Origin of the sequence: Streptomyces sp. NPDC101110, from assembly GCF_044759525.1 — a bacterium.
Classification (GTDB): Bacteria; Actinomycetota; Actinomycetes; order Streptomycetales; family Streptomycetaceae; genus Streptomyces.
In genome coordinates this window covers 113,618-169,713 of sequence record NZ_JBIVZM010000007.1, presented here as the reverse complement: position 1 = coordinate 169,713, position 56,096 = coordinate 113,618, and the positions used below count along the sequence as shown (strand labels likewise).

General features: G+C 70.0%; 54 protein-coding genes, 1 pseudogene and 1 riboswitch (2 of these 56 running past the window's edge). Of the genes and pseudogenes, 26 read left to right on the top strand and 29 right to left on the bottom strand.

Features of this window, described 5'->3' with window-relative positions; all coding sequences use genetic code 11:
• From ACIQU3_RS18715 to ACIQU3_RS18695, 5 genes are all read left to right on the top strand, one after another.
• Positions 1-71, top strand: partial view of an ATP-binding protein gene (locus ACIQU3_RS18715; RefSeq protein ID WP_403740749.1) — the final stretch only. The gene continues 1,042 nt to the left of window position 1, outside the view; 71 of the gene's 1,113 nt are visible here — the last part of the coding sequence; its start codon lies off the left edge, out of view; its stop codon occupies positions 69-71.
• Positions 72-352: 281 nt separating this feature from the next.
• Positions 353-4,189 (top strand): multifunctional oxoglutarate decarboxylase/oxoglutarate dehydrogenase thiamine pyrophosphate-binding subunit/dihydrolipoyllysine-residue succinyltransferase subunit, encoded by a 3,837-nt coding sequence (locus tag ACIQU3_RS18710; protein WP_403740746.1) that lies wholly within the window; start codon positions 353-355, stop codon positions 4,187-4,189.
• Between the two features lie 86 nt (positions 4,190-4,275).
• Entirely contained in the window at positions 4,276-4,455 is a 180-nt protein-coding gene (locus ACIQU3_RS18705) for a DUF6104 family protein (RefSeq protein WP_003992906.1), read from the top strand.
• 736 nt (positions 4,456-5,191) lie between these two features.
• Positions 5,192-6,160: a DUF4097 family beta strand repeat-containing protein gene (locus ACIQU3_RS18700; RefSeq protein WP_403926737.1), complete on the top strand. Its 969-nt coding sequence runs from the start codon at positions 5,192-5,194 to the stop codon at positions 6,158-6,160.
• Between the two features lies 1 nt (position 6,161).
• Complete coding sequence (locus tag ACIQU3_RS18695) at positions 6,162-7,217, top strand: PadR family transcriptional regulator (protein ID WP_403740741.1); 1,056 nt, start codon at positions 6,162-6,164, stop codon at positions 7,215-7,217.
• A gap of 20 nt (positions 7,218-7,237) precedes the next feature.
• Here the strand turns inward: ACIQU3_RS18695 and ACIQU3_RS18690 are convergent, their stop codons facing one another.
• From ACIQU3_RS18690 to ACIQU3_RS18675, 4 genes are all read right to left on the bottom strand, one after another.
• A complete protein-coding gene (locus tag ACIQU3_RS18690) occupies positions 7,238-7,810 on the bottom strand; it encodes a Clp protease N-terminal domain-containing protein (protein ID WP_403740738.1) in 573 nt (190 codons plus the stop codon).
• On the bottom strand, positions 7,810-8,019 hold the full coding sequence (locus tag ACIQU3_RS18685; RefSeq protein ID WP_403740735.1) for an HTH domain-containing protein: 210 nt from the start codon (positions 8,017-8,019) through the stop codon (positions 7,810-7,812). The genes ACIQU3_RS18690 and ACIQU3_RS18685 overlap by 1 nt, the downstream gene beginning before the upstream one ends.
• Before the next feature lie 108 nt (positions 8,020-8,127).
• Complete coding sequence (locus ACIQU3_RS18680) at positions 8,128-9,093, bottom strand: zinc-binding dehydrogenase (protein ID WP_366713870.1); 966 nt, start codon at positions 9,091-9,093, stop codon at positions 8,128-8,130.
• Positions 9,094-9,481: 388 nt separating this feature from the next.
• Positions 9,482-10,714 carry an NADP-dependent malic enzyme gene (locus ACIQU3_RS18675; protein WP_403740732.1) on the bottom strand — a complete coding sequence of 411 codons (1,233 nt, stop codon included), beginning with the start codon at positions 10,712-10,714 and terminating at the stop codon, positions 9,482-9,484.
• A gap of 625 nt (positions 10,715-11,339) precedes the next feature.
• Here ACIQU3_RS18675 and ACIQU3_RS18670 point away from each other — a divergent pair.
• From ACIQU3_RS18670 to ACIQU3_RS18660, 3 genes are read left to right on the top strand one after another with little or no spacing between them, the layout of a single operon-like run.
• The gene (locus ACIQU3_RS18670) at positions 11,340-12,290 is read left to right on the top strand and encodes an ABC transporter substrate-binding protein (RefSeq protein ID WP_403740728.1); all 951 of its coding nucleotides are present in this window, start codon (positions 11,340-11,342) and stop codon (positions 12,288-12,290) included.
• 32 nt (positions 12,291-12,322) lie between these two features.
• On the top strand, positions 12,323-13,264 hold the full coding sequence (locus ACIQU3_RS18665; RefSeq protein WP_403740725.1) for an amino acid ABC transporter permease: 942 nt from the start codon (positions 12,323-12,325) through the stop codon (positions 13,262-13,264).
• Complete coding sequence (locus tag ACIQU3_RS18660) at positions 13,261-14,022, top strand: amino acid ABC transporter ATP-binding protein (protein ID WP_361118039.1); 762 nt, start codon at positions 13,261-13,263, stop codon at positions 14,020-14,022. Before ACIQU3_RS18665 ends, ACIQU3_RS18660 begins: the two co-directional genes overlap by 4 nt.
• Before the next feature lie 56 nt (positions 14,023-14,078).
• Here the strand turns inward: ACIQU3_RS18660 and ACIQU3_RS18655 are convergent, their stop codons facing one another.
• Positions 14,079-14,849 (bottom strand): class I SAM-dependent methyltransferase, encoded by a 771-nt coding sequence (locus tag ACIQU3_RS18655; RefSeq protein ID WP_403740718.1) that lies wholly within the window; start codon positions 14,847-14,849, stop codon positions 14,079-14,081.
• A gap of 89 nt (positions 14,850-14,938) precedes the next feature.
• Here ACIQU3_RS18655 and ACIQU3_RS18650 point away from each other — a divergent pair, with 89 nt between their 5' ends.
• Entirely contained in the window at positions 14,939-15,598 is a 660-nt protein-coding gene (locus ACIQU3_RS18650) for a CGNR zinc finger domain-containing protein (RefSeq protein WP_403740716.1), read from the top strand.
• Positions 15,599-15,663: 65 nt separating this feature from the next.
• Here the strand turns inward: ACIQU3_RS18650 and sodX are convergent.
• A pseudogene (gene sodX / locus ACIQU3_RS18645) lies at positions 15,664-15,837 on the bottom strand (nickel-type superoxide dismutase maturation protease); the annotation flags it as partial.
• A 223-nt stretch (positions 15,838-16,060) separates the two neighbouring features.
• On the opposite strand from sodX, the gene sodN reads away from it, so the two are divergent.
• Positions 16,061-16,456, top strand: coding sequence for a superoxide dismutase, Ni (gene sodN / locus ACIQU3_RS18640; protein WP_030928916.1), 396 nt, complete (start codon positions 16,061-16,063; stop codon positions 16,454-16,456).
• Positions 16,457-16,886: 430 nt separating this feature from the next.
• Complete coding sequence (locus tag ACIQU3_RS18635) at positions 16,887-17,627, top strand: VOC family protein (protein ID WP_403740712.1); 741 nt, start codon at positions 16,887-16,889, stop codon at positions 17,625-17,627.
• A 79-nt stretch (positions 17,628-17,706) separates the two neighbouring features.
• Here ACIQU3_RS18635 and ACIQU3_RS18630 read toward each other — a convergent pair whose 3' ends face one another.
• From ACIQU3_RS18630 to ACIQU3_RS18600, 7 genes are all read right to left on the bottom strand, one after another.
• Positions 17,707-18,927, bottom strand: a complete 1,221-nt coding sequence (locus ACIQU3_RS18630) for an RNA polymerase sigma factor (protein WP_403740710.1) — start codon at positions 18,925-18,927, stop codon at positions 17,707-17,709.
• 28 nt (positions 18,928-18,955) lie between these two features.
• Positions 18,956-19,369 (bottom strand): YciI family protein, encoded by a 414-nt coding sequence (locus ACIQU3_RS18625; RefSeq protein WP_403740707.1) that lies wholly within the window; start codon positions 19,367-19,369, stop codon positions 18,956-18,958.
• A 129-nt stretch (positions 19,370-19,498) separates the two neighbouring features.
• Entirely contained in the window at positions 19,499-19,771 is a 273-nt protein-coding gene (locus ACIQU3_RS18620; RefSeq protein ID WP_403740705.1) for a hypothetical protein, read from the bottom strand.
• 26 nt (positions 19,772-19,797) lie between these two features.
• Complete coding sequence (locus ACIQU3_RS18615; RefSeq protein WP_403740699.1) at positions 19,798-20,382, bottom strand: dihydrofolate reductase family protein; 585 nt, start codon at positions 20,380-20,382, stop codon at positions 19,798-19,800.
• Positions 20,383-20,649: 267 nt separating this feature from the next.
• Entirely contained in the window at positions 20,650-21,297 is a 648-nt protein-coding gene (locus ACIQU3_RS18610; protein WP_403926339.1) for a GNAT family N-acetyltransferase, read from the bottom strand.
• Positions 21,298-21,749: 452 nt separating this feature from the next.
• The gene (locus ACIQU3_RS18605) at positions 21,750-22,925 is read right to left on the bottom strand and encodes a polyprenyl synthetase family protein (RefSeq protein ID WP_403926336.1); all 1,176 of its coding nucleotides are present in this window, start codon (positions 22,923-22,925) and stop codon (positions 21,750-21,752) included.
• A 111-nt stretch (positions 22,926-23,036) separates the two neighbouring features.
• Entirely contained in the window at positions 23,037-24,443 is a 1,407-nt protein-coding gene (locus tag ACIQU3_RS18600) for a family 2B encapsulin nanocompartment shell protein (protein WP_403740689.1), read from the bottom strand.
• A gap of 249 nt (positions 24,444-24,692) precedes the next feature.
• Here ACIQU3_RS18600 and ACIQU3_RS18595 point away from each other — a divergent pair, with 249 nt between their 5' ends.
• Complete coding sequence (locus tag ACIQU3_RS18595) at positions 24,693-25,601, top strand: 1-aminocyclopropane-1-carboxylate deaminase/D-cysteine desulfhydrase (RefSeq protein ID WP_403926333.1); 909 nt, start codon at positions 24,693-24,695, stop codon at positions 25,599-25,601.
• Positions 25,602-25,769: 168 nt separating this feature from the next.
• On the opposite strand, the gene ACIQU3_RS18590 is transcribed toward ACIQU3_RS18595, so the two are convergent.
• Positions 25,770-27,368, bottom strand: a complete 1,599-nt coding sequence (locus ACIQU3_RS18590) for a Na+/H+ antiporter (RefSeq protein WP_403740681.1) — start codon at positions 27,366-27,368, stop codon at positions 25,770-25,772.
• Positions 27,369-27,430: 62 nt separating this feature from the next.
• Between ACIQU3_RS18590 and ACIQU3_RS18585 the strand changes: the two genes are divergently transcribed.
• The 3 genes from ACIQU3_RS18585 (at position 27,431) to ACIQU3_RS18575 (ending at position 29,519) form a co-directional block, all read left to right on the top strand.
• Complete coding sequence (locus tag ACIQU3_RS18585) at positions 27,431-27,691, top strand: UBP-type zinc finger domain-containing protein (RefSeq protein WP_234849473.1); 261 nt, start codon at positions 27,431-27,433, stop codon at positions 27,689-27,691.
• A 260-nt stretch (positions 27,692-27,951) separates the two neighbouring features.
• Entirely contained in the window at positions 27,952-28,365 is a 414-nt protein-coding gene (locus ACIQU3_RS18580; RefSeq protein WP_003992877.1) for a hypothetical protein, read from the top strand.
• A gap of 17 nt (positions 28,366-28,382) precedes the next feature.
• Positions 28,383-29,519 (top strand): RNA polymerase sigma factor SigF, encoded by a 1,137-nt coding sequence (locus ACIQU3_RS18575; RefSeq protein ID WP_403926330.1) that lies wholly within the window; start codon positions 28,383-28,385, stop codon positions 29,517-29,519.
• A gap of 3 nt (positions 29,520-29,522) precedes the next feature.
• Here ACIQU3_RS18575 and ACIQU3_RS18570 read toward each other — a convergent pair whose 3' ends face one another.
• The gene (locus ACIQU3_RS18570; RefSeq protein WP_403740673.1) at positions 29,523-29,972 is read right to left on the bottom strand and encodes a hypothetical protein; all 450 of its coding nucleotides are present in this window, start codon (positions 29,970-29,972) and stop codon (positions 29,523-29,525) included.
• Positions 29,973-30,088: 116 nt separating this feature from the next.
• Here ACIQU3_RS18570 and ACIQU3_RS18565 point away from each other — a divergent pair, with 116 nt between their 5' ends.
• On the top strand, positions 30,089-31,057 hold the full coding sequence (locus ACIQU3_RS18565) for a diacylglycerol kinase family protein (RefSeq protein ID WP_234849476.1): 969 nt from the start codon (positions 30,089-30,091) through the stop codon (positions 31,055-31,057).
• Positions 31,058-31,377: 320 nt separating this feature from the next.
• Positions 31,378-31,635: a WhiB family transcriptional regulator gene (locus ACIQU3_RS18560; RefSeq protein WP_003992873.1), complete on the top strand. Its 258-nt coding sequence runs from the start codon at positions 31,378-31,380 to the stop codon at positions 31,633-31,635.
• 189 nt (positions 31,636-31,824) lie between these two features.
• Here the strand turns inward: ACIQU3_RS18560 and ACIQU3_RS18555 are convergent, their stop codons facing one another.
• Positions 31,825-33,291 carry a sensor histidine kinase gene (locus ACIQU3_RS18555; RefSeq protein ID WP_053672411.1) on the bottom strand — a complete coding sequence of 489 codons (1,467 nt, stop codon included), beginning with the start codon at positions 33,289-33,291 and terminating at the stop codon, positions 31,825-31,827.
• Between the two features lie 351 nt (positions 33,292-33,642).
• Positions 33,643-34,398 carry a TetR/AcrR family transcriptional regulator gene (locus ACIQU3_RS18550; RefSeq protein WP_403926328.1) on the bottom strand — a complete coding sequence of 252 codons (756 nt, stop codon included), beginning with the start codon at positions 34,396-34,398 and terminating at the stop codon, positions 33,643-33,645.
• Positions 34,399-34,496: 98 nt separating this feature from the next.
• Between ACIQU3_RS18550 and ACIQU3_RS18545 the strand changes: the two genes are divergently transcribed.
• Positions 34,497-35,249, top strand: a complete 753-nt coding sequence (locus ACIQU3_RS18545) for an SDR family oxidoreductase (RefSeq protein ID WP_403740667.1) — start codon at positions 34,497-34,499, stop codon at positions 35,247-35,249.
• Between the two features lie 116 nt (positions 35,250-35,365).
• Here ACIQU3_RS18545 and ACIQU3_RS18540 read toward each other — a convergent pair whose 3' ends face one another.
• Positions 35,366-36,442 (bottom strand): SIS domain-containing protein, encoded by a 1,077-nt coding sequence (locus tag ACIQU3_RS18540; RefSeq protein ID WP_403740664.1) that lies wholly within the window; start codon positions 36,440-36,442, stop codon positions 35,366-35,368.
• Positions 36,443-36,727: 285 nt separating this feature from the next.
• Between ACIQU3_RS18540 and nagB the strand changes: the two genes are divergently transcribed.
• A complete protein-coding gene (gene nagB, locus ACIQU3_RS18535) occupies positions 36,728-37,513 on the top strand; it encodes a glucosamine-6-phosphate deaminase (protein WP_403926326.1) in 786 nt (261 codons plus the stop codon).
• A gap of 194 nt (positions 37,514-37,707) precedes the next feature.
• On the opposite strand, the gene ACIQU3_RS18530 is transcribed toward nagB, so the two are convergent.
• The 6 genes from ACIQU3_RS18530 to ACIQU3_RS18505 all read right to left on the bottom strand — a co-directional run bounded on the left by ACIQU3_RS18530 (position 37,708) and on the right by ACIQU3_RS18505 (position 43,375).
• Positions 37,708-38,247 (bottom strand): hypothetical protein, encoded by a 540-nt coding sequence (locus ACIQU3_RS18530; RefSeq protein ID WP_403740657.1) that lies wholly within the window; start codon positions 38,245-38,247, stop codon positions 37,708-37,710.
• Entirely contained in the window at positions 38,244-38,492 is a 249-nt protein-coding gene (locus ACIQU3_RS18525; RefSeq protein ID WP_351636412.1) for a helix-turn-helix transcriptional regulator, read from the bottom strand. The genes ACIQU3_RS18530 and ACIQU3_RS18525 overlap by 4 nt, the downstream gene beginning before the upstream one ends.
• 150 nt (positions 38,493-38,642) lie before the next feature.
• Entirely contained in the window at positions 38,643-40,184 is a 1,542-nt protein-coding gene (locus tag ACIQU3_RS18520) for a glycoside hydrolase family 3 protein (RefSeq protein ID WP_403740653.1), read from the bottom strand.
• A 9-nt stretch (positions 40,185-40,193) separates the two neighbouring features.
• Positions 40,194-41,036 carry a carbohydrate ABC transporter permease gene (locus tag ACIQU3_RS18515; protein WP_403926325.1) on the bottom strand — a complete coding sequence of 281 codons (843 nt, stop codon included), beginning with the start codon at positions 41,034-41,036 and terminating at the stop codon, positions 40,194-40,196.
• Positions 41,033-42,022, bottom strand: a complete 990-nt coding sequence (locus tag ACIQU3_RS18510; RefSeq protein ID WP_403926322.1) for a carbohydrate ABC transporter permease — start codon at positions 42,020-42,022, stop codon at positions 41,033-41,035. The genes ACIQU3_RS18515 and ACIQU3_RS18510 overlap by 4 nt, the downstream gene beginning before the upstream one ends.
• 72 nt (positions 42,023-42,094) lie before the next feature.
• Positions 42,095-43,375, bottom strand: a complete 1,281-nt coding sequence (locus tag ACIQU3_RS18505) for an extracellular solute-binding protein (protein ID WP_403926319.1) — start codon at positions 43,373-43,375, stop codon at positions 42,095-42,097.
• Positions 43,376-43,689: 314 nt separating this feature from the next.
• On the opposite strand from ACIQU3_RS18505, the gene ACIQU3_RS18500 reads away from it, so the two are divergent.
• The 6 genes from ACIQU3_RS18500 to ACIQU3_RS18475 all read left to right on the top strand — a co-directional run bounded on the left by ACIQU3_RS18500 (position 43,690) and on the right by ACIQU3_RS18475 (position 50,794).
• Positions 43,690-44,454 (top strand): GntR family transcriptional regulator, encoded by a 765-nt coding sequence (locus tag ACIQU3_RS18500; RefSeq protein WP_366713901.1) that lies wholly within the window; start codon positions 43,690-43,692, stop codon positions 44,452-44,454.
• A 143-nt stretch (positions 44,455-44,597) separates the two neighbouring features.
• Positions 44,598-44,864, top strand: a complete 267-nt coding sequence (locus ACIQU3_RS18495; RefSeq protein WP_403926316.1) for a DUF3311 domain-containing protein — start codon at positions 44,598-44,600, stop codon at positions 44,862-44,864.
• Entirely contained in the window at positions 44,861-46,489 is a 1,629-nt protein-coding gene (mctP, locus tag ACIQU3_RS18490; protein WP_403740633.1) for a monocarboxylate uptake permease MctP, read from the top strand. The genes ACIQU3_RS18495 and mctP overlap by 4 nt, the downstream gene beginning before the upstream one ends.
• A gap of 106 nt (positions 46,490-46,595) precedes the next feature.
• Positions 46,596-47,102, top strand: coding sequence for a GNAT family N-acetyltransferase (locus ACIQU3_RS18485; protein ID WP_403926313.1), 507 nt, complete (start codon positions 46,596-46,598; stop codon positions 47,100-47,102).
• A gap of 6 nt (positions 47,103-47,108) precedes the next feature.
• Positions 47,109-47,312, top strand: a riboswitch (cobalamin riboswitch).
• 123 nt (positions 47,313-47,435) lie between these two features.
• Positions 47,436-49,784, top strand: a complete 2,349-nt coding sequence (locus ACIQU3_RS18480) for a ribonucleoside-diphosphate reductase subunit alpha (RefSeq protein WP_403926310.1) — start codon at positions 47,436-47,438, stop codon at positions 49,782-49,784.
• The gene (locus ACIQU3_RS18475) at positions 49,784-50,794 is read left to right on the top strand and encodes a ribonucleotide-diphosphate reductase subunit beta (protein ID WP_366713906.1); all 1,011 of its coding nucleotides are present in this window, start codon (positions 49,784-49,786) and stop codon (positions 50,792-50,794) included. The genes ACIQU3_RS18480 and ACIQU3_RS18475 overlap by 1 nt, the downstream gene beginning before the upstream one ends.
• Here ACIQU3_RS18475 and ACIQU3_RS18470 read toward each other — a convergent pair.
• Complete coding sequence (locus tag ACIQU3_RS18470) at positions 50,707-50,949, bottom strand: hypothetical protein (RefSeq protein ID WP_199825691.1); 243 nt, start codon at positions 50,947-50,949, stop codon at positions 50,707-50,709. The two genes, ACIQU3_RS18475 and ACIQU3_RS18470, sit on opposite strands and share 88 nt — an antisense overlap.
• Positions 50,950-51,041: 92 nt before the next feature.
• On the opposite strand from ACIQU3_RS18470, the gene ACIQU3_RS18465 reads away from it, so the two are divergent.
• Entirely contained in the window at positions 51,042-52,004 is a 963-nt protein-coding gene (locus ACIQU3_RS18465) for a helix-turn-helix domain-containing protein (RefSeq protein WP_366713907.1), read from the top strand.
• Positions 52,005-52,016: 12 nt separating this feature from the next.
• On the opposite strand, the gene ACIQU3_RS18460 is transcribed toward ACIQU3_RS18465, so the two are convergent.
• The 4 genes from ACIQU3_RS18460 to ACIQU3_RS18445 form a co-directional block, all read right to left on the bottom strand.
• A complete protein-coding gene (locus ACIQU3_RS18460; protein ID WP_403740623.1) occupies positions 52,017-53,387 on the bottom strand; it encodes a cytochrome P450 in 1,371 nt (456 codons plus the stop codon).
• Positions 53,384-54,469: an epi-isozizaene synthase gene (gene cyc1, locus ACIQU3_RS18455; RefSeq protein WP_403740620.1), complete on the bottom strand. Its 1,086-nt coding sequence runs from the start codon at positions 54,467-54,469 to the stop codon at positions 53,384-53,386. Before cyc1 ends, ACIQU3_RS18460 begins: the two co-directional genes overlap by 4 nt.
• A 294-nt stretch (positions 54,470-54,763) precedes the next feature.
• Positions 54,764-55,414, bottom strand: coding sequence for a peptide deformylase (gene def, locus ACIQU3_RS18450; protein ID WP_221755865.1), 651 nt, complete (start codon positions 55,412-55,414; stop codon positions 54,764-54,766).
• A gap of 137 nt (positions 55,415-55,551) precedes the next feature.
• Positions 55,552-56,096, bottom strand: partial view of a hypothetical protein gene (locus ACIQU3_RS18445; RefSeq protein ID WP_053672437.1) — the 3' portion only. 436 nt of this gene lie beyond the right edge of the window; the window shows 545 of its 981 coding nt (coding positions 437-981); its start codon lies off the right edge, out of view; it ends in the stop codon at positions 55,552-55,554.

Here is a 56,096-nt window from a genome sequence, read left to right as displayed (position 1 = left end):
GAGTGGCCGAATCCGAGCGGGGTTGCCGGATTCTTGTCACTCTTCCGGGACTTCCATCTGTGCCAAGTTGACGTAAAGTTCGAAGCGGAGCCACAAGATCCACGAGCGTCCGCGCTGACGGACACGTGTGATCAGGCACGGGCCCGCGCCCTCGGCGCCCCGGGCCCCGCCCCGCTCTTCCCTCACAAAGCGGAACCACGCTTGTTTCCCGCCATTTCAAGCCCCGAAACACGGTTCCAGATGTGACTTGCACGACGTTGAACGGGCCCGACCTGACCTTCCCCCTCCAGGGGGCGTAGCCTTGATTCCCGCTGTCCATCATCTTGTGAAGCGGAAGAGGGCGGTTGCCGCCGTGTCGCCACAGTCCCCCAGTAACTCGAGCATCTCGACCGACACCGACCAAGCGGGGAAGAACCCTGCCGCGTCGTTCGGTGCCAACGAGTGGCTCGTCGACGAGATCTATCAGCAGTACCTCCAGGACCCGAATTCGGTAGACCGAGCCTGGTGGGACTTCTTCGCCGACTACAAGCCAGGGGCGGCTGCCGCCTCGGCTCCGGCGGGTACCGCGGCCGCGGGGGCCGCGGGGACCACCACCACCGCTCAGCCGGCCGCTCCGGCCACTCCCGCGCAGGCCCCGGCCCCGGCCGCCGAGAAGCCCACCGCGGCGCCGGCCCCCGCCCCGGCTCCGGCGAAGCCCGCCGCGCAGGCCCCGGCCCCCGCTCCGGCCAAGGCCGCCGCTCCGGCGCAGGCCGCCCCGGCCGCGAAGCCGGCCGCCAAGCCGGCCGCCGCGAAGAAGGCCGAGCCCGCCGCCGAGGCCCCCTCGGGCCCCGAGCAGGTCGTGCTGCGCGGCCCCGCCGCCGCGGTCGCCAAGAACATGAACGCCTCGCTGGAGGTGCCCACGGCCACGTCCGTGCGCGCGGTCCCGGTGAAGCTGCTGTTCGACAACCGCATCGTCATCAACAACCACCTGAAGCGCGCCCGGGGCGGGAAGATCTCCTTCACGCACCTGATCGGCTACGCGATGGTGCAGGCCATCAAGGCCATGCCGTCGATGAACTACTCCTTCGCGGAGAAGGACGGCAAGCCGACCCTGGTCAAGCCGGAGCACGTCAACTTCGGCCTCGCCATCGACCTGGTCAAGCCCAACGGCGACCGCCAGCTCGTGGTCGCGGGCATCAAGAAGGCCGAGACCCTGAACTTCTTCGAGTTCTGGCAGGCCTACGAGGACATCGTCCGCCGCGCCCGCGACGGCAAGCTGGGCATGGACGACTTCACCGGTGTGACGGTCTCCCTGACCAACCCCGGCGGCCTCGGCACCGTCCACTCCGTGCCGCGTCTGATGCCCGGCCAGTCCGTGATCATGGGCGTCGGCTCCATGGACTACCCGGCGGAGTTCCAGGGCACCTCCCAGGACACCCTGAACAAGCTCGGCATCTCGAAGGTCATGACCCTCACGTCGACCTACGACCACCGGGTGATCCAGGGCGCCGCCTCCGGCGAGTTCCTGCGGATCGTCGCGAACCTCCTCCTCGGTGAGAACGGCTTCTACGACGACGTCTTCGAGGCCCTGCGCATCCCCTACGAGCCGGTCCGCTGGCTCAAGGACATCGACGCCAGCCACGACGACGACGTCACGAAGGCCGCCCGTGTCTTCGAGCTGATCCACTCCTACCGGGTCCGCGGCCACGTCATGGCCGACACCGACCCGCTGGAGTACCAGCAGCGCAAGCACCCCGACCTGGACATCACCGAGCACGGGCTCACTCTGTGGGACCTGGAGCGCGAGTTCGCCGTCGGCGGCTTCTCGGGCAAGTCGATGATGAAGCTGCGCGACATCCTCGGTGTCCTGCGCGACTCGTACTGCCGCACCACCGGCATCGAGTTCATGCACATCCAGGACCCCAAGCAGCGCAAGTGGATCCAGGACCGCGTGGAGCGGCCGCACTCCAAGCCGGAGCGCGAGGAGCAGCTGCGCATCCTGCGCCGTCTGAACGCCGCCGAGGCCTTCGAGACGTTCCTGCAGACCAAGTACGTCGGCCAGAAGCGCTTCAGTCTGGAGGGCGGCGAGTCCGTCATCCCGCTGCTGGACGCCGTGCTGGACTCGGCCGCCGAGTCCCGCCTGGACGAGGTCGTCATCGGCATGGCCCACCGCGGCCGGCTGAACGTCCTCGCCAACATCGTCGGCAAGTCGTACGCGCAGATCTTCCGCGAGTTCGAGGGCAACCTCGACCCGAAGTCGATGCACGGCTCCGGTGACGTGAAGTACCACCTGGGCGCCGAGGGCACCTTCACCGGTCTCGACGGCGAGCAGATCAAGGTCTCCCTGGTCGCGAACCCCTCGCACCTGGAGGCGGTGGACCCGGTCCTGGAGGGCGTCTCGCGCGCCAAGCAGGACATCATCAACAAGGGCGGCACGGACTTCACGGTCCTGCCGGTGGCGATCCACGGCGACGCGGCCTTCGCGGGCCAGGGCGTGGTGGCCGAGACCCTGAACATGTCGCAGCTGCGCGGCTACCGCACCGGCGGCACGGTCCACATCGTCATCAACAACCAGGTCGGCTTCACCGCGGCCCCCGAGTCCTCGCGTTCCTCCATGTACGCGACGGACGTGGCCCGCATGATCGAGGCCCCGATCTTCCACGTGAACGGTGACGACCCGGAGGCCGTGGTCCGCGTCGCGCGGCTCGCCTTCGAGTTCCGCCAGGCGTTCAACAAGGACGTGGTGATCGACCTCATCTGCTACCGCCGCCGCGGTCACAACGAGTCGGACAACCCGGCCTTCACCCAGCCGCTGATGTACGACCTGATCGACAAGAAGCGCTCGGTGCGCAAGCTCTACACCGAGTCCCTGATCGGTCGCGGCGACATCACCCTGGAAGAGGCCGAGCAGGCGCTGCAGGACTACCAGGGCCAGCTGGAGAAGGTCTTCACGGAGGTCCGTGAGGCCACGTCCCAGCCGGCGACGGTCGAGCCCTCCGACCCGCAGGCCGAGTTCCCGGTCGCCGTGAACACCGCGGTGACCACGGAGGTCGTCAAGCGGATCGCCGAGTCCCAGGTCAACATCCCCGACCACATCACCGTGCACCCGCGTCTGCTGCCGCAGTTGCAGCGCCGGGCGTCGATGGTCGAGGACGGCACGATCGACTGGGGCATGGGCGAGACCCTCGCGATCGGCTCCCTCCTGCTGGAGGGCGTCCCGGTGCGTCTGGCGGGCCAGGACTCGCAGCGCGGTACGTTCGGCCAGCGCCACGCGGTCATCATCGACCGCAGCACGGGCGACGAGTACACGCCGCTGCAGTACCTCTCCGAGGACCAGGCGCGGCTGAACGTCTACAACTCCCTCCTCTCCGAGTACGCGGCGATGGGCTTCGAGTACGGCTACTCGCTGGCCCGTCCCGAGGCGCTCGTGATGTGGGAGGCGCAGTTCGGCGACTTCGTCAACGGCGCCCAGACGGTCGTGGACGAGTTCATCTCGTCGGCCGAGCAGAAGTGGGCCCAGACGTCCGGCGTCGTCCTGCTGCTGCCGCACGGCTACGAGGGCCAGGGCCCGGACCACTCGTCCGCCCGCCCGGAGCGCTTCCTGCAGATGTGCGCGCAGAACAACATGACGGTCGCCATGCCGACGTCGCCGTCGAACTACTTCCACCTCCTGCGGTGGCAGGTGCACAACCCGCACCACAAGCCGCTGGTGGTCTTCACGCCGAAGTCGATGCTGCGCCTGAAGGCCGCGGCGGCGAAGGCGGAGGAGTTCACGTCGGGCCAGTTCCAGCCGGTCATCGGCGACGCGTCGGTGGACCCGGCCGCGGTCAAGAAGGTCGTCTTCTGCGCCGGCAAGGTCTACTACGACCTGGAGGCCGAGCGTCAGAAGCGCGGCGTCACGGACACGGCGATCATCCGCATCGAGCGCCTGTACCCGCTGCCGGGTGCCGAGCTCCAGGCGGAGATCAAGAAGTACCCGAACGCCGAGAAGTACCTGTGGGCCCAGGAGGAGCCGGCGAACCAGGGTGCCTGGCCGTTCATCGCGCTCAACCTGATCGACCACCTGGACCTGGCGGTCGGCGCGGACGTTCCGCACGGCGAGCGGCTGCGGCGCATCTCCCGCCCGCACGGCTCGTCCCCCGCGGTGGGTTCGGCGAAGCGTCACCAGGCCGAGCAGGAGCAGCTGGTGCGTGAGGTGTTCGAGGCGTAATCGCCCTCGCGCGTCGTTCGCGGCCGGGCCGCATCCCCGCATCGGGGGTGCGGCCCGGCCGTTTTCGCGCACCTATCCTTGAGGGCATGTACTTCACGGACCGTGGCATCGAGGAACTGGAGAAGCGGCGCGGCGAGGAGGAAGTCACCTTCGAGTGGCTCGCCGAACAGCTGCGGACGTTCGTCGATCTCAATCCCGACTTCGAGGTGCCGGTGGAGCGGCTGGCCACGTGGCTGGCGCGGCTGGACGACGAGGACGACGAGTAGGAACCGACACCGGTCCCGGACGACTTGATCTGCACGTCGCGGGTACTGGCGGCGTGCGTCCCGGGGGACACTCGGCGTCAGTCGCGCCGGAGCGTGAAGACGGGGGCCCGCCACGAGGCGCCAGTCGCGCGCGGCGTGAAGGCGTGGGTCAGCCACGGGACGTCAATCGCGCCGGACCATGAAGGCGTGGGCCCGCCACGAGGCGCCAGTCGCGCGGGGCGTGAAGGCGTGGGTCAGCCACGGGACGTCAATCGCGCCGGAGCATGAAGGCACGGGTCAGCCACGAGGCGTCGGTAGCGCGGGGGCGTGAAGGCGTGGGGTCAGTCCCAGCGCGCCGTGCGTGCGTAGCACGGCTCCGGCCGTGACCCAGCCCCGGCCGCCGCCAGGCCGTCGCAGGCCTCAGGAGAGCAGCGGCGCGCCCACCGCCACCTGTGCCAGGGCCGGGGCACGCGCCCCGGTTCCGCCGGTCGGGGCGTCCAGGGGCCGAGGCGGCGGTTGCCGTCGGTGTCGCGTCCGGCGACCGCGTACTGCCGACCGGACGCCCTCCCGCCAGGGCCCGCTTCCGGGGACGAGAACACTCCATTCCATCGCCCCACGCCAGGCCGAATTATTACGTAGCAAACAGTTTTGTCCGGCTCACCAACGCCGAAACGGGTGTCTTGACTTTCCTCGACCGCGATATATCGTGAATGCGAGGGGACGCGATATGGCGCGTCCGGTCGGGGAGGTCTTCACCATGTCCGAGTGGTCCGTCTCAGAACCGAGGAAGCTCACCTTCGACGAGCCGGTGAGCGACCTGCGCGTGCGCCTCGTCAACGGCACGGTGAACGTGGTGGGCACCGACGAAGCCTCCGCCCGCCTGGAGATCTCCGAGATCGAAGGCCCGCCCCTGCTGGTCACCCAACAGGACGGCGTTCTCACGGTGGCCTACGAGGACCTGCCCTGGAAGGGATTCCTCAAGTGGCTGGACCGCAAGGGCTGGCGTCGCAGCGCGGTGGTCTCCCTGGCCGTCCCCGCCGGCACCGGCGTCGAGGTGGGCGTGGTGGGAGCGGCCGCCGTGGTCTCCGGGATCCGGGGCACATCGGTGATCAAGGGCGTCACCGGCAGCACGACACTGGTGGGCCTGTCCGGCCCGGTCCGCGCCGACACGGTCTCCGGCAGCCTGGAGGCCCAGGACGTGACCGGTGACCTGCGGTTCAACTCCGTCTCCGGGGACCTGACGGTGATCGAGGGCTCCGGCCCCTCCGTGCGGGCGGAGTCGGTCAGCGGCTCGATGATCGTCGACCTCGACCCGAACGGCCCGACGGACGTCCGGCTGACCAGCGTCTCGGGCGAGATCGCCATCCGGCTGCCGTACCCGGCGGACGCGGAGGTCGAGGCGAACACGGCGAGCGGATCTCTCTCCAATGCCTTCGACGGCCTGCGGGTGCACGGCCAGTGGGGAGCCCACAAGATCACGGGCCGGCTGGGCGCGGGCACCGGCAGACTGCGGGCCACCACGGTCTCCGGCTCGATCGCCCTGCTCCGCCGCCCGGCCGGCGAGGACGATCACGACGACGTGCCAGGGGACGCCCGGCCCGGCGGCGCGGCGACAGCCCCGGCGGGCCGCCACCCGGACGGTTCGGGAGACAATTCCGCCTCCGGCCCGGGCGACGACGCCACCACCACCCCGGCCGACGGCACAACCGACAAGAAGGTGCTCTGACATGCCCCCCGTCTTCGCCCACGGCCGCCTCCGCCTCTACCTGCTGAAGCTGCTGGACGAGGCCCCTCGCCACGGCTACGAGGTGATCCGCCTCCTGGAGGAGCGCTTCCAGGGGCTGTACGCACCTTCGGCGGGCACGGTCTACCCGCGCCTGGCCAAGCTGGAGGCCGAGGGCCTGGTCACGCACACCACCGAGGGCGGCCGCAAGGTCTACTCGATCACCGACGCGGGCCGCGCCGAACTGGCCGACCGCAGCGGCGAGCTGGCCGACCTGGAGCTGGAGATCCGCGAGTCGGTCGCGGAACTGGCCGCGGAGATCCAGGCCGATGTGCGCGGAGCCGCCGGTGACCTGCGCCGCGAGATGCGCGCGGCGGCGACGGAGGCCCGCCGGGGCAACGGCACCGGGGCCGACGGCCCTACGGGCGCCCCCTTCGGCGATTTCGCGCAGCACGGCGACAAAGAGGCCTGGCGCATCGCCAAGGAGGAGATGCGCCGCGCCCGGCAGGAGTGGAAGGAACAGGCCCGGCGCGCCAAGGACGAGAGCCGCCGCGCCCGCGAGGACGCCCAGCGCGCCCGCCGCCAGGCGAAGGAGGCCCAGGAGCAGGCCCGCGCCCAGGCACAGGAGCAGGTGCAGCGCATCACCCGCCGTGTCCAGGAGCAGGTGCAGGACCACTTCGCCCGCGGCGACTGGCCGACGGGTCTGCGCGAGGGTCTGAGCGAACTGGTCAAGGAGGTCGGCGAGTTCGGGAAGGACTACGGCAAGGATCTCGGCTTCGACTGGACCGGCACCGGCAAGCCGACTGCGGAGCCCAGCCGCTCACAGCCGGCCGCGGACTTCCCGGCCGCCTATGAACCGGCCTGGGCCCACGAGGACACCGCCGACTCCACCGGCGACCCGGCCCGCGACCTGGACCGCCTGCTCGACCGCTTCCGGGACGACATCCGTGACGCGGCCCGTGACCACGGCGTCACGCCCGAGCAGCTGCGTGACGCCCGCCGCCACCTGTCGACGGCTGCGGCCCACATAGGAGCCCTCCTGCGCACCCAGCAGAAGTAGGCGGCCCAGGACGCAGTCCCTCAGCCGGCCTTGGCCTCGCCGCCACTCCCGTACAGCACCCGCACCACGGACGCGTACGTCACCCCGTGGTCGGCGAGGACCTCGGCAGGCACTCCGGGACCGGTGGTCAGGGCCAGCAGGATGTGCTCGTCCCCGATGTGCCGGTCCCGCTGGGCGAGGGCGACCCGCAAGGAGCGCTCCAGCACGTCCCTGGCCCCCCGCCCGAACGAGGCACGCCCCGACCACCACCGCTTGTCCTTCGAGCCACCCGCCAGGGCGCCGACCCCGTGCGTCTGTTCCACCCGGGCGACGATCTCCTCCACGTCGATCCCGAGCCCGGCGAGCGCGTCCGTCTCGGCCTGTGTCAGCCCGGCCCGCCGCCGCGCCTCACGCAGCGCGTCCCGCACGGACTCCCGCCGCGCGTCGAGTCCGAGAGCCGCGAGCGCGAAGGACCCGCGGCTGCCCTCCCGGTCGAGCAGTGCCAGCAGCAGATGCTCCGGCTCCACACACCGCCCGCCCCCACCGCTCCCCTCCACATACGCCCAAGCGCCCTTGACCACGTCCCTGGCGTCTTTCGTGAACCGCTCGAACATCAACGCCTCCCGTACTTCTTGTGCACGGCCTGCCTGCTCACACCGAGTTCGGTGGCGATCTCCTGCCACGACCAGCCCTGGTTGCGCGCATTGCGCACCTGTACCGCTTCCAGCTGCTCCAGCAGCCGACGCAGCGCGGCGACGGCCCGTAGACCGACCCGTGGGTCACGGTCGCCCGCACGCTCGGCCAGATCCGTTGCTTCGGTCATGTGGTCAACCTACGTTGACACCCTGCCCGTGTCAACCACAGTTGACACCCGGAACGCGAAAACGGCCGGCCCGCTCCGGACCGACCGTCAACGCACCATCGAGAGGACTCAGGGATTCGTCAGCACGACCTTGCCGAACTGCTCACCGGCGGCCAGCCGCTCGAAGCCCTCACGCGCCCGGTCCATCGGCATGATGTCGTCGATGACCGGCCGCACACCGGTGGCGGCGCAGAACGACAGCAGGTCCTCCAGCTCGTCCTTGGTGCCCATCGTGGAACCGACGACCTTGAGCTCCAGGAAGAAGATCCGGGTCAGCTCGGCGTGGGAGGGCCGGTCGCCGCTGGTGGCACCGGAGATGACCAGGGTGCCACCGGGCTTCAGCGACTTCACCGAATGCGACCAGGTGGCGGCTCCGACGGTCTCGATGACGGCGTCGACCCGCTGCGGCAGCCGCGCCCCCGACTCCAGCGCCTCCACGGCCCCGAGCTCCACGGCCCGCTTGCGCTTGGCCTCGTCCCGGCTGGTGGCGTAGACCCGGAGCCCGGCGGCCTTGCCCAGCACGATGGCCGCCGTGGCGACACCCCCGCCGGCGCCCTGCACCAGCACGGAGTCACCGGGCCGTACCCCCGCGTTGGTGAACAGCATCCGGTACGCGGTCAGCCACGCCGTCGGCAGGCAGGCGGCCTCCGCGAAGGACAGCTCCTTGGGCTTGGGCAGGATGTTCCAGGTCGGCACGGAGACCTGCTCTGCGAAGGTGCCCTGATAACGCTCGGTGAGGATGGAACGGGGTTCCTTCGGGCCGACCCCGTGCCCGCTCTGTCCGATCACGGAGTGCAGGACGACCTCGTTGCCGTCCTCGTCGACTCCGGCGGCGTCACAGCCGAGGATCATCGGCAGCTTGTCCTCTGCGAGGCCCACGCCGCGCAGGGACCAGAGGTCGTGGTGGTTGAGGGAGGCGGCCTTGACCGTGACGGTGCTCCAGCCGGGACGGGCCTCGGGAGCCGGACGCTCCCCCAACTCCAGGCCGGACAGCGGCTGGTCGCGGTCGATTCGGGCGGCGTAGACAGCGAACATGACCTTGACGATAGGTTCCGCGGGCACCCGAAGGAACCATCCGCCCCTGTGAGACACACCCTCTTGCCAGGTGAGGGTGTTGTTGCTGAGGGCCCGCGACCTGGGACGTCGACCACGGCGCTCCCGGACCGCGCACGGCGAGAAGGGCCGTGTCGGGGGTGTCCGCCCGCAGTGGTCGGCGCGTCAACGAACAGTCAGTCGGCACGCGGCTCCATCGCGCCGCTCAGGGGACGGACACCCCCCGACGCGCCCCTGACCCACCCGGCGCCAGGCGCGAGACGTAAGACGCGAGCCCCCGCGCATCACCCGAACAGTCTCACCCCAAGGCAAAGAAATGACCCCACCCGATCCCGGGCAGGGCCACCTCACAACGGTGTGGTCGTCGGCGTCAGCGCCGGGCCACACCCTCGGCCCGAGCAGCCGCCGCCACCGCGGCCGTGACCGCCGGAGCGACCCGCTCGTCGAACGGCGACGGGATGACGTAGTCGGCGGCAAGATCGTCCCCGACCACAGCGGCCAGCGCCTCCGCGGCGGCCAGCTTCATCCCCTCGGTGATCCGCGAGGCCCGCACCTGCAGCGCCCCGGCGAAGATCCCCGGGAAGGCCAGCACGTTGTTGATCTGGTTCGGGAAGTCCGACCGGCCGGTCGCGACGACCGCCGCGTACTTGTGCGCGACCTCGGGGTGCACCTCGGGGTTCGGGTTGGCCATGGCGAAGACGAACGCGCCCTCGGCCATGGTCGCCACCGCGGACTCCGGAACCGTTCCGCCGGACACGCCGATGAACACGTCGGCACCGCTCAGCGCCGCCTCCAGCGACCCGGTGATGCCGGCCTTGTTCGTGAACCCGGCCAGCTCCTGCTTGACCGCGGTGAGGTCGTCCCGGTCCGCCGACACGACACCCTTGCGGTCGGCCACGGCGACATCGCCGATCCCGGCCTCGACCAGCATCTTCGCGATGGCGACACCGGCAGCGCCGGCGCCCGAGATGACCGCCCGCAGCTCCCCGAGCGCCCGCCCGCTGAGCCGCGCGGCGTTCCGCAGGGCGGCCAGCGTCACCACGGCCGTACCGTGCTGGTCGTCGTGGAAGACCGGGATGTCCAGCCGCTCCTGCAGCTTCCGCTCCACCTCGAAGCACCGGGGCGCCGAGATGTCCTCCAGGTTGACGCCGCCGAACGACGGCGCGAGCCGCACCACGGTCTCGACGATCTCGTCGACGTCCGTGCAGGCCAGGGCGATCGGAACCGCGTCCACGCCGCCGAACTGCTTGAACAGAATCGCCTTGCCCTCCATCACCGGGAGGGAGGCCTCGGGCCCGATGTCACCGAGCCCCAGCACGGCCGTACCGTCGGTCACGACGGCCACGACCGACGACTTCCACGTGTAGTCGTGCACGAGCTCCGGCTGCTCCGCGATCGCGCTGCACACCTTCGCGACGCCGGGCGTGTACGCCAGGGACAGGTCGTCCTTGTCGCGGACCGGCACGGTGGCCTGCACAGCCATCTTGCCGCCGCGGTGCAGCGCGAATGCCGGGTCGAAGGAGTCGAGGGGCTCCGCACTGCCCTCGTGATCCGTATCGCCGGTCTTGCTCTCGCTGCGAGGATTGACGATCTCCGCTGCCACTTCGTTTTACCCCTTAAATCTTCATTGTTTTGAGGGTGGCCACTCCTGGTGAGGGGTGGGCGGGCACCGCATAGGCCCATGTCGTGCTTGTACGTGTATACGTACGGGCTCGTACGCGACGGGCGCGCCGCACACGCGCCCTGAGCCCCGGATGAGGGGTGTAAAGACCCTTCTTACCGGACGGATGGCGTCGACGACGAGTCCATAACGCGAAGGTCACATGACAGGGCCCTGACTCTTCGTCCAAAATCGGGACAAGACCTGGACAAACCAGCCACACCCACTCAACCATCCGTGAAGCCCTCGGCCCTCGTATTGAAATCTCGGGATTTACCGAAGATCTTCCGGCCGGAACGGTTCATTCCTGCAGAAGGTCCGGCCGTGATGTACCGGAGTGGTGCGGTTCGGGGGTCGCCCGTTATCCGATTTTGACATGGCTGGCCCCCAGAATCGCGCAGTCCGAATGGCAAGATGCCGTAATCACACGAGGTCGCGACACTCGAAGAGGTGTGCTCTCGTCGACCCACGGCACTGCCGAACCTTTCGGCGTGTCACGGCCGTGCCGAACCCATCGGCGACGGCCCGCCCCATCGGCAACTCCACCCATCCGCCGGAGGAACCCACCATGACCGCAAGCTCCACCCGTCGTACCACCGCCGCGCACTCCCGGCTAGCAGCGGTCGGTGCGATCGCGGTCGCAGGCGCACTGATGCTCACCGGATGCGGTGACCAGACCAAGGACACCGGCTCGAGCGACACCGCGGCCTCGGCCCCGCTCGCCGACAAGCTGCCGCAGGCCATCCGTGACAAGGGTGTCATCAAGGTCGGCTCCGACATCGCCTACGCCCCGGTCGAGTTCAAGGACGGCTCGGGCAAGGTCGTCGGCATCGACCCGGACCTCGCCGCCGCCATGGGCAAGCAGCTCGGAGTCGACTTCCAGTTCGAGAACGGCACCTTCGACACGCTGATCACGGGTCTGCGCTCCAAGCGGTACGACATCGCCATGTCCGCGATGACCGACACCAAGGACCGCCAGGAGGGCATCGACTCCGACACCGGCAAGAAGGTCGGTGAGGGCGTCGACTTCGTGGACTACTTCACCGCCGGTGTGTCGATCTACACCAAGAAGGGTGACGACCAGGGCATCAAGACCTGGTCCGACCTGTGCGGCAAGAAGATCGTGCTGCAGCGCGGCACGGTCTCCGAGGACCTCGCCAAGGCCGAGTCGAAGAAGTGCCCGGCCGGCAAGAAGATCGCCATCGAGGCCTTCGACAACGACCAGCAGGCCCAGACCCGTCTGCGCGCGGGTGGCGCGGCCGCCGGCTCGTCCGACTTCCCGGTCGCCGCGTACGCGGTGAAGACCTCCGGCGGCGGCAAGGACTTCCAGCTGGTCGGCGAGCAGGTCGAGGCCGCCCCGTACGGCATCGCGGTCGCCAAGAACCAGACGGAGCTGCGGGACGCCCTCAAGGACGCGCTCGACGCCGTCATCAAGAGCGGCGAGTACGAGAAGATCATGAAGAAGTGGGGCGTCACCGACGGCTCGATCGACGCGGCCACCATCAACGGCGGCAAGTGACCGCAGCGCAGCGGCACTGAAAGGCAACACCCGTGACTGTTGACATCGACAAGACGCCGGCCGACACGCCCCCGGCCGGACCGGAGGCCATCAAGGCCATCCCGGTCCGGCACTACGGGCGGTACGTCTCCGCCGTCGTCGCCATCGCCCTGCTGGTCGGGGTCGTCTACGCGTTCTCCCAGGGCAAGATCAACTGGGGTGCGATCCCGGACTACTTCTTCGACGACCGCATCCTGGACGGCGTCGGCAAGACCCTCCTGCTGACCGTGCTGTCCATGGCGATCGGCGTCATCGGCGGCGTCCTGCTCGCCGTGATGCGCCTGTCGAAGAACCCGGTGACCTCGTCGATCGCGTGGTTCTACATCTGGTTCTTCCGCGGCACCCCGGTCCTGGTCCAGCTGATCGTCTGGTTCAACCTCGGCCTGGTCTTCGAGTACATCAATCTCGGGCCGTTCTACAAGGACGAGTGGTCGGACTTCATGACGCCGTTCCTGACGGCGCTGCTGGGCCTCGGCCTCAACGAGGCCGCGTACATGGCGGAGATCTGCCGTGCCGGTCTGCTCTCGGTCGACGAGGGCCAGACCGAGGCGTCGCACGCCCTGGGCATGAGCCACTCCAGGACGCTGCGCCGGATCGTCATCCCGCAGGCGATGCGCGTGATCGTGCCGCCGACGGGCAACGAGGTCATCAACATGCTGAAGACGACCTCGCTGGTCTCGGTCGTCCAGTATCCCGAGCTGCTGCGCGCGGCCCAGGACATCGGCCAGACCTCCGGTGCCCCGGCCGAGATGCTGTTCCTGGCGGCGGCCTGGTACCTGCTGCTGACCTCGATCTTCAGCGTGGGTCAGTACTACCTGGAGCGGTACTACGCGCGTGGTTCGAGCCGGTCCCTGCCGGCCACCCCGTTCCAGAAGATCAGGGCGAACGTGCTCTCCCTGTCCAGCCGCTCCAAGCCGAAGGGAGGCACCGCATGACCGTCATGGTGAAGGCCGAGGGCGTCCACAAGTCCTTCGGCCCCGTAGAAGTCCTCACGGGCATCGACCTGGAGGTGAAGACCGGCGAGGTGTTCTGCCTCATCGGCCCCTCCGGTTCCGGCAAGTCGACCTTCCTGAGGTGCATCAACCACCTGGAGAAGATCAACGCGGGCCGTCTGTACGTCGACGGCGAGCTGGTCGGCTACCGGCAGAAGGGCGACAAGCTCTACGAGCTGAAGGACAGCGAGGTCGCGGTCAAGCGCCGGGACATCGGCATGGTCTTCCAGCGCTTCAACCTGTTCCCGCACATGACGGCCGTGGAGAACGTCATGGAGGCGCCGGTCCAGGTCAAGGGCGTGGGCAAGGGCAAGGCCCGCGAGCGGGCCCTGGAGCTGCTGGACCGGGTGGGCCTGGCCGACAAGGCGGGCAACTACCCCTCCCAGCTCTCCGGCGGTCAGCAGCAGCGCGTCGCCATCGCCCGGGCCCTGGCCATGGACCCGAAGCTGATGCTGTTCGACGAGCCGACCTCGGCACTCGACCCGGAGCTGGTCGGTGACGTCCTGGACGTCATGCGCGACCTGGCCGAGTCCGGTATGACCATGATCGTCGTCACCCACGAGATGGGCTTCGCCCGCGAGGTGGGCGACAGCCTGGTCTTCATGGACGGCGGTGTGGTGGTCGAATCCGGTCACCCGCGCGAGGTGCTGACGAACCCGCAGCATGAGCGGACGAAGTCGTTCCTGTCCAAGGTGCTCTGACGGTACGCACGGCGAGGGGGCGGTACGGGATCTCCGTACCGCCCCCTTCGCGTGTCCTACTTCAGAGCCAGCAGCAGGGTGTCCGACGGCGAGCACCACACGGGCCTGGCCTCGCCGAACCCTTTCTCGCGCAGCACGCGCGCGTGCCAGGCCGCGGACGGCATGTCACCGTCGGCGTGTTCGCCGTAGATCTCGTAGCGCCGGGCGGTGGGCCCGGCGAGGACCGGGTCCTTGGCGGCGAGCTGCCACCACTCGGCCCAGTCCGGGGTGCCGTCCCGCTTGGCCTGATCCATACGGGCATGTCGTTGCGCCCGCTCCGCCGCGTTGATCCGCGGCGTCGTCTCGTCGATCATGTGGTCCGCGTTCATGAAGACACCGCCGGGGCGGACGAGTCCCGCGACCCGGCCGTAGAGGTCCGCGAGGGGTTCCTTGTGCAGCCAGTGCAGGGCCGTCGCGGTCAGAACGGCGTCGTAGGAGTCGTACGGCAGCTGCGACGGCCAGTCCGGGTCCTTGAGGTCGGCGGTGACCAGACCGACCCGCTCGTCACCCGCGAAGGTGCCCGCGGCGATGGCCAGGAGCGCCGGGTCGAGGTCGACGCCGGTGCTGGTGGCGTCCGGGAACCTGGCGAGCAGCCGGGCGGTGATGGTGCCCGTGCCGCAGGCGAGGTCGAGGACGCGGGGGGCGGTGCCCACGAGGGCCTCCACCATGTCGAGCATGATCCGGAACCGCTCCTCGCGGTCGGGCATGTACCACTCCTGCTGCCGGTCCCAGCTCTTCTGCCAGGCCTGCCAGTCGGTGGTGGCCGTGGTGGTGTCCGCGTCCGTCATCGAGCCCCTCCCTCGTAATACCCTGGAAGCACCATCAGCTGTTACAAGTGCGCGCTCACGACCATAAAGCCCCTCCGTAAGGACTACAAGTGGAACTGGCCTATTACTCGGACTACGCCGTGCGCCTCGTCAACACCGAGGAACCGGTCCGGGGCAAGGACGCCCTGACGTCGGTCGAGGCCGTCCGCGACCTGTTCGGGCCCAGCCAGTCGGCGGCTCGCCGCGCCACCGACGCGGACGTGACCCGGTTCCGCTCGGTCCGGGCGCGGCTGCGCGCGGTCTTCGAGGCGGCCGACACCGGTGACGAGAGGCTCGCCGTCGACCTGCTGAACTCACTGCTGCTGGAATTCCCGGTGAGCCCGCAGATCTCCGGGCACGACTTCCGCGACGACGACGGCCGCCCCCTGTGGCACATGCACCTGGCGGACCACCCGTCGAACGCGACCGCGGGCTACGCGGCGATCGCCGCGATGGGCCTGGCGTTCCACCTGACCGAATACGGCGTGGACCGCCTCGGCCTGTGCGAGGCTGCGCCCTGCCGCAACGCCTACCTCGACACCTCGACCAACCGCTCGCGGCGCTACTGCTCCGACCGCTGCGCCACCCGCGCCAACGTGGCGGCCTACCGCGCCCGCAAACGCCTGGAGGCCACCCGGCCCGACGTGCCCGAGAGGACGGGCCTGGCCGCCGACAGCGCCCAGCCCAGCAGCGCCCAGGGCGACCGCCGGCCGGACCTGCGCGGCCGGTAGCGGAACCGGACCCGCCCCAGCACGAGGTCGTCGGGCACGACGCCGTAGTCGGTGCTGTCGCCGCCGGCGTACGCGTTGTCCCCGAGCACCCACCAGCCGCTCTCGCGCCGCTGGGCGATCCGTTTGACGACCAGCAGGTCCTGCTGGAAGGGGTGCCGCAGCACGACGACGTCCCCGGGCCTGACCCGGGCCCCGTAGTGCACCAGGAGCCGGTCCCCGTGGTACAGCGTGGGCACCATGGACGGCCCGGTGACCTCGGCCACCCCGAAGGGCGGGGCCGGCCTCCCCCGCTCGGACTCCTGCGACAGCTCCGGCATCACCCGGCACCTCCCCGGTTCTTCCTCCACCAGTCTCAGTCTCACCCCGGACTTTTGTCCTAAGCCCATGGGGGCACCCGCGAAAAGCCGTCCCTCACGGAGTAATATCCCCTGTGAGAAGACGATCACGAGGAAGGAATGCTCCATGCTTTCCCGCCTGTTTGCCCCCAAGGTCAAGGTCAGTGCGCACTGCGACCTTCCCTGCGGTGTGTACGACCCTGCCCAGGCCCGCATCGAGGCGGAGTCGGTCAAGGCTGTCCAGGAGAAGATGGCCGGCAACGACGACCCGCACTTCCAGGCGCGTGCCACCGTCATCAAGGAGCAGCGCGCCGAGCTCGCCAAGCACCACGTGTCGGTGCTCTGGAGCGACTACTTCAAGCCCCCGCACTTCGAGAAGTACCCGGAGCTGCACCAGCTGGTCAACGACGCCCTGAAGGCCCTCTCGGCCGCCAAGGGCTCGACCGACCCGGCGACCGGCCAGAAGGCGCTGGACTACATCGCCCAGATCGACAAGATCTTCTGGGAGACCAAGAAGGCCTGATCTTGGATCATGCCGTTTGACCTGCAACTTTCCTTGCTTGCCAGGTCTGGAGGTCCGCACCCGGGCCGTCGTTCGCCGAGCACGGCGTCCATGACGGTCCGGGTGCGGTCTTCTACCCTCGGTCCGCCGGCGCCGAGGGCGGTGGCGGAGCCGCTCCCTCCCCACGTCGCCCGAAGGCCGACAAGGCCCGTTGCGGCCAGGGGCTTTCGCCACGCCTGCGTGCCCGGCCCGCCGGTTCGTCTGCGTCCCTTCGTGTGCGCGGATGATCAGCCCCAGTCCCCTCCGCCGATCACGGCAGCGCCGACGCAGCCGCCCACCGAGTAGCCCCGGTCGGCGCAAACAGCGCGGGCCGGTGGATCGGCACCGGTGCGGCCCGGGCTGGTCGAGGTTCACGCAGACGGCGGTGGCCCGTGCCTCTACGATCGCGCCCATGAGGATCGGCTGGACGTACGCCTTCATCGACCGCCCTCGTGAGACCTTCGGCGCCGCCTGCGACTTCTGGACGGCGGTCACGGACACCCGCCTGTCCGAACCGCGCGGGGAGCACGACGAGTTCGTCACGTTGCTCCCCGAGGGCACCGACGCGTGCGTGAAGGTGCAGGCGGTCGGCGCGGGTTCCGGAGGTGCGCACCTCGACTTCTGCGTGGACGACGTACCGGAGTTCTCCGCCGCGGCGGTGCGGCTCGGCGCGCGCGTGCTGACCGACCTGGGGTCGCTCGTCGTGCTGCGCTCGCCCGGTGGACAGCCGTTCTGCGCGGACCTGTGGCGCGGTCAGTCGGCGCGGCCGGGCGTGGTGCGGGGCAGCCGTCTCGACCAGGTGTGCGTGGACGTCCCGCCCTCGGCCTACGACGCCGAGGTCGCCTTCTGGAGCGCGCTGCTCGACGGCTGGGAGTCGCGCCCGGGCGCCCTGCCGGAGTTCCACGTGGTCGAGCCGCCGCCCGGCCTCCCGGTCCGTCTGCTCCTGCAACGCCTCGGGGAGGAGGGCACGACCTCGGCCCACCTCGACCTCGCCTGCGCCGACGTCGCGGCGACCCGGGCCCTGCACGAGCACCTCGGAGCCGCCTTCGTGGCCGGCTTCTCCGGCTGGACGGTGCTGCGCGACCCGTCGGGCGGAACGTACTGCCTGACGAACCGGGACCCGGTGACCGGCGGACGGCGGGGCAGAGAGTGATGCGGCCGGTGGTGCGGACAGGAGGTGGCGATGGACGTGTGGGCTTCGGACGTCGGGCGGTAGCCCCACGTCGCACGCGCTAGTCGCGCAACCGCGCCGCCCTGGCCCGGAGATAGTGCTGTTCGGGGAGGCTGAGGGTCTGCGCCGCCGCCGACTCGTAGGCGGCACGCGCCGCTTCGGGCCGACCCGCGCGCTCCAGGAGGTGACCTCGTACCGCGTCCAGGCGGTGCCCCTTCAACTCGTCGGCCAGGCGATCGAGTTCGGCGAGGCCGGCGTGCGGGCCGTGGACCATGGCGACGGCGACCGCACGGTTGAGACGTTCGACCGGGCCGGGCACCAGGGCGACCAGCACGTCGTACAGGCCCAGGATCTCCGCCCAGTCCGTCGCCTCGGCCGAGGGTGCCTCGTCGTGCACGGCGGCGATCGCGGCGCGCAGTTGGAACGGCCCCGGGCGGCCCCGGGACAGGGCCCCGGTGACCAGTGCGACGCCCTCCTCGATGGCCGCCCGGTCCCAGCGGCCGCGGTCCTGCTCGTCGAGGGGGATCAGCTCGCCGCGCGGACCGCTGCGCGCATCGCGCCGGGCGTCGGTGAGCAGCATCAGCGCGAGCAGCCCGGCCACCTCGCGGTCGCCGGGCAGCAGCCGGTAGACCGTGCGGGTCAGCCGCACCGCCTCGCCCGCGAGGTCGCGGCGTTGCAGCGCGGCGCCCGAAGTGGCCGTATAGCCCTCGTTGAAGATCAGGTAGAGGGTCTGCAGGACGGACGGCAGCCGCTGCTCCCAGCGGTCCGGGCGGCCGAAGCGCACGTCCCGCACCTTCCGCTTGGCCCGGCTGACCCGCTGCGCCATCGTCGCTTCGGGGACCAGATACGCCCGGGCGATCTCCGCGGTGGTCAGACCGCCCACGGCCCGCAGGGTCAGCGCGATCTGCGCGGACGGCGACAGGTCCGGATGGCAGCACAGGAACAGCAGCGACAGTGTGTCGTCCTCGCGGGGCGCCCGCTCCCCGGGCGGCGGTGCCGTGAACGCGTCCCGGGGCGTGAGCGCGGCGGCCCGCTCCTCACGCCGCCGCCGGGCCTGATCGCTGCGCAGGGCGTCGGTGAGCCGCCGCGAAGCCACCTTGATCAGCCAGCCGCGCGGGTTGCCGGGCACGCCCGCGGAGGGCCATTGCCCGGCCGCCGCGAGCAGTGCCTCCTGTACGGCGTCCTCGGCGGCGTCGAAGTGCCCGTACCGTCTGACCAGCGCACCGAGGACCTGCGGCGCATTGCTGCGCAGCAGGTCCTCGATCTCGGGTGTCTCCCGCACGGGCGTGTCCGTCGGTGCCGGTCGTCCGTCAGATGTCCCCGGAACCGTCCATGATCGGACGGATCACGACCGGGTGAGCGGGGGCTCCGGCCGGCTGGGGGCAGCGTGCGACCCGGTCGGCGATCTCCGTGACCCGCTCCAGGCTTTCGCACTCCAGGACCCAGTAGCCGGCCAGCAGCTCCTTGGTCTCGCCGTACGGCCCGTCCGTGATCACGGCCTTGCCGTCGTCGCCGAGGGTGACATGACGGGTCTGTGCCGGCTCGGCCAGCCCCTGCGCGTCGACGAGCTCTCCACTGTCGGAGAGGTCGTCGTTGATGGCTCCCATGTAGGCGAACATGGTCTGCAGCTCGGCCTCGCTCCAGGCCGGGGAATCCGCCGAGGCCCTGCCCCGCATGGCTTCGTAGTCCGCCTGTGTGCCCTGCACCATGACCAGGTACTTCATCGGTCCGCTCCTTCGCTCGCGCCACCCCGTCGGGCGGCTCTTCACAGGGGACGTCGGAGCCGGGCGGCGCATCTCGACACGGGCTCGGGAATGGTTCGCGGCGGTTTCACCGGGGGCCTGCTCCAGGCCCTAAGCCCCGCCGGGCGGACCGGAGCCGGCTTCGGGCCGGGGCGTCGTCGCGGGCGGGGCGGTTGCCCCGGTGGCCGCGTGGGCCTCGCCGGGGCGAGCGCCCTCGACGGTGTGGCCACTGCCCACGGCGTCCGGGTCGTAGTCCCCGCATTCCGGGTTGCCGCACGGGCCCGCCACCCATCGGGGAACCCAGGTGCCCAGCGTCTTGTGACGCCGGACGACCGTCTCAACCGGCTGTCCGCAACTGGGACAGACGTGTTCTTCGCTGCCCATGTCCCCAGAGTAGGCCGGTCGTGGGTTCAGCGCTTCCTGCTGTACGTGCGCACCAGAGCGCCGTTGCCGAACGTGCGCACCGACCCCGGGGTGAACTCCGAGATCGCGAACCCGCAGCCGAACATCGGCATGCCCGCCCCGTAGACGAGCGGGTAGGTCTTGATGACGAGTTCGTCGATCTCGTCGAGCAGTTCCCCCGCGACCTGGGAGCCACCGCACAGGAAGATGCCGAACTCGCTGTCCTCGGCCTTCAGTTCACGGACCTTCCCGACCAGGTCGTCGGCGATGATCCCGACGTTCGGGTCGGGCGACTTCTCCAGGGTCCTGGAGGCGACGTACTCCCGCAGATGGGCGTAGGGGCTGGTGATGCCCTCCTTCAGGGCGAGGTCGTAACTGCCCCGTCCCTGAATGATGGTGTCGAACCGCTTGTTCGGCAGGTCGTCGAAGCCGAGGGCACGGCGTGCCTGGGTGGGCACGGTGTCCGGGTATTCCGTCCTCAGGAAGTCGAGGAACTCCTCGTCGAGGAGTCGCATCATCGCTGTTGCGTCTCCGCTCGGGTCACCGATGAAGCCGTCGAGGGAACAGGCGATGTAGTACGTGAGCTTTCGCAAGCCGGTCTCTTTCGGTAGGCAGTCGCTGCAACAACTCCAGTTGTAGTACTTCCCTTGTAGTGGTTGCAAGAGGATGACGATGAATCGCCGAAAGTGGGAGAGGGCACTCCGCATGGTCGCCAGTCCCGTTGGAGGCGCTCGCGCTCACCGGTGGTTCCGGGCGGGCCGCCGCTGACGCTCCGGTGGTTCCGAGCGGGCCGCCGCTAAAGCTCCAGTGGGTCACGGCGGGCCGCCGCTGACGCTCCGGTGGGTCCCGGCGGGCCGCCGCTAAGGCCTGGGCTCGCGCCACATGGGCCACATCGCGGGGCCGTCGGGGAGGTCGAGGGCCGGTCCGGCGGGCGCGAAGCCCAGGCGCTCGTACAACTTGCGGCTGCGGGCGCTGCTGGCCTCCAGGTAGGCGGGCAGGCCCTCACGGTCGCAGCGGTCGAGGACGGCCTCGATGAGCGCGGTGCCGAGACCCTCGCCCTGCCGGCCGGGCGACACGCCGATCATCCACAGGTACTCGTGGGCCCGCCCCGTGGGATGGATCGCCGCCGTCAGCCGGCCGATCGCCTCGATGCGCTCGTTGTCGGGGTCGACGGCCTCCCGCACCTGGGCCGGCCCTTCATCGTCCGCGGCGCCGTCGTGGCCCTCGGAGCCGTCGGGGCCTTCAGCACCATCAGGGCCGTCGGGGCCTTCGTCCCCGGGCATGGAGAGCCACAGGGCGCAGGCCGAGCCGTCCTCGGTGACGTCTATGCGGCCGGCCGCGAGCACGATGTCGGTGAAGGCGGCCATGAGTCCGGGGTGCTTGGCGCGGCGCTCCTCCGCACCGGGGAAGACCCAGCCGCTCACGGGGTCGTCCTGGAACGCCTCGTCCAAAAGCCGGACGATCAGCTCCCTGTCCCCCGCGCCCGCCGTCCGGATGGCCACACCCATGCCCCGCCCCTTCGCTCGTCCCGACGGGCGTCGATCGTAGGGGGACCGGCTCCGACAGGACGCTGCGAGCAGGATCTTGGCGGGATTCAGTCGAACGTTTGCCCAATCCCGACCGGTGCGGGAGCGGTGCACGAGGCACGCGGGAGCCGTTACAGGAGTGGATCCGGGAACCGGTCCGGGAGTTGATCCGGGAGCGGCGCGAGAAGGGAGCGGGTCCCGCACACCGTGGGGCAGTGCGGGACCCGCCGACCGGAGACCGGTGGCCGTGCGGGGTCAGGAGCCGCACGGCCACCGGCGCTCCGGAGTCCTGCCCTTCGGTGACCCGAAGGGCCGTCGCCGGTGGTGTCACTCGCGGCGGTGGGAGGGACCTCCAACCGATGTGGGCCACAGCTCCAAGGCCCCACTGACTGCGTGGGTCGGCGACCACTGCGGTCGCCGACCTCCGTGGGCCCTCAACCGGCCCGCCGTGTCGCGAACTCGGCGAGCGCCAGCAGGCCGCCCGCCGCCTCCGGGTCCGGCACGGCTCGGGCCAGCTGCCGCATTGCCCGGGCCATCCGGTCCGCCGCCTGGCCCTGGGCCCAGTCACGGCCACCCGCGTGCTCCACCGCCAGGGCTATGCGCTCCGGATCCCCCATCTCGTCTGGACCTTCGTACAGTTCGGCGAGTTCCGCCATCGCCGGGTGGCCGGAGGCGAAGGCAGCCGCCACCGGCAGAGACTTCCTGCGAGCGGCCGGGGCGGCCCCGACGGGGGCACCGGTGCGGGGCGGATCGCCCCATATGCCGATGACGTCGTCGATGAGCCGGAAGGCGAGCCCGGCTTCCCGCCCGAACGCGTCCAGCGCGGCCACTTCCGCCTCCGCGGCGCCCGCGTACAGTCCGCCGATCGCGCAGGCGCTTCCGATCAGGGCGCCCGTCTCGGCCTCCGCCACGGCGAGCACCTCGTCAAGCGTGACCTCCGTGCGGGCGCACCGCTCCAGGGTCGTGTGCGCGTGCTGCCCCGCGCACAGTTCGACCACGCAGTGCGCGAGCCGGACGGCGGCGGCCCGTGCGGCCGGGTGCGGATCCTGCGCGAGGAGACGCAGTGCCAGCGCCTGCAAGGCGTCCCCGGCGAGGACGGCATCGGCATCGGCATCGGCGAACGAGGCCCACGCGGTGGGGTGACGGCGACGGGTGGCGCCCCGGTCCGTCACGTTTTCGTGCAGCAGTGTGGCGTGGTGGACCAGTTCGACCGCCGCAGCTGCCCGAGCCGCCCCCGCCCGCGCCTCGGACCCGCCGCGGGCCGCCGCAGCGGCGAGGACCAGCGCGGGCCGGATCGCCCTGCCGGAGCCCCCCTGCGTCACCGTGCCGTCGGCCTGTTCCCAGCCGAAGCGGGATCGCACGATCCGGCGGATCGGCCCGGGCAGCGAGCCGAGCGCGGCCCGCAGCACCGGATCGACCTCCGCCCGGGCCCGCTCCAGCAGCATGACCGCCTCGTGCGCCTCGGCCGGCGCCGGCCGGCTGCCGCGCTGTGCCCCGATGGTCGCTCGCCCCGCTGGTGTCCCGGCCGTGCGCCGGTGCCCGGCGTGGCGCTGCCCGTCCGGGGCGGGCAGCGTCGTCTCCGTCCCGGACTCCGTGAGGGACTCACCCATGGGACCGCCTCGGAGAATGAGCGGAGGGTGGCGCTTCCGCTGCCGCTGGGCGCGTACCCCGAGGATGTACCCGCCCTGACGGGCGGGGACACGGCCGGTGTGCCGCAAGCGTCACCGCCAGCGGCCGATCTCGACGTTCTCCAGGACGCCGAGCGCGTCCGGCACCAGGACCGCGGCCGAGTAGTAGGCCGTGACCAGGTACTTGATGATGGCCTGTTCGTTGATGCCCATGAAACGCACCGACAGGCTGGGCTCGATCTCGTCCGGGATGCCGGACGCGCGCAGACCGATCACGCCCTGGTCGGCCTCGCCGGTACGCAGGGCGATGATGGACGTCGTGCGGGCGTCCGAGACCGGGATCTTGTTGCACGGGAAGATCGGCACACCGCGCCAGGTCGGGATGCGGTTGCCGGCCATGTCGATGGTCTCGGGCACCAGCCCGCGCTTGTTGAGCTCGCGGCCGAACGCGGAGATGGCACGCGGGTGGGCGAGGAGCAACTTGGTGCCGCGGCGCCTGCTGAGGAGCTCGTCCATGTCGTCCGGGCCGGGCACACCGTCGTGCGGCTGGATCCGCTGGTCGTACTCGCAGTTGTGCAGGAGCCCGAAGTCGCGGTTGTTGATGAGCTCGTGCTCTTGGCGCTCCTTGAGCGCCTCGACCGTCAGCCGGATCTGCTGCTCGGTCTGGTTCATGGGCTGGTTGTAGAGGTCGGCCACGCGGGTGTGGATGCGCAACACGGTCTGGGCGACGCTCAGTTCGTACTCACGGGGCCGGGCCTCGTAGTCGACGAAGGTGTGCGGGATGTCCGGTTCGCCGGAGTGGCCGGAGGAGAGGTCGATCTCCTTCTCGCCGTACGGGTTGGAGCGCTGGGAGGGGATCGAGCGGCGCTGCCGGAGGTGTTCGCGCAGGGTGTCCGAGCGCTCCGCGATCTGCTGGAACTCTTGGCGGGGCAGCACGAGAACGGTGCAGGCGGTGAGGGCGCGGGCCGTGAACTCCCAGATGGCGTCCTCGTCGAGCAGTGCGTCGTCGCCGAAGTATGCGCCGTCGGCGAGGACCCCGAGGGACTCGTCCTCCCCGTAGGGGCCCGTGCCGACCTTCTCCACCCTGCCGTGCGCCAGGAGGTACACCTCGTCGGACGGGCTGCCGAAGGAGGCGATCACCTCACCCGCCGGGATCTCCCTCTGCTCGCAGCGGCGGGAGATCTCGAAGAGCACCTCCTCGTCCTCGTACGACCGCAGCGCCGGCAGCTCCCCCAGCTCGGCGGGGATGACCTCGACGCGGTCGCCGGTCTTCACGAACGTCACCCGGCCGTCGCCCACGGCGAACGTCAGCCGTCGGTTCACCCGGTACGTGCCGCCCTGGATGTCGACCCAGGGCAGCATCCGCAGCAGCCAGCGCGAGCTGATCTCTTGCATCTGCGGCACGGACTTGGTCGTGGTGGCCAGGTTCCGCGCGGCCGCCGTGCCGAGACTCTGCTGCGGCTTGGTCTGCTCGGTGCGGACCTCTTCGCCTACCGACATAGAGAACTGCCCTCCCGGTTGTGACCGACGCCCACATGCCTCGGGCATCGATGTGCACCGGCAAGCCTTCCGCACCCGCCGTCGTGGTGCTATTACCCGAAAGAGGGGGAATGGATCTTCGCACTGCTGGGCAAAGGGGGCCTCTCGCGGCATGCGAAAGCGCCCCTGTCCGGGACGCGAAACGGGTGCCGGGGCCCGGCGGCGTCAGCACCGGGGCCCTCGCCCCCACGTCCGGGTGACAATGGCCCGGTGACCAGCCCCGACACCCCAGGACTCGCCGCGCTGCGTCCCCGGCTGCCGTCACCGGTGCAGGAAGTCGTGGACGGCCGGTTCGAGCGCAGGGGCGTGCGGCTGCTGCTGAAGCGGGACGATCTGATCCACCCCGAGCTGATCGGCAACAAGTGGCGCAAACTCGCGCCGAACCTGGCAGCCGCCGCCGGCCGTCCCGTCGTCACCTTCGGCGGCGCCTGGTCCAACCACCTGCGCGCCACGGCCGCGGCCGGACGGCTGCTCGGCATCCCCACGGTCGGTGTCGTACGCGGCGACGAGCTGGCCGGGCGGCCCCTGAACCCCTCGCTGGCCCGCTGCGCGGCCGACGGCATGCGGCTGCACTTCGTCGACCGGGGGACCTACCGCCGCAAGGCCTCGCCGCCGGAGCTGGCCGGCATCCTGCGCGCGGCGGACGCCGAGGACGCGTACGTCGTCCCCGAGGGCGGCAGCAACGCCGAGGCCGTGCGCGGCTGCCGGGCACTCGGCGCCGAACTGCGCGAGCGGGCCGACGTCGCCGCCGTCGCCTGCGGTACCGGTGGCACGCTCGCGGGGATGGCCGCCGGTCTCGGGTCCGGCTCGCGTGCCCTCGGTGTGCCGGTGCTCAAGGGCGGCTTCCTGACCGCCGAGACGGAGGCGCTGCAGCGTGCGGCGTTCGGCGGCCGGCGCGGCACGTGGAGTCTTGACGAGCGCTTCCATTTCGGTGGCTACGCGCGCGTGCCCGCCGAGCTCGACGCCTTCGCGGCGGACTTCGAACAGCGGCACGGGCTGCCGGTGGAGCGTCTGTACGTCGCCAAACTGCTGTACGGACTCGTCACACTGGCGGATGAGGGAGCCTTCCCGCGCGGGACTGCGGTAGCGGCCGTGATCACCGGCCGCCCTTTCCCCTGAGGAGCCCCTGCGCGTTCCTCGGCGCCGCTGATCCTCGGCGCGCTGGCCCTTGGCGCCGCTGAGCCTTGGCCCCGCCGATCCTTGACCTCGCTGTTCCTTGAGCTCACTGTTCCTTGACGCCGCTGTTCCTTGACGCTGCTGGTTGTTCCTCCAGGCGTCGCTCCGCCGTCAGGCGGCCTCCCGGAAAGCCGCCGCCTCCTCCAGGTCCAGCCTGCGCAGCAGGGTCCGCAGCATCTCGTCGTCGATGTAACGGCCGTCCCGGAGTCTGACGAACACCTCGCGCTCGGCGCTGATCATCTCCCTCGACAGTCGCCGGTAGGTGTCGTCCACGGACTCCCCGGTGACCGGGTTGGCCTGGCCGAGCCGCTCCCAGACGGCGTTGCGGCGGCGCTCCAGCACGATGCGCAGCCGGTCCGCGAGCGGGGCGGGCAGGGCGTTGCGCTCATCGGTGAGGAGCTCGTCCAGGCGTCGCTCGGCGGCCCGGGACGCCTGCGCCTGGGCGTTGGCCTCGGCGAGCGTCTCGGTCTGCGCGTCCCGCCCGGGGAACTTCAGCACCCGGATGAGCGGCGGCAGGGTCAGGCCCTGCACGACCAAGGTCCCGATGACCGTCGTGAAGGTCAGGAAGAGGATGAGGTTGCGCTGCGGGAAGGGCTCCTCGCCGTCGTGCATGGTGAGCGGGATGGAGAAGGCGATGGCCAGCGAGACCACACCCCGCATCCCGGCCCAGGCGATGACGAAGGGCCCCTTCCACGTGGGGTTCTCCTCCCGTTCCCGCACCCGGGCCGACAGCAGCCGCGGCAGGAAGGTGGCGGGGTAGACCCAGACGAACCGGGCCGCGACGACGACCAGGAAGACGGCGACCGCGTACCAGGCGGCGTCGACGCCCTCGTACTCCCCGAGCCCCCTCAGCACCACCGGCAGCTGCAGGCCGATCAGCGCGAACACCGCCGACTCCAGGACGAAGGCGACCATCTTCCAGACCGCCTCCTCCTGCAGGCGGGTCGCGAAATCGACCTCCCACGCGCGGTGTCCCAGGTAGAGCGCGACGACCACGACCGCGAGGACACCGGAGGCGTGCAGCTGCTCGGCGACGGCATACGCGACGAAGGGGATCAGCAGGGACAGCGTGTTCTGCAGCAGCGCTTCCTTCACGTGGGTGCGCAGCCAGTGGATCGGCGCCATCAGCAGCAGACCCACCACGACGCCGCCGACCGCCGCGAGGAGGAACTCGCCGATCCCCTCGGCCCAGGTCGCGCCCTCGCCGACGGCGGCGGCCAGCGCCACGCGGTAGGCGGTGATCGCGGTGGCGTCGTTGAGCAGGGACTCGCCCTGGAGGATCGTGGTGATCCGCGACGGCAGCCCCACCCGGCGGGCGACCGCCGTCGCCGCGACCGCATCCGGGGGTGCCACCACCGCGCCGAAGACCAGGGCCGCGGTCAGCGGCATCCCCGGCACGATCACGTACAGGGCCCAGCCGACGACGAAGGTCGCGAAGAGCACGTACCCGACGGACAGCATCGCGACCGGCCGCAGCTGCGCCCGCAGGTCGAGGTAGGAGCTCTCGGTCGCTGCCGTGTGCAGCAGCGGCGGCAGGATCAGCGGCAGGACGACGTGCGGGTCGAGCGTGTACTCGGGCACCCCCGGTACATAGCTGACCCCCAGCGCCACGGCCACCAGCAGCAGCGGCGCCGGCACCGGGGTGCGCCGCGCGGCCGCCGCGATCGCGGCACTGCCCGCCACGAGCAGCAGCAGTGGCATCACGTCCATCGTTCTCGCCCACCCTCATTTTTCGGCGCGGTCTTCCGCCCGACCGTCGTAACCTGGCAATCATGAAACAGTGCACGCACGCCGAGGCGCTGCCGCACCCCGAACCCGGCCCGCTCAGCGAGACGTGTCCGGAGTGTCTGGCCGAGGGCATGGATCCTGTGCAGCTGCGGCTGTGTCTCAGCTGCGGTCACGTCGGCTGCTGCGACTCCTCGCCGGGACGGCACGCGTCGGAGCATCACAAGGAGTCCGGTCACCCCGTGATGCGGACACACGAGCCCGGGGAGACCTGGCGCTGGTGCTTCGTCGACCATGTCCTGGTGTGACGCGACAGGACCCCGGCGGCGGACGGTTCGACCGTCTGACGTCTGGGTACGTCAACCCGGCGCGCGCTCTTCCCTTTTGGGCCCGCCCAACCCCTAGACACGGAGCGTATCCACAGGTTTACTGTGAGTGACGACAAGGGGTTGGGGTCCCGGGGACAGGACCGTCGAGAGCGCGGTAGCGTCACCGCTGAACCACGTATCGCGTTATCCCGGGGGACGACCCTCGGCCCTGAAACGCTTGTACCACCATGGAGGTGAGGGTGTCCCAGATCGCAGGCGAGCCCGCGACCCAGGACTTCGTGGAAGTCCGGCTGCCGGCCGCGGGGGCCTACCTGTCGGTGCTGCGTACGGCCACGGCCGGTCTCGCGGCCCGTTTGGACTTCACCCTCGACGAGATCGAGGACCTGCGCATCGCAGTGGACGAGGCCTGCGCGATCCTGCTTCAGCAGGCCGTGCCCGGCTCGGTGCTCAGTTGCGTCTTCCGCCTCGTCGACGACTCACTCGAGGTCACCGTCTCGGCGCCGACCACGGACGGTCATGCCCCCTCGCGGGACACCTTCGCCTGGACCGTCCTGTCCGCTCTCGCGGGCAAGGTCTCGTCCGCCGTGGACAAGGACAAAACCGTTTCGATCAGCCTCTACAAACAGCGCGGCGCGGGACCCGGGCCGGCGTGAGGAGCGAGGACGGGCCGGTGCGGGACGAAGAGCGCGGCACACGAGAGCTGCCGACCGAGGACACGGGCACGCGTGGCCCGAAGGGTGCCCGGCGCATGGCGGACGGCATCGACGGCATCCCCGAGCAGGCCCGCCCGCATCCCGAGGACGACTCCGCGGGGGTCGTCCTGCCGGGCGGCGGGCGGCCCGGCCGGGACGATGCCGTGCGGAGCGCGCCTTTGGGCGGGGGCATCGGAGCATCCCCGGCCCAGGGGGGTCCCCCCACTCGCGAGAAGTCGAGAGTGGCGGAGGAGGCGAGGGCTCGGGGAAGGGCGACGGGCGGGACGATGAGCGAGCACGAGCGAGACTCCGAGGATCAGGCGCCGCGTGCACACCACGCACAGAGTGCGCAGCACGGCTCTCCGGACCGCAGCGGGGCGCGCGAGATGTTCCTCAAGCTGCGCACACTGAGCAGCGGCAGCCCCGAGTACGCGGAGCTGCGCAACCAGCTGGTCCGGATGCATCTGCCGCTCGTGGAGCATCTCGCGCGCCGCTTCCGCAACCGGGGCGAGCCACTGGACGACCTCACCCAGGTCGCCACGATCGGGCTGATCAAGTCGGTCGACCGTTTCGACCCGGACCGCGGCGTGGAGTTCTCGACGTACGCGACCCCGACGGTCGTCGGCGAGATCAAGCGGCACTTCCGCGACAAGGGCTGGGCGGTGCGCGTCCCGCGCCGGCTTCAGGAGCTGCGCCTGGCGCTGACCACGGCCACGGCCGAGCTCTCGCAGCTGCACGGCCGCTCCCCCACGGTCCACGAGCTCGCCGAGAAGCTGGCGATCTCGGAGGAGGAGGTCCTGGAGGGCCTGGAGTCCGCCAACGCGTACTCCACGCTGTCCCTGGACGTTCCCGACACCGACGACGAGTCCCCGGCCGTCGCGGACACCCTCGGCGCCGAGGACGAGGCGCTGGAGGGCGTGGAGTACCGGGAGTCCCTCAAGCCCCTGCTGGAGGATCTTCCGCCGCGCGAGAAGCGGATCCTGCTGCTTCGGTTCTTCGGCAACATGACGCAGTCGCAGATCGCCCAGGAGGTCGGCATCTCCCAGATGCACGTCTCCCGGCTGCTGGCGCGCACGCTGGCACAGCTGCGGGAGAAACTCCTCGTCGAGGAGTGACGGCTACTTCTGAAGGTCGCCGGAGTTGCCGGGCCCGCGGATCCCGAGGGCCCGGGTCGTCTCGGGGTTCACCAGCAGGACGAGCGACGCGACGGCCGCGACCGCGAGGGCGATCCCGCCGGGGATGGCCATGCTGTCGGCCTGCAGCAGGTTGTAGGCCACCGGCAGCGCCATGAGCTGGGTGATCACGGCCGGGCCTCGGCTCCAGCTGCGCAGGGCGAGCAGCCCGCGGGCCGCGAACAGCGGCAGCAGCGCGAGCACGACCAGCGTGATGCCCCCGGTCACGGCCTGCTGCCGGTCGTCGGGGTGCCCCGTGAGGCCGAGGACGAGGATCCAGACGCCGCCGACGACCAGTGCGAGACCCTCCAGCGCGGCCAGCAGCGCGGCGTACGTCAGACGCCGGGGGCGCGGGCCGGTGGTTTCCTCGGTGGTGGGGGTCTGCTCACTGCTCACCCCTGAAGAGTAGCCCTCGTCGTACGCGCCCCTCGTGGCCAGGTTCACCTCCGCCCTCTTACCTGATCCCTACCTCGGTATGGGCCCGGTACCCCCCAGTAGGTACGCTGCCAGTCATGCGTGCACTCCTCGTGGTCAATCCGGCGGCAACCACCACAAGTGCGCGCACACGCGACGTACTGATCCATGCGCTCGCCAGCGAGATGAAGCTCGAGGCGGTCACGACCGAGTACCGCGGTCACGCGCGCGACCTGGGCCGGCACGCGGCGGACAGTGACGACATCGACCTGGTGGTGGCCCTCGGCGGCGACGGCACGGTCAACGAAGTGGTCAACGGCCTCCTGCACGCCGGCCCCGCTCCGGGGCACCTGCCGGGCCTCGCGGTGGTTCCGGGCGGCTCCACCAACGTGTTCGCCCGCGCCCTGGGACTGCCCAACGACGCCGTGGAAGCCACCGGAGCCCTGCTGGACGCCCTGCGAGACGGCAGCGAGCGGACCGTCGGCCTGGGTCTGACCTCGGGCACGCCGGGCACCGAGGACGAGTCGGTGCCGTCCCGCTGGTTCACCTTCAACGCGGGTCTCGGCTTCGACGCCGGTGTGGTGGGTCGCGTGGAGCAGCACCGTGAGCGCGGCCGGAAATCCACACACGCTCTCTACGTGCGCCAGGTGATGCGACAGCTCCTGGGTGAGCCGAACCGCCGCAACGGGACGATCACCCTGGAGCGGGCCGGCGAGGATCCGGTCACCGATCTGGTGCTGTCCATAGTCTCGAACACCTCGCCCTGGACGTTTCTGGGGAATCGCCCGATCTACGCGGCACCTAAAGCCTCGTTCGATACCGGCCTCGACCTCTTCGGTCTCAGCCGCCTCTCGACTGCTGCGGTTGCCCGGTATGGCACCCAGTTGCTCACTTCGTCCCCCGAGCGTGGACCCCAGGGAAAGCACGCCACCTCTCTGCATGACTTGACAGAGTTCACCTTGCATTCGAAGGTCCCGCTCCCCCTCCAGATGGACGGTGACCACCTGGGGCTGCGGACCAGCGTGACGTTCACAGGCGTACGCCGTGCACTGCGTGTGATTGTGTGAGCAGAACTGGCTAAAGTCCTTTCACTCGAACGTTTAGGCCAGGATCCACCCCATGGAAGTACGGCTGTGACCTAGTCGACACCGAAGAATCAAAAAAAACTTTCCAGAAGGGGTTGTATCCGCCGCTGAGGTTTGCGAGTCTCTACGTGGCGATCGGGACGGCCCGCAAGACCGGCCTCCACTGATCACCGGAACCCCTCTTCAACTCACAGGACCTTCGTCGGGTGACCCTGACGGTCGGCCCTTCACTTGTTGAGGGATTCGTGAAAGCGTTCACATTCACAAGCACCTGCACGTAATACCAAGGAGAGGTAGCAGCCATGGACTGGCGTCACAACGCCGTTTGCCGCGAGGAAGACCCCGAGCTCTTCTTCCCCATCGGCAACACCGGTCCTGCGCTGCTGCAGATCGAGGAAGCCAAGGCCGTCTGCCGTCGCTGCCCGGTGATCGAGCAGTGTCTGCAGTGGGCGCTCGAGTCCGGCCAGGACTCCGGCGTCTGGGGTGGTCTCAGCGAGGACGAGCGCCGTGCCATGAAGCGCCGCGCCGCCCGCAACCGGGCTCGTCAGGCCTCCGCCTGACAACCCACCCCTGCTGACAGCCTGAGCTTGGCGGCGCGTGCAGCGAGTACGCATCTCCCGCCCCCGAGCCGCAGCGCGCAGTTCCCCCGATGCGCTTAGAACAAGCAGCAACGAGCTTTAGCCCCGGGCCACTTGGTGGCCCGGGGCTCATTGCTTTTCCGGGCCTTCCCCGAGGCTTTCGGACGACCGCTACTTCTGGGACCGCACCGGAATGTCAAGGATCACACGGGTGCCGCGCTCCGGGGCCGGAACCATGTCGAACGTGCCGCCCAACTCGCCCTCCACCAGCGTCCGCACGATCTGGAGCCCGAGATTGCCGGCGGTGTGCGGATCGAAGCCCTCCGGCAGACCGACCCCGTCGTCCTGGACCGTGACCAGCAGCCGGGCCTCCTTGGTGGTGCCGCCGCGCACCGCCGACACCTCGACCGTGCCGGTGTCACCCTCGCGGAACCCGTGCTCCAGCGCGTTCTGCAGGACCTCGGTCAGCACCATCGACAGCGGTGTGGCGACCTCGGCGTCGAGGATGCCGAAACGGCCGGTGCGCCGGCCCGCCACCTTGCCCGGGGAGATCTCCGCGACCATCGCCAGGACGCGGTCGGCGATGTCGTCGAACTCCACGCGCTCGTCCAGGTTCTGGGAGAGCGTCTCGTGCACGATCGCAATCGATCCGACGCGCCTCACCGCCTCCTCGAGAGCCTCGCGCCCACGGTCGGACTCGATGCGCCGGGCCTGGAGGCGCAGCAGCGCCGCCACCGTCTGGAGGTTGTTCTTGACGCGGTGGTGGATCTCCCGGATCGTCGCGTCCTTGGTGATCAACTCACGCTCCCGCCGACGCAGTTCGGTGACGTCCCTGAGCAGGACGAGGGAACCGATGCGGGTGCCCTTCGGCTTGAGCGGGATCGCGCGGAACTGGATGACCCCGTCGCTGGCCTCGATCTCGAACTCGCGCGGCGCCCAGCCACTGGCGACCTTGGCGAGCGCCTCGTCCACCGGGCCCCGGGTCGGGGCGAGCTCGGCGGTGGTCCGGCCGAGGTGCTGGCCGACGAGGTCGGAGGCGAGGCCGAGCCGGTGGTACGCGGACAGGGCGTTCGGTGAGGCGTACTGGACGATGGCGTCGGCGTCGAGCCGGATCAGTCCGTCACCCACGCGGGGTGAGGCGTCCATGTCGAGCTGCTGGTTCGCGAACGGGAAGGACCCTGCCGCGATCATCTGCGCGAGGTCGGAGGCGCTCTGCAGATACGTGAGTTCGAGGCGGCTCGGGGTACGCACGGTGAGGAGGTTGGTGTTGCGTGCGATGACGCCGAGGACGCGTCCCTCCCGCCGGACGGGGATCGACTCGACCCGGACGGGCACCTCCTCGCGCCACTCGGGGTCGCCCTCGCGCACGATGCGCCCCTCGTCGAGGGCGGCGTCCAGCATCGGCCGGCGGCCGCGCGGGACGAGGTGGCCCACCATGTCGTCCTGGTACGAGGTCGGGCCGGTGTTGGGCCGCATCTGGGCGACCGAGACGTACCGGGTGCCGTCGCTGGTGGGGACCCACAGGACCAGGTCGGCGAAGGAGAGGTCGGAGAGCAGCTGCCACTCCGAGACCAGCAGGTGCAGCCACTCGAGGTCGGTGTCGTCGAGGGCGGTGTGCTGGCGTACGAGTTCGTTCATGGAGGGCACGTGTGCGAGCGTACCCGGGGGTTCGTACGGCCCTGAAACACCCGCGGGCCGCGGCGCCTGAGAGGGACCCTCAACCCTCCCGGCACCGCAGCCCGGAGCAACATCGGCCGTGGGGTGTGCGGTCCCGGTCGGCCGAAGGATGAGGAGCCGGGGCAGTCAGGGCAGAGAGCCTCGGTTCCTCGGTCCGTCTTCCTGTGCGGGGAAGACGGAGGCTTGTGCGCGTTGCACACGCGCTCTCGTAACGCATTGTGGACTAGACCACTTGTGGTGTCCATGCGTTGGAGGCTGTTCGTTGTTGTCATTTCCGCGACGCAGCGGACGCACCGGCGTCCAGCAGGCAGCCTAACCCGTGTGGGTTCCTGTGCGGGGCCAGATGGCCAGGGCAATTTCCGCGACCGCCTCCAGTTCCTCCCTGCTCGCCCCGTCCCGTGCCTGTTGTGACATGCCCTGGATCATCGCTCCGGTGTGACGGGCCAGGGCGGTGGCGTCGGTGGCCGGCGGCAGCACGCCGGCGGCGACGTCGGCCCCGATGCGGCTTTCGAAGGCGGCGATGTTGGCGTTGCGGCGGTCCCGCAGCGATTGTTCCACCTCCGGGTTCGAGCAGTTCGCGGCGGCGTGGACGACGAGGCAGCCGTGCGGGCGGCCGGGTTCGGTGTAGGCGGTGGCGGCCTCGCGCAGGGTGCGCTCGACGGCGGCCCGGGCGGTGGGCTCCTCGGTGAGGGCGCGCTCGGCGAACGATCCGTAGCGCGTGCCGTACACGCGGACCACCTCGTCGAAGAGGGACCGCTTGTCGCCGAAGGCGGCGTAGAGGCTCGGGGCGCCGATGTCCATGACGCGGGTGAGATCGGAGACGGACGTCGCCTCGTAACCGTGCTCCCAGAAGGCCAGGAGGGCCTTCTCCAGCGCGGTTTCGCGATCGAAGGAGCGGGGGCGTCCGCGGGGCCTGGTCCTCGCCCTACCGGTCCCGCCGACTCTTGCACTCGCGGCGTCGGGCCCCTCGGAAGGCTTCGCACTCGCGGCGTCAGACCGCTGAAGAGCCTGCGCGTTCGAGGCGCCGGCCCCTTGGGGAGCCTTCGCGGCTCCGTCGTCGTTCACCATGGGGTGCATTTTATAGCGGGCACTAGAGAAATGGGGGCGGGCTGTTGTACGGTCATTTCTGTAGCGACTGCTAGAAAAATATGAAGGGGGGCGCCGTCATGGGCGTGCTCACAGGCAGGACGGCACTCGTCACGGGGGCGAGCAGGGGCATCGGGCGAGGCATTGCCGAGCGATTGGGGAGCGACGGAGCCCGGGTCGCGGTGCACTACGGCAAGAACGAGACGGCGGCGAAGGAGACGGTCGCGGCGATCGAGAGGGCCGGGGGGTCGGCGTTCGCGGTGGGGGCGGAACTGGGAGTGCCCGGGGACTCCGAGGCACTGTGGGAGGAGTTCGACCGGCACGCAGATGGGCTGGACATCCTGGTGAACAACGCGGCGATCGGCAGCACACGGCCGGTCGCGCTTCTTGAGGAGCGGGAGTTCGACGAGGTCTTCGCGGTGAACGTGAAGGCGCCGTTCTTCATCCTCAAGCACGCGATGACCCGCCTGCGCGACGGCGGCCGGGTCGTCAACATCTCGTCGGGCCTGGCCCGGACGGCGGCGATGCCGGACAACGTGGCGTACGCGATGACCAAGGGCGCGCTGGACGTCTTCTCACGTGATCTGTCCAAGGTGCTGGGGCCTCGCGGCATCACGGTGAACTCGGTGGCCCCGGGGATCATCGAGACGGACAACACGGCGCCCCTGCTGCACGGCAGCCCCGACGGCTGGGCGAAGGCCGCGGCGCTGTCGGCGCTGGGCGGGGTGGGTCAACCCGCCGAGGTCGCGGACGTGGTGGCGTTCCTGGTGTCGGACGGCGGGCGGTGGATAACGGGTGCCTGGGTGGACGTGACGGGAGGTTCGCTCACCTGACACGCCATCGCCTCGGCGGCGCCGGCCCTCCGGCACGCGGCTCCAGGGCCCGATGCCGCGCGGAAGCTGGGCACACGAGCGGGGCCCCCTGGCTCCACCCCCCGGCTCCCCCGGTCTCAGCGGGTCTCCGTCACCTTCGCCAGCGCCCGGGGTGCGTCCGGGTCCTGGCCGCGGGCGATGGTGACCTCGTAGGCCAACAGCTGGAGCGGGATGATCTCCAGCACGGGCTGCACCTCCTCCGCCACGCCCTCCGTGGGCAGGACGAAACCGGCCGATGCCTGCTCGACCTGGTGCCGGGGGCCGATGACGACGAGGTCGGCGCCGCGGCCTCGCAGCCGGTCCAGGACGGGCTGGAGGGCTTCGCCGCCCTTGCCGTCGGTCACCACCGCGATGACCGGGGAGACGTTGTCGACCATGGCCAGCGGCCCGTGCAGCAGGTCCGCGCCGGAGTAGGAGAGGGCGGGGATGTAACTGGTCTCCATCAGCTTGAGGGCGGCCTCCTTGGCCGTGGGGTAGCCGTAGCCCCGGGAGGTGATCACCATGCGCTCGGCGAAGCGGTAGCGGGCGGCGAGCGTGCGCACCTCGTCCTGCCGGGCGAGCAGTTGCCCGGCGAGGTCCGGCAGCACCCGCGCCGGCGCGCCGTCACCGCCCCGTAGCCCCTCGACGAAGAGGTAGAGCGCGAGAAGGGAGGCCGTGTACGTCTTGGTCGCGGGGAGGGCCTTCTCGGGTCCGGCCATGATGTCGATGTGGTGTTCGGAGACACCGGCGAGCGGTGAGCCCGGGTTGTTGGTGACGGCCAGGGTGATCGCGCCGGCCTCCCGGGCGGCCCGGGTCGAGGCGACCAGATCCGGGCTGCCGCCGGACTGGCTGACGGTGACGACCAGGACGCCGGTGAGGTCGGGGCGGGCGCCGTAGGCCGTGGTCGTGGACATCGAGGTGAGTCCGCAGGGCAGGCCGAGCCGGACCTCCAGGAGGTACTTGGCGTACAGCGCGGCGTTGTCGGAGGTGCCCCGGGCGGTCAGCAGGACGAAACGGGGTCTGCGGGCGGCGATCTTCCGTGCGACGTCCTGGATGGCGGGGGCGCCCTCGGACAGGAGCCGGCGCAGGACGGCGGGCTGTTCCGCCATCTCACGGGCCATGGTCCGGCCCGGGGGCTGCTCGCTGAGGGGACCTGGTGCGGCGGGGGCGGTCATGGGGTGGGTCCTTCCCGGGAGCGGGGAGACTGCAGAGCCCATTCCACTCCCCCGGGCCGGACACCGCCCGCCCGGGAGGCCTCGAGTCCGCTTTCTCACCTTGTGCGCAGTGGCACTGTTCCCCCTCTGGCGGCCCGGTGGGCACGGCAGGCAGCGTCGCCCGAGCGGGAGTGGCGGCCTTCACCCTGGGCCGGGGAGGGCCGCTCTGTTAGATTGGTCTAAACCACATGGCCCCTCACAGGCCCAGTCCCAGTTGAGTGCTCCTCTCAGATCGGCAGGCCCAACGTGGAAGTTGTCATCGTCCCGGACGGCAGGGCGGGCGGCGAGCTCATCGCCGAGGCCATGGCTCAGCTGCTCCGGCACAAGCCCGCCGCCCTGCTCGGCGTGGCCACCGGCTCGACGCCGCTGCCCGTGTACGAGGCGCTGGCGGCGAAGGTGCGCTCCGGTGCGGTGAACATCGGACGCGCGCGGATCGCGCAGCTCGACGAGTACGTGGGGCTGCCCGCCGATCACCCGGAGTCGTACCGGTCGGTGCTGCGACGTGAGGTGCTGGAGCCGCTCGGCATCGGCATGGAGCAGTTCACCGGCCCGGACGGCACAGCGGCGGACGTGCAGGGGGCATGCGAGGCCTACGACAAGGCGCTGTCGGACGCGGGGGGCGTGGACCTTCAGCTGCTCGGCATCGGGACCGACGGGCACATAGGTTTCAACGAGCCGTGCTCGTCGCTGGCGTCGCGGACGCGGATCAAGACGCTGACCGAGCAGACCCGGATCGACAACGCGCGCTTCTTCGACGGTGACATCGATCAGGTGCCGCACCACGTGATTACGCAGGGCATCGGCACCATCCTGGAGGCCCGGCACCTGGTGCTGCTCGCCACCGGCGAGAACAAGGCGGACGCGGTCGCCGCGTCGGTGGAAGGGCCGGTAGCGGCGGTGTGCCCCGCGTCCGCGCTCCAGCTCCACCCGCACGCGACCGTCGTCGTCGACGAGCCCGCGGCGTCGAAGCTGAAGCTGGCGGACTACTTCCGGCACACCTACGCCAACAAGCCGGAGTGGCAGGGGATCTGAGACCCTCCCTGGGCATCCTCCGACCCCCTCCGAACCCTCGCTCACCTGGCTGCCCCCGCCGGCACACCGCCGGGACCCCTCGGGATTTTTCGGCCCCTCGCCCCCCGGGGGGGACGCTCGCTCTCGAACCCCGACTCGCGGAGGGACGACATCCCCTGCTCCCCGGGGCCTGTCCCGGACGTCAGGCTTCAGAGCTACAGGGCCCCGACCTCAAGTACGTCCTCGTCGGCCGGTTCGTCCTGGGCGCGCCAGCCGGCCACCCACAGGGGCATCATCCAGTGCACGACGAGTACGGCGATGAGCACGGGGGCGGCGTACGCCTTCGGGGCGTCGCCGGCGGTGCCGCCCGTGATCAGCAGGGTGACCGCCGCTGCGGCCAGGAGCAGGGTCGTCACGCGGTGGGCCCGGGCCAGGACGCGGCTGCGCTCCGCCGACTGCCGCTCGTCCAGCGCGCGTTCACGCAGTTCCAGCAGACCCCGGGTGGCGCCGTTGATCATGCCCGTCGCGACCATCCAGGGAAGGAACAGCACCGCCGTCACGGCGACGGACCACAACGGTTCGCCCTCGGCGAGGCAGAAGTGGGTCATCAGGCCGCCGATGGCCCCGCTGAGGACGACATGGGCGACGACGGTCAGACGGCGGCGGGTCGCCGTGGCGTACCAGGCCGCCGCGCGGCGGTCGTTCATCAGCCGCAGCATGCTCCGGTCGTAGCGGGTGAGGCGAGTCGTCGTCATGTCTGGTTCCTCCCGTAGACCTCGTCGGTGAGCGGGCGGAACGGTTCGAGGGAGAAGAGGGCCTCGACCGGCAGACCGAAGAACTTGGAGATCTTCAGCGCCAGGTCGAGGCTCGGGTTGTACTGCCCCCGCTCGATGTAGCCGATGGTCTGGTAGTGGGCTCCCACTGCCTCGGCCAGGCTTTGGCGCGACACCTTGCGTTCGGCGCGCACCACCGCCAACCTGTTGTGCACCTGCTCGCTCATGTATAAGAAGTACTACATTCAGATGCAGGCTTACAACCGTGATGTGGAGGGGGCTGCGCCTGCTTACCGGCGAAGGTGCGCCAAGGTGGACGGCCCTGCCGGCCCAGATCACGCCCGGGAATTTCCCGGGGCGGCGGGCCGGCTGCGCTCTCACACCCCCGTGACCCCGGCGATCACCTCTGCCGCCGCGCGGCCGCAGACGCGGGCCGCGCCGTGGGTGGCGATGTGCAGGGCGCCTCGTGGAGCGGCCTGGGGGACGCCCATCTCGACCACCACGGTCTCGGGGCGCGCCGCGAGCAGGGTGTCGAGGGCCGAGGCCATCCAGGGGTGGCGGTGCTCGTCGCGGACGACGGCGACGATGCGGCGGGTGCCGGCCGCCTGGAGCGCCTCCCGTCCTGCCTTCTCCCCGGCCTCCCGCTGCGGGCCGTCCACGGCGGAGAAGCTGCCGGTCACCGTGCCCGGCAGGAGGTGGACGAGTTCCGCCGCGACGCCCCACGGGGTCTCGTCGCCCACGGCGATGTTGGCGACGGGGGTGAGGGCGGCGACGTAGGGCGGTTCGGTGAGGGGCTCGAAGGTGCCGGGACTGCCGAGGCCGGGCGCCGCGGTCACGGTGAGGGCGCGGCGGGCGGCGTGCAGGCCGATCCCGGTGCTGTGGGACGTCGTCCCGGCCGGGCGGCTCGCCGTGCCCGTCCAGCGGGCCAGTGCGCGCACCCGGTCGGCGGCCTCGGCGAGGCGTTCCTCAGGGAGTTCGCCCCCGCGCACGGCGGCGACCAGGGAGTCCCGCAGGCGCAGCACGGTCGCGTCGTCGGCGAGGCCGCCGCCCACGCAGATCGCGTCGGCGCCCGCGGCGATCGCGAGGACGCTGCCGCGTTCGATGCCGTAGGTGCCGGCGATGGCGCGCATCTCCATGCCGTCGGTGACGATCAGGCCGTCGTAGCCGAGATCGTCGCGGAGCAGGCCGGTGAGGATGCGGCGGGAGAGCGTGGCCGGGTGGTCGGGGTCCAGGGCGGGCACCAGGATGTGGGCGCTCATGACGGCCCGGGTCCCGGCGGCGATGGCGGCGCGGAACGGGATCAGCTCGCGTTCGGCCAGCACCTCGGCGGAGACACCGATGCGCGGCAGGGCGTGGTGGGAGTCGACGGCCGTGTCGCCGTGGCCGGGGAAGTGCTTGGTGCAGGCGGCGACTCCGGCGGACTGCAGGCCGGTGACGTAGGCGGCGGTGTGCCGGGCGGCGAGTTCGGTGTCGGCGCCGAAGGAGCGGACGCCGATGACCGGGTTGCGCGGGTCGGAGTTGACGTCGGCGGAGGGGGCCCAGTTGAGGTTGACGCCGCAGGAGGCGAGGCGCAGGCCCAGTTCGTGGGCGACCTGCCGGGTCAGCTCCACGTCGTCGACCGCGCCGAGCGCGTGGTTGCCCGGGAAGGAGGAGCCGCTGCGCACCTCCAGGCGGGTCACGTCGCCGCCCTCCTCGTCGATCGCGACGAGGACGTCGTCGCGCTCGGCCCGCAGCTGGCCGGTGAGGGCGGACAGTTGGTCCGGCGAGGCGATGTTGCGGCCGAAGAGCCCGACGGAGGCGAGACCCTCACCGAGCCGGCGCAGCAGCCAGTCGGGGGCGGTGGTGCCGGTGAAGCCGGGCTGGAGGACCGTCAGGGCGTCGCGGGTGAGCGTGTCGGTGCCGCTGGCGAGTGTCGTCATCGGGTGAGGTCATCCCTTCACTGCGCCCGCGGTCAGGCCCGCGGCCATCTTGCGCTGGACGAGGAGGAAGAGGGCGACGATCGGCACGGCCATCATCGTGGCGCCGGCCATCATCGGTGCGTATTCGGTGCCGTGTTTGGTGGTGAAGTTGCCGAGCCAGACGGTCGCGGTCTGGTTCTTCTGGCTGAGCAGCATCAGGGCGTACAGGTACTCGTTCCAGGCCTGGATGAAACCGTAGACCGAGGTGGCGACCATGCCGGGGGCCAGGAGCGGGAAGACGACCCGGAGGAAGGCGCCGGTGCGGGAGCAGCCGTCGACCATGGCCGCCTCCTCCAGCTCCTTGGGGATGTTGACGATGAAGCCCCGCAGCGTCCACACCGTGAAGGGGAGGACGAAGGTCAGGTAGGTGATGATGAGGCCGGTCAGCCGGTCGTACTGGCCCAGGTCGTTGAGCAGCAGGAACACCGGGATGATCATGGCGACGAGCGGGACCATCTGGACCGCGAGGATGCCCACGATCACGATCTTGCGGCCGCGGAAGGCGAAGCGTGAGATGGCGAGCGCGGCGAGCAGCCCGACGGCCATGCCGATGACGACCACGGCCAGCGACACGACCAGGCTGCGGCCCACGGGGCCCCAGAAGTCGGCGATGTCCAGCGCCCGGCCGAAGTTGTCGAGGGTGAGGCCGGTCGGCAGCAGGCTCGGGTCGGGGTCGATGGCGTCCTTGGCGGGCTTGAACGCCGTGTTGAGCATCCAGTAGAGCGGGAAGCCGGCGACGACGAAGACGAGGACGCCGAGGAGGTTCCAGCCCAGCCGCGACGTGCGGCGGCCGGCTCCGGCGAGTGTGCTCATTCGACCTCTCCGATCTTCAGCATCTGCCGCATGTAGACGGCGACCACGCCGAGCAGCAGCAGGACGGTGATCAGTGCGATGGCCGAGCCCTGGCCGTAGTCGTTGACCACGAACGCCCGGTCGTAGGAGTAGGTGTTGAGGACCTGGAACTCCGGCTCGGGGTGGCCGCCCCGCATGACGAACACCTGGGGGAAGACGCCCATGTCCCAGATGACCGACAGGGTCGTGAGCATCACGATGATCGGTTTGAGGACGGGCAGGGTGACGAAGCGAAAGACGCCCCAGGAGCCCGCGCCGTCCAGACGAGCGGCCTCCTCCAGCTCCTTGGGGACCTGGGTGAGACCGGCACTGAGGGTGATGACCACGAACGGCACGGCTCCCCAGATCACCAGCAGCATGATCACGGCGAGGCCCTCGGGGCCGCTCACGAACCAGTTGTGGCCGATCATCTCGACGCCGGGCAGCTTGCTGAGCAGCGCGTTGAAGACGCCGTAGTCGGAGTCGAAAAGCCACTTGAAGACCGTGGTCGCCACGATCACGGGCATGCCCCAGCTGGCCACCAGCACGATGTTGATGAGCATCTTCAGCCAGCCGGAGACCCGCTGGAGCAGCAGGGCGAGGGCCATGCCGATCACCATGGTGAAGACGACGGCGCCGGCCGCGAAGACGATCGTGCGCAGCACGACGGCCCAGAACTCGCCGTCGCCCAGCGCCTTGGCGAAGTTGTCGAACCCGACCGTCTCGGCCGGCTGGAAGCCCCACAGCTGGGACTGGCCGAATTTCTGGAAGGACAGCGTGACCAGGCGGGCCAGCGGATAGCCCATGACCAGGGCGAGGATCAGCAGGCAGGGGGCGAGCAGCAGCCAGGGGGCCAGGGCTCCGCCCGACGTGCGCCGTCCGCGGGGCCGCCGGTCCTCCGGGGGCGGCGGCGGTGCCTGCCGCGGTGGCGGCACCTTGGCAGGGGTGGTGGTCTCTGCGGCACTCATCGCGCGCTCCTCGGCGGTCCCTCAGGTCGTACGGACGGCGGGGCTCCGCAGGCCGGGAGCCCCGCGCTCAGGTCACTTGGTGTTGATGACCTTGTCGATCGCGGCGTCCGCGTCCTTGGCGGCGGCCTCGACGGACTTCTTGCCGGTGCCGATGCTCTGCAGCATGGTCTGCAGGATCTGGGCCTTCTCGACCTGGCCCCAGCCGGGCGCCATGGGGACGAACCAGCTGGACTCGGCCGCGGTGGCGGGGACCGCCGTCTTGGGGTCGTTCTTGAGCGTCGCGAGGTCGGTCTTGTTGTTGGGCAGGTTGCCCTTGGCCATCAGGCCCTTCTGCCCGGAGGAGCCGGTGAACGCGTTGATCCACTCGGCGGCCAGGGCCTGCGCGTCGGACTTCACCGGCACGGCGAGGTCACTGCCGCCCAGGAAGACGGGCATGCTCTTGCCGGACGGGCCGGGCATCACGAAGTTCTCGAGGTTGCCCTTGAGCTTGCCGGTCTTGTCGTTCTTCGGGTCCTCGGCGGTGGCGCCCTCCCAGGCCGCCGCGAAGATCATGGCGGACTTGCCCTGGCCGTAGACGATGTAGCGGTCGGACTCGTCCTTGGTCTTGTCGCCGTGCATGTAGGAGTCGACGACGTTCTTGAACTCCTTCAGGCCCTTGAGGGACTTGGGCGAGGAGAGGGACGCCTTCCACTGGCCGCCCGACTCGCTGGCGATGGCACCGCCGGCGTCGTAGACGAAGGACATGGCCGCGTACCAGTCGCGGGTGGGCTGGTACCAGGCGCTGAACTTGTCGCCCTGCTTCTTCTGGATCTTGTCCAGGGCGGCGGTGAGATCCTGGTACGTCTTCGGTGTCGACTTCACCCCGGCGGACGCGGCGACGTCCTTGCGCCAGTTGGCGACGCGACCACCGGCGTAGTACGGGACGCCGTAGGTCTTGCCCTCGTAGGTGACCGAGGCCTTGAGGCCGTCCAGCCAGGCGTCCGCGTTGTCGAACCCGTTCTGGTCGAGGGGGGCGAAGGCGCCCTTGACCATGTAGCCGAGCATCTCGGTGTTGCCCATCTCGACCACGTCGGGGGCCTTGTCGGTGGCGAGGACCGCGTCGAGCTTGGCGTTCTTGTCGGGCCAGCCGTAGTACTCGTGGTTAATCTTGAGGCCGGGGTGCTTCTTCTTCACCGCGGCGTCGGCGGCCTTCACCAGCCCGGGCCAGTTGTTCTGGGCGTCGACGGTGAGCCAGACGGTCAGCTCCTTGGCGTCCGCGCCCTTGTCCGAGCCCCCGTCACCCTCGCCCCCGCATGCCGCGATGGAGACCATCATGCCCGCGATACCGATCGCGGCTGTCAGCTTGCGCTTCACGCCACCCTCCTCAGGGATCCCACAACCCCCCTGGCTCCCCGCAGTGAACGTGGGGCCGGGCCTGGACCAATGGTGTAGACCAGTACCGGGGAGCTTGGACCAGACCAGAAGACCTGTCAAGGGTCTCGATAAAGCTCTGACCAGCCGTTATGCGACCTACATATGCAGGAACCTTTAAGTAAGAAGCCAGCGAAAATCCGAGCGGAACACGGCATACTGCGGGTAGACCACAGTGAATGGTGGACTAGACCAAAAGAGGCGCCGACGGTATACAAGTGGGATCGTGTCGGCAGACCGGGCCGGGAAGGCGGAGCATGAGCACCGACGTCAGCAGTGCGGAGAACGAGAACGGGGTGCCCGTCCGTACCGCGCGCGTGCCCAAGTACTACCGACTGAAGAAGCACCTGCTCGACATGACCGAGACCCAGGCGCCGGGCACGCCGGTCCCGCCCGAGCGCACGCTGGCGGCGGAGTTCGACACCTCGCGCACGACCGTGCGCCAGGCGCTGCAGGAACTGGTCGTCGAGGGCCGGCTGGAGCGCATCCAGGGCAAGGGCACGTTCGTCGCCAAGCCCAAGGTCTCCCAGGCACTGCAACTGACCTCGTACACCGAGGACATGCGCGCCCAGGGCCTCGAACCCACCTCGCAGCTGCTGGACATCGGATACATCACCGCCGACGACCGGCTGGCCGGGCTGCTCGACATCGCACCCGGCGGACGCGTGCTGCGCATCGAGCGGCTGCGCATGGCCAACGGAGAGCCGATGGCCATCGAGACCACCCACCTGAGCGCGAAGCGCTTCCCGGCGCTGCGGCGTTCGCTGGTGAAGTACACATCCCTCTACACCGCGCTGGCCGAGGTCTACGACGTCCACCTCGCGGAGGCCGAGGAGACCATCGAGACGTCACTGGCCACCCCGCGCGAGGCCGGTCTGCTGGGCACGGACGTCGGGCTGCCGATGCTGATGCTCTCCCGGCACTCGCTGGACCGGGACGGCCAGCCGGTGGAGTGGGTGCGGTCGGTCTACCGGGGCGACCGGTACAAGTTCGTGGCGCGGCTGAAGCGGCCTGCCGAGTAGCAGGCCGGGTGAGGCTTCGTCCCTGCTGGCGCCGGGTTTCGTTTGGGTACCGCATTGCGGACGAGGGGTTCCGCTTCAGCATCACCCTGACCTAGATTGCCTGCGCATTGCACAGGTGATCACCAAGGGGATGGAGCCGCCTGATGTCGCAAGCGCCGGAAGCAAGCAGAGGGCCGGTGGTGACGCCCCTGCGCGTCGTCATCGCCGTGTGCCTCATAGCGCCGTTCGTGGCCATGCTGTGGGTCGGCTCGTACGCCAAGACCGACCCGGCCTTCCTCGGGATCCCGTTCTTCTACTGGTACCAGATGGCCTGGGTGCTCATCTCCACCGGTCTGACGATGATCGCCTACAAGCTGTGGCAGCGTGACCAGCGCGCCCGCTCGGCCGCGAAGGGCGGTGCGTCGCAGTGAAGGACGGCGTGAACGGCGTCGCACTCGCCGTCTTCATCTTCTTCTTCCTGGCCGTGACGGTCATGGGCTTCCTGGCCGCGCGCTGGCGCAAGGCCGAGAACGAGCACAGCCTGGACGAATGGGGCCTGGGCGGCCGCTCGTTCGGTACCTGGATCACCTGGTTCCTGCTCGGCGGCGACCTGTACACGGCGTACACCTTCGTCGCCGTGCCGGCGGCGATCTACGCGGCGGGCGCGGCCGGGTTCTTCGCCGTCCCGTACACGATCCTGGTCTACCCGCTGATCTTCACCTTCCTGCCGCGCCTGTGGTCGGTGTCCCACAAGCACGGCTACGTCACGACGTCCGACTTCGTGCGCGGCCGCTTCGGCTCGAAGGGCCTGTCGCTGGCGGTGGCCGTGACCGGCATCCTGGCGACGATGCCGTACATCGCACTCCAGCTGGTCGGCATCCAGGCCGTGCTGGACGTGATGGGCGTCGGCGGCGGCGAGAACACCAACTGGTTCATCAAGGACCTGCCGCTCCTGATCGCCTTCGGCGTGCTGGCGGCCTACACGTACTCGTCCGGCCTGCGTGCCCCCGCGCTCATCGCGTTCGTGAAGGACACGCTGATCTACATCGTCATCGCGGTGGCGATCATCTACATCCCGGTCAAGCTGGGCGGCTTCGACGACATCTTCGCCAAGGCCGGTGAGGCGTACAGCCAGACCAACCCGGCGACGGGCGCGCCGCGCGGGGCGCTGACACCGGCCGAGCCGGGCCAGTGGACCTACGCCACGCTGGCGCTGGGCTCCGCCCTGGCCCTGTTCATGTACCCGCACTCGATCACGGCGACGCTGTCCTCGAAGAGCCGTGAGGTGATCCGCCGCAACACCACGATCCTGCCGCTGTACTCGCTGATGCTGGGTCTGCTCGCGCTGCTCGGGTTCATGGCGATCGCGGCCGGCATCAAGGTGCAGAACGGTCAGCTGGCGATCCCTCAGCTGTTCGAGACGATGTTCCCGGACTGGTTCGCGGGCGTGGCCTTCGCGGCGATCGGCATCGGCGCGCTGGTGCCGGCGGCCATCATGTCCATCGCGGCCGCGAACCTCTTCACCCGCAACATCTACAAGGACTTCATCAAGCCGGACGCCACTCCGGCGCAGGAGACCAAGGTCTCCAAGCTGGTCTCCCTGCTGGTGAAGGTCGGTGCCCTGGCCTTCGTCCTCACCATGGACAAGACGGTCGCCATCAACTTCCAGCTGCTGGGCGGCATCTGGATCCTGCAGACCTTCCCGGCCCTGGTCGGCGGCCTGTTCACGCGCTGGTTCCACCGCTGGGCGCTGCTCGCGGGCTGGGCGGTCGGCATGGTCTACGGCACGGTCGCCGCGTACGGCGTGGCCTCCCCGACGCAGAAGCACTTCGGCGGTTCCGCGAAGGAGATCCCGGGCATCGGGGAGATCGGCTACATCGGCCTCACGGCGTTCGTCCTGAACGTGGTGGTGACGGTGGTCCTGACCTTCGTCCTGAAGGCCCTGAAGGCCCCCGACGGCATCGACGAGACCAAGCCCGAGGACTACACGGCGGACGCGGGCGACCCCGGCGTCCAGGTGGAACTCCCACCCGCCACAGCAGGTACCTCGCACTGAGGGCCTCAAGGGGCGCGGGGGACTGCGCGAGCACACACACACAACCGACAGCGGGTCACCGAGGAGCAAGCACCCTCGGCGGCCCGCTGTCGTGCACACTCACGCCATGGACCTCCTGATCCGCCCCGTGGAACCCACCGAATACGACGAACTCGGCACCCTCACCGCCCAGGCCTACCTTCGGGACGGCCTCCTCGACTTCGGCGAGGGCGACCAGTACCTGCGCGTGCTGCGGGACGTCGCCGGGCGGGCGGCCTTCGCGGAGGTCCTGGCCGCGCTCAGGGACGGCCGCGTGCTCGGGGGCGTCACGTTCGTCCCGTCCGGCGGCCCCATGGCCGACATAGCCGGCCCCGGCGAGGCCGAGATCCGCATGCTCGCCGTCTCGCACGCGGCCCGCGGGCAGGGAGTCGGCGAGGCCCTCGTGCGCTCATGCGTCGACCGGGCGCGCGCCACCCCGGGCTGCCGGAGCGTCGTGCTGTCGACCCAGCGCACCATGCACGCGGCCCACCGCATCTACGAACGGCTGGGTTTCACTCGCACACCCGAGCGTGACTGGAACCCTCTCCCGGAGCTGGTGGACATCACTCTTCTCACCTATGAGTTGACGCTCTGAAACCAGTACGACACAACATCTGGGGGTGCCGTCCGAACCCGGCACAAGATGTATGCTCATGCTCGCTGTCGCCGCAGGGGAATCCGGTGCGAATCCGGAACTGTCCCGCAACGGTGTACTTGTGCATGTCCGTTCCCGGAACCCTCGTGTTCCGGGTGCCGCCCTGCACAGGGGTCAGTCCGAGGACCTGCCGACAGCGCACCCGGCCACCCGGCCGGTGTGCCCTGACGTCCGGGCCTCGTGGAGTGGGCCGGTGGACGCGACGCCGCGTGCGCTCGTGTGCTGCCCCCTGCCCTTGACGAGGCCCCCGTGCCGAGCGAGGGAGAGCCCCACGTGACCATCGCGCCAGCCGAGCCGGTCTCAGCCGAAGAAGAGCACGACGCCCCTGGTGCCGCGCTGCTGCGGACCCTGAGCGAGCTGACCGCCGACCTCCCCGACGCCGACCCCGACCGGGTCGCCGCCGCCGCGCTGCGCGGCCGGTCCGCGCAGGCGGACGAGCGGGAGTTGCGGGAACTGGCGACGGAGGCCGCGGCCGGTCTGATCTCGGAGGATCCCGCCTACTCCCGGCTGGCCGCCCGGCTGCTGACCATCAGCATCCGTGAGGAGGCCGCCTCGCAGGGCGTCACGTCCTTCACCGAGTCCGTCGCGGTCGGCCATCGCGAGGGGCTCATCGCCGACCGCACCGCCGAGTTCGTGCGTGTCCACGCCGCCCGTCTCGACGCGCTGATCGACGGTGCGGCCGACGACCGCTTCGGCTACTTCGGCCTGCGCACCCTGCACAGCCGCTACCTGCTGCGCCACCCGCACACCCGCAAGGTCGTCGAGACGCCCCAGCACTTCATGCTGCGGGTGGCGTGCGGCCTCGCCGAGGACGACACCACCCGCGCGCTGGACGAGGTCGCGGCCCTCTACCGGCTCATGAGCCGCCTCGACTACCTCCCCTCCTCCCCCACGCTGTTCAACTCCGGCACCCGGCACCCCCAGATGTCGTCCTGCTACCTCCTGGACTCCCCGCAGGACGAACTGGACTCCATCTACGGCCGGTACCACCAGGTGGCCCGGCTGTCGAAGCACGCCGGCGGTATCGGCATCGCCTACTCCCGGGTCCGCGCCCGCGGTTCGCTGATCCGCGGCACCAACGGGCACTCCAACGGCATCGTCCCGTTCCTGAAGACCCTGGACGCCTCGGTCGCCGCCGTGAACCAGGGCGGCCGGCGCAAGGGCGCCGCCGCGGTCTATCTGGAGACCTGGCACGCCGACGTCGAGGAGTTCCTGGAGCTGCGCGACAACACCGGCGAGGACGCCCGTCGCACGCACAACCTGAACCTCGCGCACTGGGTGCCCGACGAGTTCATGCGGCGCGTGAACGCCGACGCGCAGTGGTCGCTGTTCTCCCCCTCGGACGTGCCGGAGCTGGTCGACCTGTGGGGTGAGGAGTTCGACGCCGCGTACCGGGCGGCCGAGGCGCAGGGCCTCGCGAAGAAGACCCTGCCCGCCCGCGAACTGTACGGCCGCATGATGCGCACCCTCGCGCAGACCGGCAACGGCTGGATGACCTTCAAGGACGCCGCCAACCGCACCGCCAACCAGACGGCCGAGCCCGGCCACGTCGTGCACTCCTCCAACCTCTGCACGGAGATCCTGGAGGTCACCGACGACGGGGAGACGGCGGTCTGCAACCTGGGCTCGGTGAACCTCGGCGCGTTCGTGACCGGTGGGGACATCGACTGGGAGCGGCTGGACGAGACCGTCCGCACGGCCGTGACGTTCCTCGACCGGGTCGTGGACATCAACTTCTATCCGACCGAGCAGGCGGGTCGCTCCAACGCCCGCTGGCGCCCGGTCGGCCTCGGCGCGATGGGCCTCCAGGACGTCTTCTTCAAGCTGCGCCTGCCCTTCGACTCACCTGAGGCCAAGGCCCTGTCCACCCGCATCGCCGAGCGGATCATGCTCGCCGCGTACGAGGCCTCCGCCGACCTGGCCGAGCGCAACGGCCCGCTGCCGGCCTGGGAGAAGACCCGTACGGCCCGGGGCGTACTGCACCCCGACCACTACGACGCGGAGCTGACCTGGCCTGAGCGCTGGGCGGCGCTGCGCGAGCGCGTCGCCACGACCGGCATGCGCAACTCGCTGCTCCTCGCCATCGCGCCCACGGCCACCATCGCCTCCATCGCGGGCGTGTACGAGTGCATCGAGCCGCAGGTGTCCAACCTGTTCAAGCGCGAGACGCTGTCGGGCGAGTTCCTCCAGGTCAACTCCTACCTGGTGGACGAGCTGAAGCGGCTCGGCGTGTGGGACGCCCGCTCCCGGGAGGCCCTGCGCGAGGCCAATGGCTCGGTGCAGGACTTCGCCTGGATCCCGGAGGACGTGCGCGCCCTCTACCGCACGGCGTGGGAGATCCCGCAGCGCGGCCTGATCGACATGGCGGCGGCCAGGACGCCGTTCCTGGACCAGTCCCAGTCCCTGAACCTGTTCCTGGAGACGCCGACCATCGGCAAGCTCTCCTCGATGTACGCCTACGCCTGGAAGTCCGGGCTGAAGACCACGTACTACCTGCGCTCGCGCCCGGCGACCCGCATCGCCCGCGCCGCCCGGGCCACCGTGCCCGTGCAGGCCACCCCCGACCCCGAAGCGGTCGCCTGCTCCCTGGAAAACCCCGAGTCCTGCGAGGCCTGCCAGTAATGCCCAGCAACCAGAACCTTCTCGACCCCGGCTTCGAGCTCACCCTGCGCCCCATGCGCTACCCGGACTTCTACGAGCGCTACCGGGACGCCATCAAGAACACCTGGACCGTGGAGGAGGTCGACCTCCACTCCGACGTCGCCGACCTCGCCAAGCTCTCCCCCGCGGAGCAGCACCTCATCGGCCGGCTGGTCGCCTTCTTCGCGACGGGTGACTCGATCGTCGCGAACAACCTGGTGCTGACGCTGTACAAGCACATCAACTCCCCCGAGGCGCGGCTGTACCTGAGCCGTCAGCTCTTCGAGGAGGCCGTGCACGTCCAGTTCTATCTGACGCTGCTCGACACCTACCTGCCCGACCCGGAGGACCGCGCGGCGGCCTTCGCGGCCGTGGAGAACATCCCGTCCATCCGCGAGAAGGCCGGGTTCTGCTTCAAGTGGATCAACGAGGTCGAGAAGCTGGAGCGCCTGGAGTCCCAGGCGGACCGCCGCCGCTTCCTGCTCAACCTGATCTGCTTCGCCGCGTGCATCGAGGGTCTGTTCTTCTACGGCGCCTTCGCGTACGTCTACTGGTTCCGCAGCCGCGGCCTGCTGCACGGTCTGGCGACCGGCACCAACTGGGTGTTCCGCGACGAGACGATGCACATGTCCTTCGCGTTCGACGTGGTCGACACCGTCCGCAAGGAGGAGCCGGAGCTCTTCGACGACCGGCTCCAGCAGGAGGTGACGGACATGCTCCGGGAGGCCGTCGAGGCCGAGCTGCAGTTCGCGCGCGACCTGTGCGGTGACGGTCTCCCGGGCATGAACACCGAGTCGATGCGGCAGTACCTGGAGTGCGTGGCGGACCAGCGGCTGACCCGCCTCGGCTTCGCTCCGGTGTACGGCTCCGAGAACCCCTTCTCCTTCATGGAGCTCCAGGGGGTTCAGGAGCTGACCAACTTCTTCGAGCGGCGGCCCTCGGCGTACCAGGTGGCGGTGGAGGGCACCGTCGACCTGGACGAGGACTTCTGAGCCGGCACCTCCTCGCGGGCCTCCTGGGCCTCCCGGATCTGACGGTCGATGCGCCTCTCGCGCACCAGGCCGATCACGGACGGGAGGATCAGGAGGACCAGGATCCCGAAGGTGGCGGTCAGTCCGATCAGTGCTTCTACCTGGTTGCTGTTCATGACACCACTGTCGCGCTGATTACTCCTTACCGTCAGTGGCAGTACTGCCGTAGACCCTCGAATTACTGCCAACGGCGAGGCATACTGGACGCATGCTGCAGAACGTGGCCGTCGCCCTCCTCGACGGCGTGAACCCCTTCGAACTGGGTGTGGTGTGCGAAGTCTTCGGCACCGACCGGAGCGACGAGGGCCTGCCGGTGTACGACTTCGCCGTCGCCTCGGCCGAGGGCCCGGTGCTCCGGATGAACTCGGGCTTCTCGCTCCACGCCGAGCACGGTCTGGAGCGGCTGGAGACGGCCGACCTGATCGCCGTACCGGCCGGGCACAGCTACGCCTCCCGGGACTTCCCGCCGGAGCTGCTGGACGCCCTGCGGCGCGCGGTCGACCGCGGCGCCCGGGTGCTGAGCGTCTGCTCCGGCGTCTTCGTGCTGGCCGCTGCCGGGCTGCTGGACGGGCGCCGCTGCGCCACTCACTGGAAGCACGCCGAGGACCTCGCCCGCCTGTACCCGCGCGTGGTCGTCGAGCCGGACGTGCTCTATGTCGACGAGGACCCCGTGATCACCTCCGCCGGCACGGCCGCCGGCATCGACGCCTGCCTGCACCTGGTGCGAAAGGAGCAGGGCACCGAGGTCGCCAACAAGATCGCCCGGCGGATGGTGGTGCCGCCGCACCGTGACGGCGGCCAGGCCCAGTACATCGAGCGTCCGCTGCCACTCCCCGAGGCCGACACGATCGGTGAGGTGCTGGCGTGGATGGAGCGGCACCTGGACGAGGAGGTCACGGTCGAGCAGCTGGCCGCCCGCGCCCACATGTCCCCGCGGACCTTCGCCCGCCGCTTCCAGCAGGAGACGGGCACGACTCCCTACCGCTGGGTGCTGCGCCAGCGCGTGCTGCTGGCCCAGCGGCTGCTGGAGGCGACGGACGAGACCATGGACGCGATCGCCGGCCGAACGGGGTTCGGCAACGCGGCCACCCTGCGCCACCACTTCGTCCGGGTGATCGGGACCACCCCGAACGCCTACCGGCGGACGTTCAGGGGACCGGAAGCGGCCTGAAGCGCGTACCGGTCACCGCGCCACCGGCCGCACCCGCAGGTCGTGCGGCCGCAGTGTGATCCCCACTCTCGTGGCGTCCTTCGACCCCGCGACCTGCTCGAAGCGGTACTTGGTGGCCAGCGCCGCCGTGATCAGCGTCAGCTGGGCCATCGAGAAGTGATCGCTGGGGCACTTGCGGTTGCCGACGCTGAAGGGGCTCATGGCGTGCTTCGGAACGTTCTTGACCCGCTCCGGAAGCCAGCGGTCGGGGTCGAACTCCAGGTTCCGCTCGTACGACTTCGGGTCACGCTGGATCGCGTAGGGGCTGTAGATGATGTCCGCCCCGGACGGAATACGGTATCCACCGAGTTCCGTGTCGCGTACCGCCCGGCGCGTCAGAATCCAGACGGCGGGGCTCAAACGCATGGACTCCACTACGACGTTATTGGTGTGCGTGAGTCCTCGGACGTCCGCGAATGCCACCGGCCTCCCACCGGTGACGGCTCGCACTTCGTCGCGTACCCGGTCGGCATGTTCGGGGTGTTCCGAGAGCATATGCAACAGCCACATGATCGTGGAGGCGATGGTTTCGCTGCCGGGGGTGAGGATCGCGACGACCTGATCATGGATCTCCTGTTCCCCGATCGGTTCGCCATTATCGTCCTTCGCCTCGAGCAATGCCGTCAGCAAATCGTCCGGCTTTTGACCGGATGCCCGGCGCTCGGCGATGATCTCGTCGACCACGAGATGCAAATCGGCCAATGCCCGGTTGAATTTCCGGTTGGCCGGGAGCGGCAGGTTGTAGAGCGGTCCGAGCGGGACCACCATCCGCCGGTACATCCCCCGGAAGACGGTGGCCAGGGCGACGCACAGCCGTTCCGCCCGCTCGTCCATGTAGTCGCCGCGCAACAGGCAGCGGGCCGCGACACGGACGGCCACCCGGAACGACTCGGAGGTGCAGTCGATCGTCTCGCCGGGCTTCCAGCGCTCGGTGAGCGCGTGGGCCTCCTCCTCCATGATCGGGCCGTAGGCGGGGATGGCGTCGAGCCGGAAGGCGGGCTGGATGGTGCGCCGCTGGCGCCGGTGCAGCGGGCCGTTCGCCGTGGCCACTCCCTCCTTGCCGAGCAGGCCCTCCAGGGACTCCCACAGCGGCCCGGCGATGATGAAGTCGTTGCTCAGCGCCAGGGCACCGGTCAGGTCCGGGGTGGTGACCGCGTACACCGTCTTCGGGCCGAGCCCCAGCCGCACGACCTCGCCGTCGTCACGCAGCCGGGACATGAACGCCAGCGGGTCGCGTGCCAGCTTCCAGCCGTGCCCGAGGACCGGAACGGCACCGCCCGCCCGGGGCGGTTCCCGCAGCTCCACGGCCGGCGGGGTATCGGGCTTCACGGACTCGATGGTCATTTCTCACCTGCCGCTTCGTTGTTGACGTACGGGGGCGTGGACCGGTCGTCCCAGCTGTCGACCATGTACCGGCCGGACTCGTGATGGAACCAGTAGACGGAACTGAACCAGTTCCGCATATTGCCCAGACAGCTCCGCACGGCGGCGCTCAGTTCCTTTCCCCGCACGGTGCCGTCGGCGAGGACGTCGGCGAACCGTAAGGCTTCCTGCTCGACCTCGATGAAATCGGTGATGCATTTCTCGACACGGCGCCGGACTTCCACGACCGCCTGTTCGAGGGTCAGCCCCTCATGGGTGATGAGACTGATTCCGAGATTGTGCACCTCGTCACCCGCTATTTCCTTGGGGAGCGAGCACAAGTCGTTGTACCAGGCGGCGAACTCCTGACTCAGCAGAGCAGCCCGCCGATATGCCCGGTGCTTTCGCACGGCATCGGGGAGTTCGCAGCCGGCGGTCGGCTCCAGCAGGTCCGTCCATATCCAGTGCGCGAACGTGAGCCGCCGCAGCCGAAGGTATTCCTCGACCGTCGGGACGATCCCCTCGGTGCGATTGCGGAACTCCCGGTCGTAGGCGTCGATCACCGCATGGAAGTGCCGGGCGAACCGGAGGTTCCACGTCTGGGGCAGGAACGCGTACAGCCGCTGCACACTGTCCGCGAACCCGGCGACCAGTGGGTCCTCGTGGTGCAGGTGCTCCCCGGGGGAGTCGAGGGCCGAGTGCAGCCGGTCCCGCAGCAGCCGCCAGGCCACCGGACGGCCGTGCACGATGTCGCGGTCGTGACGGTCGTCCCAGACGAAGAACCAGGCACTGTAATCGGCGATCGCCTGCATGACCTCGTCCGGGCTGTCTATGTAGTACCCGGCCATGAGGTCGGTGTAGCAAAGGCCGTCGGCATATTCCTCCACCTTGTCCGCAGGCATGAGCCGCTTTTCGAGCAGCCAGGCCCGGGTCTTCTCCTGGCACTTCGGCCAATACGGGTGGAGCCGACGGGGAAACGCCGCCTCGATCACCGGGAGAGAGAGCGACGGTGGAACTGCGATCCTGTCCGGTGTCGATGTGGTGCCGTGTGACAAAGCATGCACGAACTAACCCCTCTCAGCCGCCAGTTGGCGCGGGCGCCCCTCCCTTCGTGCCGGGCGTGCGCCGTTGCATACCCCGCTCATCCCATTCAGCACTACAACTGACCGTTCTGGGAACGCATTTGCTTCATTCACCACCCCACACTCCCGGTATCTCCCGTTGTGTGACTTCCCGTGGATCACCAGGAGAGCGGAAGCGATCGAACGTGCGACGGACAGACGAACGGCACAGGCGCGCGGCGCCTGTTCAGGGTGGGAAACCCGAACAGACGCCGCGCGCCTGATGAGGATGAGGTGTCAGTCGTTGGCCACGACCGGGTAGCGGGGCTCGTTCTCGGCCATCTGCCGCAGCGCGTCCTTGCGCTCGCGCTTGGAGAGCCGGTCGATGTACAGGTAGCCGTACAGGTGGTCCGTCTCGTGCTGCAAACAACGAGCAAAGTACCCGGTGCCGCGCACCTTGATCGGGTTGCCCTTCTCGTCCTGTCCGGTCACCTCGGCGTAGTCGGGCCGGGCGAGCGGCGCGTACGCGGTGGGCACCGAGAGGCAGCCCTCGTTGCTGTCGTCCAGGCGCCGCTTGTCGGCGGGCAGTTCGACGAGCTTGGGGTTGCAGACGACGCCGGTGTGCCGGACGCCCTCGTCGTCCGGGCAGTCGTAGACGAAGACCTTCGCGTCGACACCGATCTGGTTGGCGGCGAGGCCCACGCCCTCGGCGGTGCGCTGGCTGGCGAACATGTCGGCGACGAGCTGCTGGAACTCCTCGCCGAAGTCGGTGACGTCCTTGCACTCCTTGTGCAGCACCGGGTTCCCGACCACGGTGATCGGCCGCGAGGTACCGCGCTCCCGCCAGGCCGCCTCGCGCTCCTCGCAGTCCTCCGTGTCGATCACGTAACCCTCGTCATCGACGGGGAGCACGCCCGCACGCTGCTGATCGGTGTCCTGCTGAGCCATGACGTCTTGTACGCCTTCCTGAAACTGACCGGGCTGAGATGCGGATACAGCCTACGCCGGTGGCGCGCGCCCCGTTTTGTCCTGGGGCGCGGGGAACGGCACGAACAGCCACGACGCAGCCGCTTCCGACGACGGCGCTAACAGACCTCTTCCAAATCCCGCCAGTCCCGGGAATCCGGGCTGTCGGCAACCCACCCGTCCAGCAGCCCCCTCACCAGCGAAGCCGGCGCAGCCAGCCCGCACTCCCGCTCGGGAACCCACAGCTGCCCGTCCGTCCGGTGCCCCAGCGGCCCGGGGTGCCCCGGCTCACTGTGGTCGTGGGGGTCGAGATGCTCCCCGTCGCCCTCGTCGGACGGCATCCGTGACTCCGAGCACATCCGGCACAGCAGCCGCACGGAGGAGGACCAGTCCTCCGCCGCGAACCCGGCGTCCGCGGCCAGCTGCTCCAGCGCGTCCCGGTCCGACTCGGTCGCCGCCTCCAGCAGCACCACCCACGTCGGCACGGGCGAGGGCGCCCACAGCTCGATCTCGTCGAACACCGGGTAGGTGTGCCCGGCGGCGGTGGTCCGCTCCCCGTGCGGCACACCGTCGTGCAGGACGACCTCGCCCCAGCGCCGCCCCGACGACGGCAGCGGAATGGACAGCACCTCGATCCGCGCGGGATCCAGCCGCCGTCCCCACA

Bases quoted from the DNA above. Each gene is read 5' to 3' on its own strand.
- ACIQU3_RS18705 (WP_003992906.1), top strand. From the start codon at position 4,276: ATGTACTTCACGGACCGTGGCATCGAGGAACTGGAGAAGCGGCGCGGC.
- ACIQU3_RS18700 (WP_403926737.1), top strand. From the start codon at position 5,192: ATGTCCGAGTGGTCCGTCTCAGAACCGAGGAAGCTCACCTTCGACGAG.
- ACIQU3_RS18695 (WP_403740741.1), top strand. From the start codon at position 6,162: ATGCCCCCCGTCTTCGCCCACGGCCGCCTCCGCCTCTACCTGCTGAAG.
- ACIQU3_RS18690 (WP_403740738.1), bottom strand. From the start codon at position 7,810: ATGTTCGAGCGGTTCACGAAAGACGCCAGGGACGTGGTCAAGGGCGCT.
- ACIQU3_RS18685 (WP_403740735.1), bottom strand. From the start codon at position 8,019: ATGACCGAAGCAACGGATCTGGCCGAGCGTGCGGGCGACCGTGACCCA.
- ACIQU3_RS18680 (WP_366713870.1), bottom strand. From the start codon at position 9,093: ATGTTCGCTGTCTACGCCGCCCGAATCGACCGCGACCAGCCGCTGTCC.
- ACIQU3_RS18670 (WP_403740728.1), top strand. From the start codon at position 11,340: ATGACCGCAAGCTCCACCCGTCGTACCACCGCCGCGCACTCCCGGCTA.
- ACIQU3_RS18660 (WP_361118039.1), top strand. From the start codon at position 13,261: ATGACCGTCATGGTGAAGGCCGAGGGCGTCCACAAGTCCTTCGGCCCC.
- ACIQU3_RS18655 (WP_403740718.1), bottom strand. From the start codon at position 14,849: ATGACGGACGCGGACACCACCACGGCCACCACCGACTGGCAGGCCTGG.
- sodN (WP_030928916.1), top strand. From the start codon at position 16,061: ATGCTTTCCCGCCTGTTTGCCCCCAAGGTCAAGGTCAGTGCGCACTGC.
- ACIQU3_RS18635 (WP_403740712.1), top strand. From the start codon at position 16,887: ATGAGGATCGGCTGGACGTACGCCTTCATCGACCGCCCTCGTGAGACC.
- ACIQU3_RS18625 (WP_403740707.1), bottom strand. From the start codon at position 19,369: ATGAAGTACCTGGTCATGGTGCAGGGCACACAGGCGGACTACGAAGCC.
- ACIQU3_RS18620 (WP_403740705.1), bottom strand. From the start codon at position 19,771: ATGGGCAGCGAAGAACACGTCTGTCCCAGTTGCGGACAGCCGGTTGAG.
- ACIQU3_RS18610 (WP_403926339.1), bottom strand. From the start codon at position 21,297: ATGGGTGTGGCCATCCGGACGGCGGGCGCGGGGGACAGGGAGCTGATC.
- ACIQU3_RS18605 (WP_403926336.1), bottom strand. From the start codon at position 22,925: ATGGGTGAGTCCCTCACGGAGTCCGGGACGGAGACGACGCTGCCCGCC.
- ACIQU3_RS18600 (WP_403740689.1), bottom strand. From the start codon at position 24,443: ATGTCGGTAGGCGAAGAGGTCCGCACCGAGCAGACCAAGCCGCAGCAG.
- ACIQU3_RS18590 (WP_403740681.1), bottom strand. From the start codon at position 27,368: ATGGACGTGATGCCACTGCTGCTGCTCGTGGCGGGCAGTGCCGCGATC.
- ACIQU3_RS18585 (WP_234849473.1), top strand. From the start codon at position 27,431: ATGAAACAGTGCACGCACGCCGAGGCGCTGCCGCACCCCGAACCCGGC.
- ACIQU3_RS18565 (WP_234849476.1), top strand. From the start codon at position 30,089: ATGCGTGCACTCCTCGTGGTCAATCCGGCGGCAACCACCACAAGTGCG.
- ACIQU3_RS18560 (WP_003992873.1), top strand. From the start codon at position 31,378: ATGGACTGGCGTCACAACGCCGTTTGCCGCGAGGAAGACCCCGAGCTC.
- ACIQU3_RS18555 (WP_053672411.1), bottom strand. From the start codon at position 33,291: ATGAACGAACTCGTACGCCAGCACACCGCCCTCGACGACACCGACCTC.
- ACIQU3_RS18550 (WP_403926328.1), bottom strand. From the start codon at position 34,398: ATGGTGAACGACGACGGAGCCGCGAAGGCTCCCCAAGGGGCCGGCGCC.
- ACIQU3_RS18545 (WP_403740667.1), top strand. From the start codon at position 34,497: ATGGGCGTGCTCACAGGCAGGACGGCACTCGTCACGGGGGCGAGCAGG.
- ACIQU3_RS18540 (WP_403740664.1), bottom strand. From the start codon at position 36,442: ATGACCGCCCCCGCCGCACCAGGTCCCCTCAGCGAGCAGCCCCCGGGC.
- ACIQU3_RS18530 (WP_403740657.1), bottom strand. From the start codon at position 38,247: ATGACGACGACTCGCCTCACCCGCTACGACCGGAGCATGCTGCGGCTG.
- ACIQU3_RS18525 (WP_351636412.1), bottom strand. From the start codon at position 38,492: ATGAGCGAGCAGGTGCACAACAGGTTGGCGGTGGTGCGCGCCGAACGC.
- ACIQU3_RS18520 (WP_403740653.1), bottom strand. From the start codon at position 40,184: ATGACGACACTCGCCAGCGGCACCGACACGCTCACCCGCGACGCCCTG.
- ACIQU3_RS18515 (WP_403926325.1), bottom strand. From the start codon at position 41,036: ATGAGCACACTCGCCGGAGCCGGCCGCCGCACGTCGCGGCTGGGCTGG.
- ACIQU3_RS18510 (WP_403926322.1), bottom strand. From the start codon at position 42,022: ATGAGTGCCGCAGAGACCACCACCCCTGCCAAGGTGCCGCCACCGCGG.
- ACIQU3_RS18500 (WP_366713901.1), top strand. From the start codon at position 43,690: ATGAGCACCGACGTCAGCAGTGCGGAGAACGAGAACGGGGTGCCCGTC.
- ACIQU3_RS18495 (WP_403926316.1), top strand. From the start codon at position 44,598: ATGTCGCAAGCGCCGGAAGCAAGCAGAGGGCCGGTGGTGACGCCCCTG.
- ACIQU3_RS18485 (WP_403926313.1), top strand. From the start codon at position 46,596: ATGGACCTCCTGATCCGCCCCGTGGAACCCACCGAATACGACGAACTC.
- ACIQU3_RS18475 (WP_366713906.1), top strand. From the start codon at position 49,784: ATGCCCAGCAACCAGAACCTTCTCGACCCCGGCTTCGAGCTCACCCTG.
- ACIQU3_RS18470 (WP_199825691.1), bottom strand. From the start codon at position 50,949: ATGAACAGCAACCAGGTAGAAGCACTGATCGGACTGACCGCCACCTTC.
- ACIQU3_RS18465 (WP_366713907.1), top strand. From the start codon at position 51,042: ATGCTGCAGAACGTGGCCGTCGCCCTCCTCGACGGCGTGAACCCCTTC.
- ACIQU3_RS18460 (WP_403740623.1), bottom strand. From the start codon at position 53,387: ATGACCATCGAGTCCGTGAAGCCCGATACCCCGCCGGCCGTGGAGCTG.
- def (WP_221755865.1), bottom strand. From the start codon at position 55,414: ATGGCTCAGCAGGACACCGATCAGCAGCGTGCGGGCGTGCTCCCCGTC.